The 49,798-nt window shown below is 34.2% G+C and carries 38 protein-coding genes; 9 read left to right on the top strand and 29 right to left on the bottom strand.

The window, feature by feature from the left end:
- Positions 1–668 precede the first annotated feature (668 nt).
- The 13 genes from PBV87_RS13680 to PBV87_RS13620 form a co-directional block, all read right to left on the bottom strand.
- Positions 669–947, bottom strand: a complete 279-nt coding sequence (locus PBV87_RS13680; protein WP_053985095.1) for a hypothetical protein — start codon at positions 945–947, stop codon at positions 669–671.
- A gap of 22 nt (positions 948–969) precedes the next feature.
- Positions 970–1,950: a Gfo/Idh/MocA family protein gene (locus PBV87_RS13675; RefSeq protein WP_271012641.1), complete on the bottom strand. Its 981-nt coding sequence runs from the start codon at positions 1,948–1,950 to the stop codon at positions 970–972.
- 189 nt (positions 1,951–2,139) lie between these two features.
- The gene (locus tag PBV87_RS13670) at positions 2,140–4,011 is read right to left on the bottom strand and encodes a LysM peptidoglycan-binding domain-containing protein (RefSeq protein WP_271012640.1); all 1,872 of its coding nucleotides are present in this window, start codon (positions 4,009–4,011) and stop codon (positions 2,140–2,142) included.
- Between the two features lie 222 nt (positions 4,012–4,233).
- Positions 4,234–5,046: a hypothetical protein gene (locus PBV87_RS13665; protein WP_271012639.1), complete on the bottom strand. Its 813-nt coding sequence runs from the start codon at positions 5,044–5,046 to the stop codon at positions 4,234–4,236.
- Entirely contained in the window at positions 5,030–5,875 is an 846-nt protein-coding gene (locus tag PBV87_RS13660; RefSeq protein WP_271012638.1) for a hypothetical protein, read from the bottom strand. Before PBV87_RS13660 ends, PBV87_RS13665 begins: the two co-directional genes overlap by 17 nt.
- A 71-nt stretch (positions 5,876–5,946) precedes the next feature.
- Entirely contained in the window at positions 5,947–10,449 is a 4,503-nt protein-coding gene (locus tag PBV87_RS13655; RefSeq protein WP_271012637.1) for an endo-beta-N-acetylglucosaminidase, read from the bottom strand.
- Positions 10,450–10,862: 413 nt separating this feature from the next.
- Positions 10,863–12,896: a sensor domain-containing protein gene (locus PBV87_RS13650; RefSeq protein ID WP_271012636.1), complete on the bottom strand. Its 2,034-nt coding sequence runs from the start codon at positions 12,894–12,896 to the stop codon at positions 10,863–10,865.
- A gap of 401 nt (positions 12,897–13,297) precedes the next feature.
- Positions 13,298–14,407: an aldo/keto reductase gene (locus tag PBV87_RS13645; RefSeq protein WP_271012635.1), complete on the bottom strand. Its 1,110-nt coding sequence runs from the start codon at positions 14,405–14,407 to the stop codon at positions 13,298–13,300.
- A 266-nt stretch (positions 14,408–14,673) separates the two neighbouring features.
- Positions 14,674–15,174, bottom strand: coding sequence for a dCTP deaminase domain-containing protein (locus PBV87_RS13640; RefSeq protein WP_053985107.1), 501 nt, complete (start codon positions 15,172–15,174; stop codon positions 14,674–14,676).
- 36 nt (positions 15,175–15,210) lie between these two features.
- Positions 15,211–15,714, bottom strand: coding sequence for an anaerobic ribonucleoside-triphosphate reductase activating protein (gene nrdG / locus PBV87_RS13635; protein WP_053985108.1), 504 nt, complete (start codon positions 15,712–15,714; stop codon positions 15,211–15,213).
- Positions 15,715–15,800: 86 nt separating this feature from the next.
- On the bottom strand, positions 15,801–17,921 hold the full coding sequence (gene nrdD / locus PBV87_RS13630; protein WP_271012634.1) for an anaerobic ribonucleoside-triphosphate reductase: 2,121 nt from the start codon (positions 17,919–17,921) through the stop codon (positions 15,801–15,803).
- A 258-nt stretch (positions 17,922–18,179) separates the two neighbouring features.
- Positions 18,180–18,680, bottom strand: coding sequence for a methylglyoxal synthase (locus PBV87_RS13625; protein ID WP_198524921.1), 501 nt, complete (start codon positions 18,678–18,680; stop codon positions 18,180–18,182).
- A gap of 58 nt (positions 18,681–18,738) precedes the next feature.
- Positions 18,739–21,210, bottom strand: coding sequence for a 3'-5' exonuclease (locus PBV87_RS13620; protein WP_271012633.1), 2,472 nt, complete (start codon positions 21,208–21,210; stop codon positions 18,739–18,741).
- A gap of 128 nt (positions 21,211–21,338) precedes the next feature.
- Here PBV87_RS13620 and PBV87_RS13615 point away from each other — a divergent pair, with 128 nt between their 5' ends.
- Positions 21,339–22,487, top strand: a complete 1,149-nt coding sequence (locus PBV87_RS13615) for a class I SAM-dependent methyltransferase (RefSeq protein WP_271012632.1) — start codon at positions 21,339–21,341, stop codon at positions 22,485–22,487.
- A 20-nt stretch (positions 22,488–22,507) separates the two neighbouring features.
- Positions 22,508–23,368: a S66 family peptidase gene (locus PBV87_RS13610; protein WP_271012631.1), complete on the top strand. Its 861-nt coding sequence runs from the start codon at positions 22,508–22,510 to the stop codon at positions 23,366–23,368.
- A 65-nt stretch (positions 23,369–23,433) separates the two neighbouring features.
- On the opposite strand, the gene PBV87_RS13605 is transcribed toward PBV87_RS13610, so the two are convergent.
- The gene (locus PBV87_RS13605; RefSeq protein WP_271012630.1) at positions 23,434–25,395 is read right to left on the bottom strand and encodes a tetratricopeptide repeat-containing diguanylate cyclase; all 1,962 of its coding nucleotides are present in this window, start codon (positions 25,393–25,395) and stop codon (positions 23,434–23,436) included.
- 204 nt (positions 25,396–25,599) lie between these two features.
- On the bottom strand, positions 25,600–26,421 hold the full coding sequence (locus PBV87_RS13600) for a MerR family transcriptional regulator (RefSeq protein ID WP_271012629.1): 822 nt from the start codon (positions 26,419–26,421) through the stop codon (positions 25,600–25,602).
- A gap of 94 nt (positions 26,422–26,515) precedes the next feature.
- On the opposite strand from PBV87_RS13600, the gene PBV87_RS13595 reads away from it, so the two are divergent.
- Complete coding sequence (locus PBV87_RS13595; protein ID WP_271012628.1) at positions 26,516–27,964, top strand: MATE family efflux transporter; 1,449 nt, start codon at positions 26,516–26,518, stop codon at positions 27,962–27,964.
- Positions 27,965–27,987: 23 nt separating this feature from the next.
- A complete protein-coding gene (locus PBV87_RS22910) occupies positions 27,988–28,965 on the top strand; it encodes an FUSC family protein (protein WP_271012627.1) in 978 nt (325 codons plus the stop codon).
- 99 nt (positions 28,966–29,064) lie between these two features.
- Here PBV87_RS22910 and PBV87_RS13585 read toward each other — a convergent pair whose 3' ends face one another.
- From PBV87_RS13585 to PBV87_RS13570, 4 genes are all read right to left on the bottom strand, one after another.
- Entirely contained in the window at positions 29,065–30,291 is a 1,227-nt protein-coding gene (locus tag PBV87_RS13585; protein ID WP_271012626.1) for an alpha-L-fucosidase, read from the bottom strand.
- 17 nt (positions 30,292–30,308) lie between these two features.
- On the bottom strand, positions 30,309–31,166 hold the full coding sequence (locus PBV87_RS13580) for a carbohydrate ABC transporter permease (protein WP_198524922.1): 858 nt from the start codon (positions 31,164–31,166) through the stop codon (positions 30,309–30,311).
- Between the two features lie 11 nt (positions 31,167–31,177).
- The gene (locus tag PBV87_RS13575) at positions 31,178–32,083 is read right to left on the bottom strand and encodes a carbohydrate ABC transporter permease (protein WP_271012625.1); all 906 of its coding nucleotides are present in this window, start codon (positions 32,081–32,083) and stop codon (positions 31,178–31,180) included.
- Positions 32,084–32,174: 91 nt separating this feature from the next.
- Positions 32,175–33,509 carry an ABC transporter substrate-binding protein gene (locus tag PBV87_RS13570; protein ID WP_271012624.1) on the bottom strand — a complete coding sequence of 445 codons (1,335 nt, stop codon included), beginning with the start codon at positions 33,507–33,509 and terminating at the stop codon, positions 32,175–32,177.
- A 198-nt stretch (positions 33,510–33,707) separates the two neighbouring features.
- Between PBV87_RS13570 and PBV87_RS13565 the strand changes: the two genes are divergently transcribed.
- The 4 genes from PBV87_RS13565 to PBV87_RS13550 all read left to right on the top strand — a co-directional run bounded on the left by PBV87_RS13565 (position 33,708) and on the right by PBV87_RS13550 (position 38,882).
- Positions 33,708–34,454 (top strand): DeoR/GlpR family DNA-binding transcription regulator, encoded by a 747-nt coding sequence (locus PBV87_RS13565; RefSeq protein WP_271012623.1) that lies wholly within the window; start codon positions 33,708–33,710, stop codon positions 34,452–34,454.
- A 96-nt stretch (positions 34,455–34,550) separates the two neighbouring features.
- Entirely contained in the window at positions 34,551–35,342 is a 792-nt protein-coding gene (gene ucpA, locus PBV87_RS13560) for an SDR family oxidoreductase UcpA (protein ID WP_053985122.1), read from the top strand.
- Between the two features lie 258 nt (positions 35,343–35,600).
- Complete coding sequence (locus PBV87_RS13555) at positions 35,601–36,446, top strand: alpha/beta fold hydrolase (protein WP_271012622.1); 846 nt, start codon at positions 35,601–35,603, stop codon at positions 36,444–36,446.
- A 420-nt stretch (positions 36,447–36,866) separates the two neighbouring features.
- Positions 36,867–38,882, top strand: coding sequence for a type 2 periplasmic-binding domain-containing protein (locus PBV87_RS13550; RefSeq protein ID WP_271012621.1), 2,016 nt, complete (start codon positions 36,867–36,869; stop codon positions 38,880–38,882).
- 68 nt (positions 38,883–38,950) lie between these two features.
- Here the strand turns inward: PBV87_RS13550 and PBV87_RS13545 are convergent, their stop codons facing one another.
- From PBV87_RS13545 to PBV87_RS13520, 6 genes are all read right to left on the bottom strand, one after another.
- Positions 38,951–39,985: a patatin-like phospholipase family protein gene (locus tag PBV87_RS13545; RefSeq protein ID WP_271012620.1), complete on the bottom strand. Its 1,035-nt coding sequence runs from the start codon at positions 39,983–39,985 to the stop codon at positions 38,951–38,953.
- A gap of 140 nt (positions 39,986–40,125) precedes the next feature.
- Entirely contained in the window at positions 40,126–40,830 is a 705-nt protein-coding gene (locus PBV87_RS13540; protein ID WP_271012619.1) for an ABC transporter ATP-binding protein, read from the bottom strand.
- Between the two features lie 12 nt (positions 40,831–40,842).
- Positions 40,843–41,604, bottom strand: a complete 762-nt coding sequence (locus PBV87_RS13535) for an ABC transporter ATP-binding protein (RefSeq protein ID WP_053985127.1) — start codon at positions 41,602–41,604, stop codon at positions 40,843–40,845.
- A gap of 1 nt (position 41,605) precedes the next feature.
- Positions 41,606–42,580: a branched-chain amino acid ABC transporter permease gene (locus tag PBV87_RS13530; RefSeq protein WP_053985128.1), complete on the bottom strand. Its 975-nt coding sequence runs from the start codon at positions 42,578–42,580 to the stop codon at positions 41,606–41,608.
- Positions 42,581–42,589: 9 nt separating this feature from the next.
- Positions 42,590–43,492, bottom strand: coding sequence for a branched-chain amino acid ABC transporter permease (locus tag PBV87_RS13525; RefSeq protein ID WP_271012618.1), 903 nt, complete (start codon positions 43,490–43,492; stop codon positions 42,590–42,592).
- A 98-nt stretch (positions 43,493–43,590) separates the two neighbouring features.
- Positions 43,591–44,742, bottom strand: a complete 1,152-nt coding sequence (locus PBV87_RS13520; RefSeq protein ID WP_271012617.1) for an ABC transporter substrate-binding protein — start codon at positions 44,740–44,742, stop codon at positions 43,591–43,593.
- A gap of 276 nt (positions 44,743–45,018) precedes the next feature.
- Here PBV87_RS13520 and PBV87_RS13515 point away from each other — a divergent pair, with 276 nt between their 5' ends.
- Positions 45,019–46,041: a ribonuclease H-like domain-containing protein gene (locus tag PBV87_RS13515; RefSeq protein WP_271012616.1), complete on the top strand. Its 1,023-nt coding sequence runs from the start codon at positions 45,019–45,021 to the stop codon at positions 46,039–46,041.
- Between the two features lie 67 nt (positions 46,042–46,108).
- On the opposite strand, the gene PBV87_RS13510 is transcribed toward PBV87_RS13515, so the two are convergent.
- Genes PBV87_RS13510 through PBV87_RS13490 form a run of 4 tightly spaced genes read right to left on the bottom strand, consistent with a single transcriptional unit; the run spans position 46,109 to position 49,692 of the window.
- Positions 46,109–46,876, bottom strand: coding sequence for a CheR family methyltransferase (locus PBV87_RS13510; protein WP_271012615.1), 768 nt, complete (start codon positions 46,874–46,876; stop codon positions 46,109–46,111).
- Positions 46,877–46,896: 20 nt separating this feature from the next.
- Positions 46,897–47,730 (bottom strand): 4-hydroxy-3-methylbut-2-enyl diphosphate reductase, encoded by an 834-nt coding sequence (gene ispH / locus PBV87_RS13505; RefSeq protein WP_053985133.1) that lies wholly within the window; start codon positions 47,728–47,730, stop codon positions 46,897–46,899.
- 11 nt (positions 47,731–47,741) lie between these two features.
- Entirely contained in the window at positions 47,742–48,764 is a 1,023-nt protein-coding gene (gene cmk / locus PBV87_RS22905; RefSeq protein ID WP_330680421.1) for a (d)CMP kinase, read from the bottom strand.
- Positions 48,765–48,777: 13 nt separating this feature from the next.
- Positions 48,778–49,692, bottom strand: coding sequence for a MurR/RpiR family transcriptional regulator (locus PBV87_RS13490; protein WP_330373802.1), 915 nt, complete (start codon positions 49,690–49,692; stop codon positions 48,778–48,780).
- Between the last annotated feature and the right edge of the window lie 106 nt (positions 49,693–49,798).

Genomic DNA, 49,798 nt, shown 5'->3' with positions numbered 1-49,798 from the left:
TATTTTATTTTCAATGTTCAAGTTCTTATTTATCAAGGACTTAACCTTGTTTATCAGCGATGCCGTGCGCTGCTGACTTGTTCTATTATGCATTAAAACCTGCTCTATGTCAACATCTATTTAAAATTTTATTCTATTATTTATTCAAAATCTCCTTTTTAATTTACTTATATCTTTACTTCTAACTATTTTATCAGTATAGTTTCTATACTTACTCCATCTTCTATTTATAAATTATGTCCTAAGAGTATGCCAATGAAAAAACATTTAAAAGTATGTACGCTTGCACCATCAGTTGTATTTTCTGATATCAATGTCCCATTCTACCTATATGATTTCATTTTAAGAATAAAAAAATCAATCCATATTACATCTGACAAAATTCATACTGCTCTAACTCTGCTTCTTTTAACAGCATTTTCTATAGAGATTTGTTATTTCTAGAAAATGGCGAAAACTATATCAAAGCTTCTCTCTATGAGCTTAATTTAATCGTTTCTCAAATTTCATCTTCCCAAAAGCTGACTACATTAGAGCACTTTTTCAACTGTAGATTTTATGCAATAATTCTATCTATTTTTTATTTTATTCAACCTAATTAATAAAATAAAAAATAGAAAAGAAGGGCTTTCATATATATGAAAGCCCTTCTTTTCTATTTCTATATCCTACCATCTATTAGGGCTAGTTAATTTCACCACGTCTTCACCAAGTTCACCTAGCTCATCTTTATACTTGGCATAACGTTGTCTTGTCATAGATGTTTGTGGCAAATGCTCTATACACAGTTGTAAACAGTCTATTGTTTGTTGGAGATACTGAAAAATCCTATCAGATTCTATAACTTCCTTATCTTCAGTCTTTTTTAATCTCTCTAAATGCTCTAACGTACGTGTTTTGGTATCTTCATAAATCAAATCTAACTTTGACTGTTGTGTATTCTCCATTCTAATACACCTCTTTCTAAATTCAAATTTCTCTTTCATCCATAGGGAACTTAACACCCCATTTACTTCTTAAGCTATCCATTAATTCCATAATACGTAAAATTTCCTTATGTGGCATTGCTTCACATTCAATTTTACCTTGTTTAATAGCTTCAATACAAGCTGCTACTTCAAATTCAAAACCTGTATGTTGATCTGGAATTTGTAAACATTGAATTTCTTTGCCACTTAAATCATATATTTTGATAGTTTGTGTATTAATAATACTATTTGCTACTATATAACCTTTGTCTCCAGCAATTACACCTTGACACTCGCTTTGTGCTAAAACTGTGCTATTAAGCGTTGCTATCTTTCCATCCTCATAGATTAAGATAATGCTATGTTGAAGATCTACACCTTTATCTGATACAACAGCTGCTGACTGAACATCTACTACTTTATCTCCAAAAGCCATACTCGCAAAGTTGATATTATAAACACCAATGTCTAGAAGCGCTCCACCAGCTAAGCTTGGCTCTGCAATTCTTGTAACATCACCTATTACGTACCCTAAATGTGCCGTTAAGTTGCTTACTTTACCTATTATACCACTTTCAATAGTTTCTTTCAGCATTTGACATGAAGGCATATATCTTGTCCATATAGCCTCTGCTAATAACTTATTCTTGTACTTAGCAAGATCTAAAAGCGCCTTAGCTTCTCTTGCATTTGATGTAAAAGCTTTTTCACATAGTACATGTTTATTGTGTTCTAACGCAAGTTTTGCATGCTCATAGTGATGTGAATGAGGTGTTGCCACATAAATCAAATCGATTTCTGAATCTTGCACAAGTTCTTCATAAGAGCCATAGGCTTTAGCAAGTCCAAATTCTTCTCTAAACGCTTCTGCACGTTCTAGATCTCTTGCTCCAATTGCATAGCATTCTACCTGTTCCATTCTATTTAATGTTGTTGCCATTGTTCTTGCAATATTCCCTGCACCTAGTATACCTATTTTCATTTCATTTTCCTCCCAATTTAATCTCATCTTTATTATAACAAAGAAATCAAATTATTCCATGGTCCTTTATATATGATTTTCTTTAAATAATATATTTTAAAATGAATAGCAAGAAGAAAAGATACAAGCTATAAAATAGAAAGCGGCATACCCCTGATTTAGGTATGCCGCTTTCTATTTTATAGTCTATTATTTAGCTTCTAAAAGTGAACCTATTACTTTTGCATCTTGCTCTAATTTGAAAGTTTCTTTGTAAGCTTCTTTAGCAAAGTAGATATTACCTTCTACTGTTACATTTGTAAGTGTAAAGCCCGGTGCTTCTACATAAATATCTCCTACAAATGTTCCTTCTTGAATCTTAAAGTTTTCACTTTTTACAATCATTTTTGGTGATGTAAGTACATAGGTTTCAATTACATTTTTACCACTATCTTGGTTGTAAAGTGCAAGCTTACGATAGATATCATTTTCTGGTTTATTTTTATTTCTAAATTCACCTTCAACTACAATCTCTTTATCTGTTGTAAAGTCATCTGTTGCACAAATAATCCATGTACCTTCTTGACTTAATGCCATATGTAATTTACTTTCTTCTGTAGCAAATGATGCACCTGTTACTGCATCTATTCCTTCTGTTTTGACAGCTACTTCACCTTTAACTGTACCTTGTGATAAGTCAGCTGTTCTCATATAAGCTTCTTTTGCGAAGTAAACATTACCTTCAACTGTTGTTCTTACAAGTGAAAATCCTGGTGCTTCTACATAGATATCCCCTACAAATGTTCCTTCTTGGATTTTAGCATTTGTACTTTTTACTGTTAATTTTGGTGCTTGAAGTGTATAAGATGCTGTTACTTTTTTATTCTCATCTTGATCGTATAAAGCAAGTTTACGTCCTGCTACTACTTTAGTAGCATCTTTTTTATCTTGTTTTTCAAATCTGCCTGACATTACAATTTCTTTATCTGTTGTAATATCTTCTTTTAAAGTAATAATCCATTTGTTACCTAAAGCTTTTTCAAGAGATGCTTCGTCTGTTGCAAGTGATGCGCCTGATACAGAGTCAACTTCTGTTCCAGTAATGATAGAGCCTGTTACTTTTGCTTCTTTTTGGAGTACAAATGATTTTCTATAAGCTTCTTTTGTAAAATAGATATTCCCTTCTACTTGTGTGTTAACAAGTGTGAAACCTGGTGCATCTACATAGATATCCCCTACAAATGTACCTTCTTGGATTTTGAAGTTTTCGCTTTTTACTATCATTTTTGGTGCTGTAAGTGTATGTGAAGCTGTTACATTTTTATTTTCATCTTGATCATATAAAGCAAGTTTACGAGCAATTTTATCTTCTGGGTTGTTTTTATTTCTGAACTCACCTTCTACAATAATTTCTTTATCTATTGTAAGATCGCCTTTTGCACAAATAATCCATGTACCTTCTGTACTTAAAGCCTTTTCTAACTGAATCATGTCATTTGCTACAGATGCACTTGTTACTACATCTACTTCTGGTGCTGGTGTAACAACCTCTGGTTTTACTTCTGGTTTTACTTCTACTGGTTTTTCAACTGTTGTAGTTGGTTTTGTTTCAGCTGGTTTTGGTGTTGTTTGTGTTGTTTTTACTGGAATAACAATTTTTTGACCTACATAAATTAAATGTGGGTTTTTAATATTATTGTAAGTAGCAATTTCTTGATAAGTCATACCATATTTAACAGCAATTCTTGAAAGCACATCTCCTGCTTTAACCACATAAACTTCACCAGGTTTGTTTACGCTTGAAGTTGTTGCTGATGGTTTTGAAGTGCTGGTACTTGGTTTTGCAGTACTTGTACTTGGCTTTGCAGTACTTGTACTTGGTTTTGTAGTACTTGTACTTGGTTTTGCAGTACTTGTACTTGGTTTTGCAGTACTTGTACTTGGTTTTGCAGTACTTGTACTTGGTTTTGTAGTACTTGTTGTTGTGCTAGATGCCCCCGAAACCGCATCTGCTGCAAAAGTTGTAAAACTTCCTGTTGCAATACTTAGCCCTAACATTACGCTTATAAATTTTTTATTCATTAAAGTCTCCTCCTTGATGCTGTTTACATAATTTTACCATATCGTTATTTGTTTATCAATTAGTATTGGAAAATTTTTCTTATTTGAATATTAATATGTTTATTCAATCTTTATTTTATAATACTTTTAAAAACCCTTAGTTTAAAAGTTTTTATTCCCAAATCACGTATCCTTTGCTTATTAACAAAAAAGGATGCTTTTTAACATCCTTTTTTTATATATCTATTTCATAGTTAAACGTATGGCGATTAAATCAGCCATGTCTATTATACCATCTTGTATCACGTCACATTTCTTAGCTTTATCCCACAAGTCCTGCGTAGAATCTATACTGTAATACTTCATAGCTATAGATAGATCTTCTAAAGTAACTACACCATCTTTATTGATGTCTGGAGTAGGCTCTTCTTCTATTACATAAATAGTAATGACTTCTGGTTGATTGAGTCCTTTTATAAGCTGAGTTTCATCCTTATCATTAATGCTCACTACATCACATTGATTTAACTTAATTTGTATCTCATCGCCATTTTTAAGATTATCTTTAGTCTCAAATTGAAGGCTCATGACTTTTTGAACTTCTTGTAAATCTTGCACTTGCATTGTTCCAAATAGAAGTTTTACTTTTCCGTCGCAAATGTCTTTACTAATCAAAACACCCCCCTCTAAACAAAGCGTTTCTTCTACATATGAAACCCGCTCCTTATCATATTCTAACTCCATCTCAAATAAATTGACCTGGCTTACATTACCTATCTCAATATCTAATTGAATCATGGCTTCAGTAGTTGCTTGGACTGTTTTTTGTAACGTATCAAATTTGACCTCTATACTTTGTGACGTAGTAGCTGGAACAAGCTCACATGCTCCCCCTGTCGTAACAGGCACTTGAACATCTTCTATTACAATAAAAGGCCTTTCATAATTAGTTTGACTATTTTGTGCTAAAACTGGAGGATATCCACCTGCTACCCCCAGTGTCAAGCATATTAAAAAAGCTATACGTTTTATAAAGGCTTTAGAGTTGCTGATCATGTTTATCCTCCTTTGGTAAATTCATTTTCTTTGTTATCCTTCCTATAACAAATGCTAAAGCCGCAATGAGTATCGCACCTAAGGTCATCTTTCCGTAAGGAAGAGGAGTCTTAACTTCTACTATTTCCTTTTCAGGCTCTGGAGCTGGATCTACTATACTTTCTACTTCTATAGGCCTACTCACTTCTTCTTTAGGTTGCTCTGGCTCTACTTTTTCTTCTATCTGTATTGTTTCTTCTGGTTCTACTAATGGTTGTTTATCTACTGTAGGCTTTGTTACTGGTTCTTTTTGTTGTGGTCTGTCATTAGGTATTTCTTCTAGTATAACCGTTTCTTCTTTTATAGGTGCTTGATCCTCCTTAAACGTTACATATACTTGTTGATCTAGACTTTTTTTATCTGTTTCAACATTTTGCTGGTCATCTAAACGCGTAATATTTAATGCTTTTAGACTAATCGAAGCTTCTTTTATAGTTTCATCTACTTTTTCAACATCTAAGGTAATTGTATAATTCCCTGAGAATTTATTTTCTCCATCAAAATAGCCAAAATAATACGTACCTGCACTATTTTGTACAGGACCTACATTCATATAATCTTGGTCTATTCCATAATTGATATTTTTAATTTCTAGTCCTTGTGTAAGATCAACACCCATTTCTACTCCTGCATAAAGTTCATCTTCTTTTACATTAAGTTGAACTGAAAAATGTTTTTCTCCTACTGGTATAGTAAGTTGGTTATTTTGTATGCCTATTTCACTAGCATCGATAGAAGTTGTACCCAACATCAGCATAGCTATTAAACATGTCCCTAACTGCCTCTTCATCTTTTTCCCCCCTATAGTCTTTAAATAGAAGCTACTTTAAGAAAATTTAAAGTAGCTTCTAGGATTATGATTTATTTATCTGTTCTCTTAGCTGAAATTGCAATAAGGTCTGATAAGTCAATGATGTTATCTCCATTTACATCACACTTCTTAGCTTTAGTCCAATTATCACTTGTGCTATCTGTCATATAGTACTTCATTGCAATAGAAAGATCTTCAAGTGTTACTTTTCCATCACCATTAATATCAGTACCTGCTGGTTTGCCTGTTGCTTCATTATCTGATGAAGTACCTATAACAGTATGAAGTTTTGTCTTATCATCCTCATGAATAGATACAACCTTTACAGTTTCAAGCTCAACCTTAACTTTTTCACCCTCTTGAATAGATTTACTTGTTTTAAAGTCAAATGAAATAACTGGTGTAGATTCGATTAAGTCGCGGATATCTATTGTACCAAATGTGATTTTGATTTGACCTGGTTTATTGGTCGTTTGGATTTTAACACCTGTTGGTAAGTCTAATGGTGCATTTGTAATTGTAAGTTGTTTTGGATCATATGTTAATCCTATTTCATACATATTAACATCTTCTAGGTTAGCAAGGTTAACTGTATAGCTTACACGATTTTCTACACCTGCTTGGATTTTACCTTCCATTGTTAAAGTTGCTACTGGTGCAGCAAGACCTTCTTCTTGAACCAAAACATGAATAGATGCTTTAAGCCCTTCTGGGTTAGTTACACTTCTACTTAAGTTAAGTTCACCACTTAATGTATAAGTACCTGCTTTGTTACCATCATAACCTGTAGTATCCCATGCGACTGGAACTTCTACCTCCGTATCATTTTCAAGAACTACAGTTACTTGTTCTGGTAAGTTAAGCGCACTAGCAACTGTACCGTATTCTACAGTTACATCTTGTGGGTTTATAATAGATTTAATATTCATTTCATTTTCTGTTTCTGACTCTACTGTAAGTGTTAATTTTACTTGTTTATCATAATTTTTCACTGTACCTAAGAATTCAAACACACCTACCTCAGTTGTATCTACTACTTTATCCCACATTACAGGCAATTCTTCTATAGATAGGTCAGCCATTGTAGCTGTCACTGTTTCTGGGAGTGTATAAGCTTCAAATTGTTTTACAGTTGCTACTACATCTTCAACTTGTTTTACTTTTACTTCAAGTACAATGTCTTGCTCAATCACTTGGAATGGTTCAGTAATTTCAATGGTGTATTCTTTTGTATCTGGTACATAAGTTTCACCAGGGATATGGTTAAATTTAAGAGTATAAATACCTGGTAGTAAATCTTTGCTTACTCCAACACCTGCATTATCTGTACCAATTGTACCTACTAGTTCACCCTCTTTATAGACATCATAAAGTGCGCTTTGCATTGCGTGACCATTTGTACTTGTTACATTAATTTGAATCTTACCTGTTGTAGCAATTTCTTTCTTATAGTTGTATGCAGCATTGAACCTTGTTGTTCTTAGACCTTCATGTTGTACTTCAAGGTTAATAGAACCTCCATCACGGTTAAATAAAATACGTTCTAATACTGCCGTTGTTGAACCTTCAGCTACAGGTATACTTGATTTTTTCGCTACCATATCATCTTCTGACTCATAGTAGTTAACAATCGTACCTGGTTCTAATCCATGAATTTCAACATTAGCATAGTAATTACCAGATGTTTCTCCTTTAATGATTTCATAGTCTGTAATCTTTAGCTCTGTTGGAATTGCTACTGCATCGCCTACTTCACTATCATAAGCTACACTCATTCTAGCACTTTCACCTTTATCAGTTTCCTGAGTTGTATAGTAAATACGACCTGCATCTACACCTAAATCTAAGTTTTCAAAACGTACAACACCTGTTCCATTCGCTACTGCTTCTGCAATAGCTTCTGCACTATCAATACTACTATAAAGTCGTACTGTATGCCCTTCTTTTACACGGCTAAATATAACAGAATCAATAGCACCTTCTTTATTAATTGCTTTTACAAAGTGCATTGGATGTGGTTGTGATTGTTCTTGACCTGCTTCTTCATAGAGTTCAAATTCATAAATGCGAATTGCTCCCCAAGGTGAACTTCCTGAGTTGCGTATATTTAATCTAAAACGTTGACCTACTACAGGTTCAGCTAAGCTTCTATCTGTTACTGCAGCAGTGTTATTGTTTACAACATCTACATTTTTCCAAGCTCCAGTTACTTCATCATACACTTGTAAATCAAAAGCAACTGTATTCATATTCGAAGCTTCTCCACCTGCTTCAGCATGTTTAACAACCCAACGTTGAATGCTCATTACTTCTCCAAGATCGATTTCTAACCATCCTGTACGTGCATTAGTATCACACCACTTACTGTTATTTTCTACAGTACCATCTACTGCCTTCATAGCTGGTTCACCCGTATTTGCATTACTTGCTTTAACAGGTTTATTAAGGGCTAAGTTAATAGGTTTTTCTGTAATTGGTTTTTCTGTATCACCTACAGCTAATTGCCAATCAATTGCAACTGTTGCTGCTTCTCCTCTATTGTAGTTCTTATCTACTGAAACAACCTCAAAGGTCGAAACTTTTTCTTCACCATCTCTTTCAAATGGTGAAATGTAATAAGCATTATTATGAGACATACCTATATATTCTCTGTCTCCATTTTCATGAACACGATAAACTTCATAAGCATATAAGTCTTCATCTTGTACAGTATTCCAGTAAATACGTGCTTCTGCATTATATGCATCATGGAACATCACTTCATCTAGAGTTACTTTATCTGTTGCAGCTACTGTATCCACTTTTGTATCTTGCATTGCAAAACGTCCAAGATTTAAAGTATAGTCCTTAACATCGGTTTCAGATGCTATACGAATAGAGATACCTTTAATGGTTTGCCCTTCATATTCTTTTAAAGAAACCGTATCCGTATTCCATGTACCTGCTTTACCTGCTTGAAGGTCAATAAACGTGAAATTTTTTTCATCATATGTATCACCAAAACAAAGGCCAAGTTGTACTTTTACATCTGTACTAGATGGTTTGTACGTTACAGCAAAATCAGGTGTACTACTTGTTACTGGTAGATCAGTACTAAAGAGTTTAACATGGTTTGGTGCTGCAGCATCTAAATTACCTGTAAACTTAACAGAGTTACCACCTTCATAAGCATCTTTAAAGTCAAAGTCTGCTGCAAGTTTAGAGCCTGTAGACTCAACCATCCATCTCCATGTTGGTAAGTAGTCTTGGTTAGAACGATTATTCCATTCACGCTCTCTAGATACTTCCCCTTCGATAGAGTAGGTATAGCCATGACCTGTGTTAAAGTTGGTTACAAATGGTGTTTGATTGATGGCAGACTTATCTGCTACATAGTTTGCAAGCCCTACCCAACTTTGTGATGTATCTGTATTTGCTGGATCACCTGTACGACCTACCCAAAAAATTTGGTCATGTTTGTAAAAATCTTCTACGTCTTTAGCCATAGATAATGTAGAGTTTGGACAGTACATTGCAAGTGATGTACGAAGTTTACCATTTTCATCTAATAAGGCACCTACATTAAAGTACTTATTATAAGATTCTTCTTGAACATTTAAACCGGAGAATACATCAAACGGACTTCTACCTAATTTATTTGCAGTGGCAACCGTTACATCCGTTTTAGACTTATTCCAATTATAGTTAAGGAAGAAATCATCCATAACTTTTTTACCATTGTAATCAAAATACATAGAATTGCTATCTGTTAATGAATCATAGTAAGTAACATTACCAGAACTATTCATACAGTCATACCAGCTTAAATAAATATCTGGTTTCTTCTCTCTCATATAAAGCATCATATCTACAAGATTTTGTGCATCTTGTGAATTACATCCATAAGACTCTTGATTGATAAACCAACCATCAAAGCCATAGAATTCCATCATCTCTAGCATTTTATCTGCAACTGGAAAATTTCCATTTTCATCTTTTTGGCAGAAGGCACGAACTTCATCAACATACCCTGCTCCACTTCCCCAAGGGAAACCAACAGTTGCTACAACAGGTACCCCATTTTTATGTGCTGAATCAATAACATCTGGTGAAGGAATTGCAAAAATCCCTTCTTTACGTCCAGCCCAGTAAATATAACTATCTATATATTGCCAATATGAGAAGATATAGTTCATCGCAATGTCACCACCTTGTGTAGGTGCATTGTTACTATCTGCATTTGTTAAAGCACAGTTGGTGATTTTTGCATCTGGATTAGCATTTGGATTAACTACGTCTCCCATAAAACGATCTTGAAGTGGTACAACAGAACGTGCATATCTTGCATCTGGGTCACTTGCAGGTGACCAAGCTAGCATATCTGCTACACTGTAACCATCTGCTAATGGTTGAAGAGATGTACGTTCTTCATACTGGTCATTCGTATAAGGCATGATAATCTGTACATCCTCATTTGGTGTTTGAGCTGATACTAAAATAGGTGAAAATGTCATTGATGTAACACATAATGCTGCTACTATGTAACCTAGTTTTCTTTTAATAAGACGACTCATTTATTTTCCCCTTTCTTAACCCTAAAAATTAATAGGTACATGTAAATAATGCAACAGAAACACTTTTACACTTTTATGGAATTTTTTTCCATTTATATTTTTACTATACCTCTTCTATAGTCATTATGCAATACTTTTTTAATGTTTTTTTATAATTTCATGTTAAATTAGTACATAACCTTATGACTCATATAGCTTTTAACTATTTTTCCTTTAGTTTCATTTTATTTTTATTTTGTATCTATTTGTTTTACATCCTAGTTATATTGTAAACAAAACATCTTTCTTTTTATAAGTATATCGATATAACGTTATATTGATATACTTTATAAAAAAGGCACTACTCCCCATATCCTTAATTGATAAGATACAAGAACTAGTGCTTTAAACTTTTCAAAAAAATCATTACATATTTACCTATTAGCTATTTTTTTTGCTTCTACTTCTGATAAAGGTTTAGAGAAAAGATAGCCTTGTATTCCCTCCACATTCATATTCTTTAGAATCTCTAACTGGGCTTCATATTCTACACCTTCAGCAATAACATCTAATTGAAGGTGATGGGCAATATCAATAATTAGCTTTACTAATTTTGCATGCTCATCCTTTGTATGAATATGCTCAACAAAATCCTTATCTATTTTTAGCTCTGATAAAGGAAGTCTAAATAAGTAATTTAAAGATGAATACTCCATCCCAAAATCATCAATAGCAATCTTTATACCCATTTCCTTTAAAATATGAAGTTTTTCCATATTTTTTTCTGTATTCTCTAATAATACTGTTTCTGTAATTTCTATACCTATCATTTCAGGCTTAATCTGCAAATCATACATTAATTCTCTTAATCTATCTACAAATCCTTCTGCCATAATTTGAACACACGAAATATTCATCCAAATTACAAGATTATTCTTCGAATCATGATTAATCACTTTTGCAAATTTCATAGCTTGCTGCATCACGTACTCACCAACTTGAGTAATGATTGTACTAGCTTCTAGTAATTTAATAATTTCTAGTATAGGTATATCTCTATATACGTCATTGTTCCATCTCATTAAGGCTTCAAATCCTATAAGCTTTTTGTCTGTTGTATATTGTGGTTGATAATAGAGTACAATCTCATTTTTTAATAGTGCCTGCTCTAAAGCGTGTTGAATTTGAATATTAAATTGCTGTTTTATCTCTAACTCTGTCGTATAAAACACATATTGTCCCTTTCCACCTTCTTTTGCTTGATAAAGGGCCATATCTCCTCTAGATAAAATATTCTCTAGGCTATCTTTTTTTATATTTCCTGTCACAATTCCAATACTTGCTGATACAACAAATTTTATATCATCTTTTGTAAAAATCGTTCTTATAGCTTCTAAAATTTCATCTGCTTTTAGTTCTAGCCATTTTTCTGAAATACCCCCTTCCCATACAACAACAAATTCATCTCCACCTACTCGTGATACATACGCATCCAAGCACACTTCTTGAAGTTTTTGAGCAATAAGTTGTAAACCTCTATCACCATAATAATGTCCATAAATATCATTGAGTTGCTTAAAGTTATCTAAATCAATAAACATCATGGCTATTTCTTCTTTGTTTCCTTGTATTATCTGCTCAATAAATTGATATAATCCCCTCCTATTCCCTATATCCGTCAAATAATCACAATAAGCCAATTTTTCTATCTGAGACTGTGCTACCCTTTGATCCGTTATGTCTCTTGCTACACCTACTGTCCCTATCACTTCACCATCTTCAGCTTGTACAGGTGCTTTATAAATATTGAAATAGCGTCTACCTTTTCTCCCTGGTATACACTCTTCAAAAACAATACTTTTAAGTTTCTCCATTACTTCTTGATCATAAATTCTACATTGCTTACCTATATTGCCATCCCAAACATAAAAGTCCCCTCTTCCCTCTATTTCATCTTCTGTCTTTCCACAATGCTCAATAAATGCTTGGTTCACCTTAATATAGTTACTATCCTTATCTTTAAACCAAGACATATATGGAATATTATTTAGTAAGGCATTAAAGAGAATATCCTTTTGTTTCCATCTTTTAATTGCACTAATATGTTCTATATAAGTACGTAATACCAAGGACATATGTTGTTTAGCAAAAGCTTTAGGTTGATATCCTGTTACACCCAATACTTCTAATACCTGCTTATACGTCTCCCATCCCTCTTCAACTAATACAACAATAGGTACTGTTAATGGTATACCTTTTTGCCGTATCTGCTCAACATATTCTAATGTTTGTGTGTTATTCTCACCATCTACAACAATCATATCTGCTGTCTCATAGACTTCTAAGCTCCTAATAGGTTTGCTTACTACTGTTATTTTCAATTTAATTTTTTCTATTACATATAGTTCTTCTACTTGCAATGTCTGATCCTTTGTAAAAATCAGAACATGAATACGCAATTGGTACATAAAATTTCACCTACTTTTGACTTCCGAATTAATTTTAGGATTTGTAGGTTTATAAATACTATTCCTTCACATATCAATTTTAATATGAAATAATACATCTTCCTTTTCATTTGATTCAATTAATATACTAGTGTGTTTCTATATATAAGTAATACCTAAATATGACAAAATAAAAACGCAATCTCCTATCTATTCAAGAGGTTGCGCCTTTATAGATTGATTATTTATTTAGTAAATTAGAGTCAAATTTTGGTGCAGTATCTTCTATAAAGTTTCACTCTTCCATTAAACAGCTAAAAATATGCCAGCACTTATCTTTCATCACTAGTAATGTTTGCATATGCAAAGTAATAAAATCTCCCTTCTTATATTCTAAATGTAATGTGCTTTCTATCTATCTCTTAAAGTACATCCAATTCTTTTACAATCCATTCTAGACGATTTATAATATCTAATTTCTGTGTACATAATTTTTCGCACTTACCACATTTAATACAGTCTTTAGCACCTGGCATATCTGATTTAATCACACCCCAGTTTTTGTTATCTTGGTATTTTGCACGTGCTTCATCTAATCCTTTTAAAATATAGCTATTATAGATCTCCATATAGACAGGAATATTAATACCTTTTGGGCAGTGTTTACAGTATTGACAAGTTGTACAAAAACCGTTCATTTCTTCTCTTAACTGTCCCTTTATAGCATCTATTTGATCCTTCCCAAAGACTTCCACCTTTTGCATGGCTTCAATATTATGCTTCACTTCTTCTTTACTACCCATACCAGAAAGAACAACTGAAATACTCTCATGAGCTGCATTAAATCTAAGCGCTGCTTGAATAGTTGATTCACTTACATCTTGTTTAAGGAAAGAGAAATAATCTTGGTTTTGTGGAATTAATCCTCCCCCTAAAGGATTCATTGTCACTACACCGAGACCATGTTTATAAGCTGCTTCTATCCCTTCTTGACGATAAGGGAAATTAACTGCATTATACCCAAGTGTCACACCTTCAAAAAGTCCATCTTCAACCATCATGCGTATTTCTTCCCCACTAGCATGAGTTGAGAAAACTAAGTGCTCAATAAGTCCTTCTTCTTTTGCCTTTAATGCTCCCCAATAAGGTCCATCTTTTGCTATGACACGTTTATATTGTTTATAAGTTAAAATACACCACATATTATAGAAGTTAATCTTTTCAAGTCCCATACGTTTTAGTGAGGTTTCTAATCGACGTCTTACATCATCAGCTGTAGGATCTGAGCCAATACTACTTTTTGTAGACACATAAAAATCTTTCGGCATCGCTTTAAAGGCTTCACCAAAAATAATTTCACTTCGATCCTGACAATAATTAGGTGCTGTATCAAAATAATTGATACCAAGCTCATTGGCATAACGTACAATTTCAGCACCTTCTTCTATAGAACAATCATCTCTAAAACGCATGCCTCCAAAGCCTATTGCTGATACCATTTTTCCCGTTTTCCCATAAGGTTTATAAATCATATTGAGTCCCCTTCTCTATTCTATAGTTTAAAATATTATATTCTATATTATAAAATACATTTTAATCCTTGTATATGTTTATATCATATTCCTCTCCTATACTCATACATTTAATCCAATCAATTATTATAGGCCTAAAAATAATCTAAAAACATAGTTAATTATTATTTAATCACTTATAAAAAGATATTCTGTAAAAAAATAAAAAAATCGCTACATAATCTAAATTGATAGTAGCGATTTCTATCTTATATTAAGTCTTTATATTATTTACCGGATGAACCTAACATGCCTGTTCCACGTTCAGATTCAAATTTAAGAAGTTCTTCATAGCTAATCTCTTCTGTTCTAAGCTTTGGTACTTCTACTAAAATACATTGGCTCATTCCTTTTTCATAAGGATAGATAATCGCATCTTTAAAGGTTTCTTGATCCCCCTCATACCCTTCTTTAAGGATTACAACGGGTACTGGATTATGGTTAGTGAGTGGTACAAACCATTCTCCTCTATAACCTGAGTCAATAACGCCTGCGCGTTGTCCTATTCCTTTGCTCCCATTAGAACCACGTTCTTTTAAGATAGCTACATAATCTGCTGAAAAAGCTGATGCCAAGCCTGTTGGGATCATTTTTGTTTCATGTGGTTCAATAATCATATAGTCTTCTTCAAAACATGCATAGATATCAAATGCACCATCTTCTTCTCGTTTTGTTGGGATAATAGCTTGTTCTTTTACTTTTGCAAAATAAATAATACGGTTATTCATCTATCTTCTCCACCTGCTTCTTTCTTTTGTGTCTTTCTATTCTATGTCTAAAAGTACCTTTTTTCCTTGTACTAATGAAGCCTTTACATCAATAATTGTCTGATTACTACTTCCTCTAAACTTAAGTTTAATATCCTTCAAGCTTTCAATAAAAGGTCCATCCACAAGTACATCGCACCATTCTAAGAGTCGACGTTTCTTTTCATCCTTTAAAATAGCTTCAAAAGTATAACCTGAATACACCCAAATAGTTTGATTGGTTTCTGTTTTGATACGCTTAAAAAGGTTATATAAATCTTCATCCTGTGTTTGTTCCATAGGCTCACCACCTAAGATTGTTACACCATGAACATTTGCATCTTTTACATAGCTCATAAAAGTGTCTTCTGCTGTTTGATCCCAAATCTTACCATAGTCAAAAGCTTGATAATCTTGGTTAAAGCAATTCGGACATCTATGGGTACAACCTGATACAAACAACGTTGTACGTATTCCTATGCCATTGGCAATATCAAATTTACGCATTTGAGCATAATGCATAACAGACACCTCACTTTATATTTTATGAATGAAAGGCCTAGAAACTCTAGGCCTTTCTCCTATCTTATAATGTGTGTACTTATCGATTATAAGTGAAGTACACGACTTTTTATTTCTTGCGTTTTACCTTTATTCCAATAATTATCTCCAAGATACCCACAGGTTCTACGAATAACATTCATCTTGTTTTGATCTTTATTGTGACAACTTGGACATTCCCATTCTAAATCATCATTTATTGTAATTTCACCTTCGAAACCACATACATGACAACAGTCTGACTTTGTATTAAATTCAGCATATTGAATGTTATGATAAATATAAGTTACGAGTTGTCTTAAGGCCTCTAAGTTATGATTCATATTAGGGATTTCAATATATGAAATACATCCACCAGTTGAAATAGGTTGGAATTGACTTTCAAACTTTAATTTGCTGAAAGCATCAATATTTTCTCTTACATCCACATGGTAACTATTTGTATAGTAACCTTTATCTGTAATATCTTCAATTTCACCAAATTTTGCTTTATCAATACGTGCAAAACGGTAACATAAAGATTCTGCTGGACTTCCGTATAAACCAAATCCAAGTCCTGTCTCATCTTTCCAACGTTTCGTTGTATCATTTAATTTATGCATTACTTCTAGTGCAAAGGCTTCACCTTCTGGCTCAATATGAGAGACACCTTTCATAAGTTTTGTTAGCTCATAAAGACCTATGTAGCCTAAAGAAATGGTTGAATAGCCATCCATTAAAAGTGGGTCAATGACTTCTCCTTGTTCAAGTCGTGCAATGGCACCATGTTGCCAGTGGATTGGAGATGCATCTGATAATGTACCTTTTAAAGCATTGTGTCTACACATAAGTGCTTCAAAACATAAATCTAAGCGATTTTCCAGTAGCTGCCAGAATTTGTCCATATCTCCATCTGCAACAATACCAATTTGGGGTAAATTTAAACTTACAACTCCTTGGTTGAATCTACCTTCAAATTTATATTCTCCTTCACTATTTTTCCATGGTGAAAGGAAGCTTCTACATCCCATACATGAGAAAACATTACCTTCGTAAATCTTACTCATTTCTTTGGCTGAGATATAATCTGGATATAAACGTTTTGCACTACATTTAACAGCTGTCTCTGTTACATAATCATATTTACCACCTTCAAGGTCATTATGCTCATGAAGCACGTAGATTAATTTTGGGAAAGCTGGTGTTGTATAAATACCTTTTTCGTTCTTGATACCTTGTAAACGTTGCTTTAAGATTTCTTCTACAATTAGGGCAACTTCATCTACATAAGGATCATCTTCTTCAATATTTAAGAATAATGTTACAAATGGACTCTGACCATTTGTGGTCATTAATGTATTGATTTGGTATTGGATAGTTTGAACACCTGATTCAAGCTCTTTTCTTGTTAAGCGCATCACTGCATCTTCAAGCTGTTGTGGATCTTCAATTGTTCCTTCAAGTAGTCTGTAGTACTTATCTTTACTACGTCTTAGGTATTTACCTAGATGTCTGACATCTACAGATTGTCCACCATATTGACTGCTTGCAACTTGTGCAATAATCTGTGTCATAACAGTACATGCAACTTGGAAGCTTTTTGGGCTTTCAATCATACGTTTATTAATCACTGTACCATTATCTAACATATCTTTGATGTTGATTAGACAACAGTTAAAGATTGATTGCATGAAATAGTCCATGTCATGGAAATGGAGAACCCCTTCATCATGAGCTTGTACAATACGTGCTGGTAATTTTTTTCTTCTTGAAATATCTTTTGATACTTCCCCTGCGATAAGGTCACGTTGTGTCGAAGCCATCATGGCATTCTTATTAGAATTTTCATTCATGACTTCTTCATTCGTTAAGTTAATGAGACCCATAATACTTTGGTCTGTTGTATTGGTTTCGCGCTTAAAGGATTGTATTGCACGGTAACTTTCATAAGCTTTTGCAGTTAATTCATGACCATTTTCAATAAGTTTCAAATAAACATACGTTTCTATTTGAAAAATTGTAGGTTTCACTTGTGACTTAGCAAAAAAGCTTTCAATTTCATCGGCAATCTTTTTGGCAATCTTTTCGTCTACAATACCACTTCCATACTTCATCGCTTTCATAATGGCATTGTAAATTTTTGTCTCGTCAAATTGGACTTCTTGTCCGTCTCGCTTAATAACTTGCATAAACCTCTCCCTCACAATCCCTTATAATATATAGGATTTAATATTAAACCCCAGTAAAATTCTAGCGTCTTATATAATGTCATTCTTAATTAATATTTATTCTTATATATGGATGACTGCTTAAAAAATATATCATTTTTGAGACGGTTTGTCTAATCCTTTTCTTTCCAAAATTTCCTAAAAAACTACATTGAAAAAGCCGAAACATTTGCCATTCTTAGGATGTTTCGGCTTAAAAATTTTTTTAATATTTTTGTCTTAAACCATTGGTTGATTATTGTCAAAAGCTTCTGTACGACTATGAATTCTCTTTGTATAATCAATGATTTTACGATTATATTCTTGTTCCATAAGTGGTGATGTTAATAAGAAATCTGCTGTAGATTGGTTTGTTGCTACAGGGATATCATAAAGGGCTGCAATACGAAGTAATGCTTTTACATCCGGATCATGTGGTTGTGATGAAAGTGGATCCCAGAAGAAGATCATAAAATCAATAGCACCTTCTACAATACGTGCTCCAATTTGTTGGTCCCCACCAAGTGGTCCACTATTAAAAGCTGTAATTGGAAGTTCTGTTTCATTTGCTAAAAGTTTAGCTGTTGTACCTGTTCCACATAAGAAATGTTTTGAAAGTTTATCTTTATTTACTTTTACCCACTCGATAATATCTCTTTTACGGCCATCATGTGCCACAAGTGCAATACGTTTTTGTTTGTTCATAGGCACAATGGTAAAGTCATTTGGTTGATTTGACATATATTCCTCCTAAGTCATTTTATTCTTTTTCTGTCTTCACTTGTATTATAAAGCATACCTAATGGTCTTGCCTATACTTTTTAAACTCTTCTTCAATTTCTTCAATTAGAAAACTCATAGGTTTACTATTATTATAACTTAAATAAAGCTTTTTACGTGCTCTTGTCATCCCTACATAAAACAGTCTTTTTTCTTCTTCTACATAACCTTCTTGTACACTTCTTGAAGATGGGAACACCCCTTCATTACACCCTGCCATAAAGACATAGTCAAACTCTAACCCTTTGGCTTGATGCATAGTCATAACAGGGACCTTGCCTTTAAATAGTGCACTCTGCTCCACTTCACTCGCATGTAAAGCCGAAAAAGCTAATAATTTCATGCGATTATCTTCTACACAGAAATCCTCTTGATAAAGTGCTTCAGACATTTTATAGAAATCGCGTAAGTTTGCTAATGCCTCATCATTATAATGTGTCTTATAGCCACAACTATTCATTAAATACGAAATTGCTTCAAAGGTTTTACGCTTTTTAACTTCACCAATTATATTTTGAACCTGCTTTTTATAATTGGCTACATAAGGATAATAGGCCTCTAATTGACTATAGCGTACCTTCTGTGTTTCGATTAATTTTTCTATAAAGTGTGTTAACACCTCACTGGTTGCTAAAATATCTTGCAATGCATTATGATTTGGCTTTGCCTTTGTCTCAATAAGTTTGGAAAGGGTTTCTAACTTATGATTTGGAAGTTTAGGATACATTTTGTGGGCTAAATCCAGGGTATCGTATACCTCTAAATGTTCAATCACTGGCTGTTTATACCTCGCACACATACTTTCAATAATGGATAAGTCATATTTTACATTATGGCCTACTACAACTTTTCCTTCTACGAATTCTCGAAGGAGTCCTAAAGCGCATTTAATCTCCATTCCCTCTGCATCTAACTGTTCATCACTAAAACCATGAACAAAGAAAGAGTCACCTACTGACTTCGTTGGCTTCACCAACACATCTAGCTGCTCCTTGACACCATCTTTCCCATAGCAAATAGCCGCAATTTGGATAATGTCATCGGTTGTTGTATCAAGTCCCGTACTCTCTACATCTAGTACAACCACTTTATTATTTTCAAAACCTTTAATGAGCGCATAATAAGGATCATTATTCTCCGCTAAAAACCAATCATGTAATGACATATAAGCTGATTTTGTTTTCTTAAGCTCCTTAATGAGCCAGTCCTCCATATGTATCACTTGATGCTTGATGACTTTCTCAAGGGCATAACTATTTCTTTGATTCACTGTATAATTAAATACAGCAAGTAGATCCTTGACCTCTGGTCTGCGCATCAGCCTGATATCTTCAACCTTAATACAAGGAATCCCCCTTTGCTCTAAATAACGGTATACATCTTTAGCAAGTCCATTGGTTCTTGTTAAAATAGCAACTTCTTTTTCTCCGCCTGTATAGTGTTGCTTAAGAGACTGCGTAATAAGTTCCATCTCACGCGTCTTGGTTCGTCCACAAAAGACTTCAATAGGTTCTCCTATCTCCTTCACACTTGGCATAGAAAGGGTTGGATAGAGGTTACTATTGCGAATAAAGCCATTAGCTGCTTTTAAAAGAAGCTGTGTACTGCGATAATTCGTTTCAAGAGATATTTCTATAGGTTTAAAATTATTTTTATAATCTTCAATCATTTTATACGGGGCTGAACCACGCCATTCGTAAATAGTTTGATTAAAATCCCCATACAACGCCACATGATTCTCTTGTGCTAAAATTTTAATAATATTATACTCGCGAATACTCGTATCTTGCATTTCATCCACTTGAATATAAGGATAACGCTTTTGCCACTTCGTCCGGATATCTGAGTCTTCTAAGAGATACGTCGCTTCTAAAATTAAGTCTGTAAAATCCACACAGTTATTATCTCTTAAATATCGCTCATAATTGCCTAATAGTTTCAAGCCATATTGACGTATAAAAGGATCTCTTGCCTTATGAATAGCAATGTAGTCTTTCACTACATAAGCATCATCATGACGATGTGCTGGTTCTACTTGTAACCTGTGCTTTTTCACATTTTCAAGAAAAGTGGTCAATGTATTAACTTTTTTCCATTCTTCAGTTGTGAGGGCAAATACGATACGCCTAATGATGTCTTCCGTATCACTTTCATCAATAATGGTACATGGAAAAGCAAATCTAGCATTTTGTTTTTCTTGGTTGATCAAATAGTAGCAGAAGGAATGAAAGGTCTTAATCGTAAGTTGCCTACTACTTGCCTTATCATAAAGTGAAATACGCTGCTCCATTTCTTTTGCTGCTTTATTGGTAAAGGTAAGACACAAAATAGATGAAGGTGCTACACCCTGTTGCAATAAATAGGCTGTACGCATGGCAATGACTTTTGTTTTACCTGTACCAGCAGGTGCCAGTACTAATAAGGCATCTTTTATATTTTGCACAACCTTCTGTTGGGTATCATTAAGTGTTTTCCAATCTGCTTCAAACATGTTTGGCCTCCTTTCTTGTACCCTTATTATAGAGCCATTTTCCTTTAAAGTATAGTCTAGGTAGCGTTGCATCCATGCCTTTTTCATAGTATCATAGGAGTACTTAAACGAAGGAGCGATTTATACAAATGGAAAAAGTGATTCAGTTAATTGAAACGTCCTTACAAGAAGGACACTTTATAGATGCCATCTGGAGTAATCCACGTGTGAAACAAGACCAATATGAAAAAGTTACAGCTAAGTTGATTGAACTTAAAGGTACTATCCTTGTTCAGTGTACCCTTTATAAACAAAATAAAGCCTACCACGAAAATGTAAGCTTTGATCAAATGGGTGATTTTGTTCGTACGAACTGTAACCATTTCAAACAAATTCAACTTTATACAGCGACTGCAGATTATCAAGCCTTAGTGAATAAAAAAGGCGAAGCCAACATGAAGCGTAAAGCACCAACAAAACAGCAAATCGCTACCCTTTCTCATAACCGTCAAAAGCAGTATATCTTAAATACAGATTCCTCTAAAGGATTCTTAATGAAACTGGGTCTAATGAGTGAAGATGGGCAAATTAAACCTTCTAAATACGATAAATATAAACAAATCAATAAGTACTTAGAAACGATTGAAGCCGTAATGCCAAGCCTGGCACAAGACTTCATCCGTATTATTGACTTTGGATGTGGAAAATCTTATTTAACTTTTGCAATGTATCACTATCTTACAGAAATTCAAAATAAACAAGTTGAAATTGTTGGTTTAGACTTAAAAGAAGATGTCATTGCTTTTTGTAACAAACTTGCAGAAGATTTAGGTTATGAATATCTCAAATTCCAAGTAGGTGACATTGGAAAATATACTACAAACCAAGCGATTGATATGGTTGTTTCTCTTCACGCTTGCAATACTGCAACAGATGCTGCCCTTGCAAAAGCTGTTGGTTGGGATGCCAAAGTCATTTTAGCTGTACCTTGTTGTCATCATGAGTGTTATACTCAAATCCATACACCATTACTTGACCCTATCTTAAAGCATGGCATCTTAAAAGAAAAAATTGCCTCTTTCATTACAGATGGCATGCGTTCACTTTATTTAGAAGGTATGGGCTACAAAGTTAATGTAATGGAATTTATCGATATGCAACATACGCCTAAAAATATTCTCATCAAAGCGATTAAATCTAATACTGCTAACCCTAAAGCACTTGAAACTTATCATGCATTAAGCGAAGGTATGCATCTTGATTTAACCCTTCCACACTTAATTGACAAGAATCATTAATTTTGAAAGGTATGATAAAGATGATAAACATAAATAAAGGCAGTAAAGTCGGTATTGTTTGTTGTTCTAACGGCCAATCTAAGTCCAATAAAGGTAAAATTGCAGTGCTGGAGAAGATTTTGACTGGAGTAGGTCTCATTCCTGTTTTTAGTGCATTCATCTACGAAAGAGATGGTGCCTTCAGTGGCTCTGGTATGGAAAGAGCAAAGGCATTGATGGATTTCTATCATGATGATGAAATCAAAGCTATTTTTGATATCTCTGGTGGTGATTTAGCCAATGAAGTACTTCCTTACTTAGACTTTGATTGTATTACTAAAAGTTCTAAGTACTTTTGGGGCTATAGTGACCTTACTACCATTCTCAATGCTATCTATGCCCAAACAGGTACGCCATCTGTACTCTATCAAATCAGAAATCTGATCTATGACCATGCCGATACTCAAATTGCTCATTTCTACAGTACACTCTTTGATGGAACCCATGCTTTATATGACTTTGACTATACTTTCATTCAAGGTCACACTTTAGAAGGCATCGTAGTAGGTGGCAATATCAGATGCTTGCTCAAATTAGCCGGTACACCTTTTTGGCCTGATATGGCAAACAAAGTTTTATTACTTGAAAGCTTTGGTGGGACAGTACCTCAAATGACTACGTACCTTAATCAACTTAAACAAATCGGTGTATTTGATAAAATAAGTGGTATCATACTGGGGACCTTTACTCAAATGGAAGAACAACAATGTGTACCTTCTATTGTAGAACTCGTAAAACACTATACAGGTGAACAATTGCCTATTATTAAAACAAACCAAATAGGACATGGCTCTGACTCAAAAGCTGTGATTATTGGTTCTCAGGTTTATTTTAAAAGCTAAAAAGAAGAGGTTACGACATCTGCAAACCATCTAGGTTCTTGATATCATAACCTCTTCTTTTTTCTCTAAATAACGAACTGATTACGTCCTAAGGCTTTAGCCTGATACAGCTTCTCATCTGCCTGTTTTAAAATAGTCTCTATTGCATCTACTTTATATAATTCCTCATAATATACACCAGCACTCACTGTTAGATACCCTGCTATTTTAGATGATTTATGCTCAATCTTTAGCTGTGCTAATTTTTCATATAATATTTTTATATTTTCCTCAAATTCATGAATGGGAGCTGCTGAAATAATACAGAACTCTTCACCACCATACCTAAATACGGCATCTTCTATAAAGGTCTCTTTTAATACTTGAGCTACTTGCTCTAGTACCTTATCCCCTGCAACATGTCCATAGGTATCATTATATAACTTAAAATAATCAATATCTATTAACATACAGATTAAATCCTGTTCATGATAGTTTTTCACATATTCATACAAATACTTTTTATTGTAAGTCTTTGTTAAGTAATCTGTAATACTTTGTTGGTATAGTATGTCATTTAATTTTTTAATTTTTCTATGTGCTAAATGAATGTGTATAGTATTTACTAATATAAACAAAGCAATGCAACCTACTATACATGCTAAAGCTTTCCATGATAAAATAATCTTTAAACTTTTTTCATTATGTAACTTTTTAATAATCGCTCCTAATTCTGTACCATAATTAAGCACTTCATTTTTTTCCAGTTCATCTATTTTTTCTTTTCTATAAAGTGTTGTTAATTCACTTTTCCCTAGTAAGTCACCAACATAGATAATTCTATCTCTAATTGTATAGTATAAATCTTCTCTTACACCTCTTGCTTTTATTTTTTCTAATAAATCTATATATCCTTCTAATATTAGCCTATCGCCTTCACCTTTAAAAAGTTTCAAATCCAGAACTAATTGTTGTTCCCATAAATCCACATTGGTATACATCTCATCTGGATGAAGATTATAATATCTTCTTGCTACTTCTAACGCTTGTTTTGCAGATTCAAGATCTGATTGTAAAATATTAATTTTAGCTTGCAATAAATAAATCCAATTAAGCTCTTTTTGTACCTCTCGCTCATTTAACCTGCTAGTTAATCCAATAAATTTATCTATCATCTCTTGTGCTAAATCAAATTGATTAATCATAGCATAACAATCGGCCAAATAAGAGAGATAAGTGAGTTCATTTGAAAGACTTACTTCATAATTTCCTTTTAAAAGTTCCTCATAAATAGAAATAGCCTGATTATACTTTCTTTCAATATAATAAATATCCCCCAGACTTTTAACACTAGCACCTTTTAATAACTCTAATTCATTTTTCTCACAAATATTTAATGCAATAATGGATTCTTGAATTGCACTTGTATAGTTATTTGTTGCTAAATATAGAAGTGACAAATAGAGGTGATTATAAGCACTTGTATTGGCAGAGCAATCAATTTTAAGCGCTTCTTTCATAAGTTGAATTGCTACATCCATTTCATTATTATAAACTACCCTATTCCTCGCATAAGCTTGATATACTTTTGCAACCATATCGTCATTAAGCTTTTGGGAAACTTCTATGGTCTCTTCAAATACTTCCTGTGCCCTTTTACTCTCACCAGCCTGTAAGCAACTTTTTATTTCTGAACTTAACATTAAGACTTGAATAATAGGATCACTATTTTTCCCCAACTGGCCTGCTAGCTTTAGATACGTTTTACCCTCTTCTAGATTTCCTAAAAGACTTTCTATGTATCCTAAGAAAAAATACTGACTTTGTAATAGATCCCTATTATTCTCATCAAACTCCAAAGACCGTATATCAAGCTTAAATTGTAATAATTCCTCTTGTGTAAGATCATATTCTTGGTTATTTAAAACTAGTTGAGTAAATTCATCTATTGTATTTGTAATGGGGATGTTTCCCTTTTGTGTACATACTAATCCACCTAAAAAAATAATAATACCTAAGATGATCATCCTTTTCCAGCTAAATGTCATCGTTACCTCCATTTCTTTATTTATAAATTTTCTATAACATAATCCGATATGCTAGTTAAGAATAATAACGATTTTGATCTCAATAATATATTTACATATTATTACTACTATAGTCTAAAAAAACTCTTTTTGCTTTTTATTGTAATGAAATGATCTTTATATGTTCTGAAATATCTTTCAATATAATAAATCATTAGTTTAAATTTATTTTTTAATTGATTGAATAGGTAAATAAATATTTCTCATTAATTTTCCTTGATTAAAAATATTAAAAAAACTATGTTCTATAATATATACCTTTTTTTCAAAAACATATTGTTTTTCATAGTTTTGTTGTGCACTACAAATAATTCCTGGAATCTTATCCAGTGGCTCTAATGTGGTCATGAGCAAAGCCTGTGAAAGGATGACTTCACATCCTTCCTCTTTTTCTTTCTCATCACATAGATGTCCTACAATTATATCTGAAGTATCCTCTCTATTACTATAGATCCACTTTTGACCTACAATTTTCAGCTGAGTGATTCTTCCTACACCTCTATTCGTTTTCTTACTTGGCATCATTTCTTCTATATCATCCATTTTATAATCAAAGGTTGCTTTATTAAATCTAAAAACAATTTGTTCTACATATTTTATGGTATTAGGATTTTCCTTATATTCTTCTAACATCTCCTGAAAATAACAGAGTAATTTTTTAGCATATGTCCAATAATTAATCTTCTGTGTGATTTCCTTAATCTGTTTACCAATAAGATCACTATAATCATCTATATCATTGCATTCAATGAATTTAGGAATGTCTTGAATAGGTACATCTATGGAACGTAAAAATAAAATCACATTAAGTATCTCTATATCTGCAATGGCATAATACTTATATTTATTTTTCTTGTTTTCTTTTGGGCTAAGTATTCCACAACTTTCATAGTGTCTTAAAGTGTCCTTCCCTATACCCATCACTTTACAAACTTGTCCTCTTGTATATCTTGGTTCAAAAAAATATTCTTCTCTATTTAATTGCATGCTTCTATCACCTTCTTATTTTAAAACATTAACTTGACTTTGGGGTAACCCCATGGTTTACATTATACTATAAAGTCACAAGGGAGGTATATGTATGACTAATAAATGTTCAAAAGAAACTTTAATGCGTGACTATCCTGTAAAAAGTACCTTATTAAAACTTGCTGTTCCTTCTATGATTGGTATGCTTGCTTCAGCACTCTATAACTTGGTAGATACAATATTCGTTGGGATGCTTAATAGTACCAATTCTATGGCCGCAGTTTCGGTTTCATTTCCGTTTTTTGTTATTTTAATGGCTATCGGAACAATGATTGGTGTAGGTGCTGCTTCTTATGTTGGACGCCTATTAGGTGCTAATAAAAAAGCTTTGGCAGACCGTGCAAGTGGATTGGCACTTTTGCTATCTATTGCTTTCTCCGTAGGGATTATGATTATTGGATTTTTATTTATGAATCAAATTATGACCCTAATGGGTGCTTCACAAGAAGTACTACCTTATGCAAAATCCTATTCTAATTGGTTACTTATTGGAGCCATTTTTACCATCTCCAATTTAGTTTTCAATAGTTTGTTACGTACTGAGGGCGCTTCTAAGATGTCCATGTTTACAATTATCATAGGTGCTGTTGCAAATATTATTTTAGATCCTATTTTTATGTGGAACTTTGGCCTTGGTCTTGCTGGTGCAGCCATTGCTACTGTCATTAGTCAAGCTATCTCTACAGTATTGATGCTTAGCTTTTATCTTAGAAAAAAATCGCTTATTGTGATTAACCTCAATACATTACTCACGCGTACTCCTGAGGATTTTTCTATTGTAAAGCAAATCTTCTCCATAGGTTTTCCTGTTTTTATGACACAGTTCTTGGCGGCTATTGCCTTTACTGTACTCAATGCAACTGCTGCTGTATTTGGTGCGCCTGCACTAGCTGCAATGGGCATTGTCAATAAAATCTATACCATTATTACACAAATGGTAGGGGGTTATACCAATGCCTTCTTACCTTTTGCTTCCTATAACATAGGTGCTAAGCTTTATCTTCGTGTGAAAGAGTCCATTTTCTTCTCACTTGGCATTACCTTTTTATATAGTATAGGTATTATTGGCATCATTAATCTCGTTCCTGAATTCTTTATTCAACTTTTCACAAAGGATCCAGAAGTGATTCAGCTAGGTGTAAACTGCCTTAAAATGCAAACTTATTTATTAGTAGGCTATTCTTTTATTTTTGTCATGACCGCTGTTTTCCAAGCTATGGGCGAATCTAAAAAACCTACTTTTATCTCTATTGCACGTCAGGGCTTGCTCCTTATTCCTTTTACTCTTATTTTACCTCGTATTTTCCAACAGGGTGTGCCAACCTTCATTGAAAAGTTAGGTAGTTACCCTATGGAATCTGGACTTTATGGCTTAATGCTTGCTCAGCCTCTAGCTGACCTGATTACTTTGTGTGTCTGTATCATCTTTTGCGTTGCAACACTTAAGAAGCTCAATGGACTTTCTCATTCAAAAAGCGATGCTGAATCATTAAACTTATAAACATTTTATATTTATATTAAGGAGTGATTATTATTACTAAGCAAAAACTTATTTTCAATCTCATTATTCTCGTTCCCATTATGCTCATTGTAGGACTTTATTCCTCTTTCTTTGGCAATGATAATAAATTAGTCAGTATTATATGTATTGCTCAGTCTATGATGTTTCTTAAAAAGAATCTTTGCTATGATAAGAAAACTTCTGCTAAGATTGTTTTGTTTCTCTACTTCATCATTAGTATTTCAACCATTGTGAGCCAATACAGCTTAGTATTAGGTATCTTATTTAACTTTATAACTATTGCTACTGTTATGTACTTTACAACTGAAGATATTCCTAGTGGACTTTATTCACTCTTCCTTCTGTTTTATGTCTTTATGGAAGGTACACCTATTGTAGATGGTACAGTTTTCTTAAGAGTTGCAAGTATTCTTGTATGCGGTATTCTTGCTAGCTTGATTATTTATAAATGTACGCCAGCTGACTATACCAACCCAACTCGTCCAACACAATTAAAAGCACTTATTCACCACTTAAAAGAGAAAGAACCAACAAGGTATTTCTTTATTATTAGAATGACACTTGCACTCACTATTGGAATGGCTCTTGGCAATATTATAGGCCTTGAAAAAGGGATGTGGATTAATGTAACCATTCTCTCTCTTACACAACTCTCTTACAAAGAAACAAAAGAACGTATGCCAAAACGTATTACTGGAACACTTATAGGCATCCTACTCTTTATCATCGTTTTTAATCTCATTCTCCCCCCTTCACTCACTTTAATGGGTGTTATTATAGGAGGTTATTGCTCAAGTGTCGTATCAAGCTATATCCCTAAAGTGAGTTTCAACACTATGCTCGCTTTAGCTTCTGCCATGGGTGCTATAGGTTCTCTTTCTGCTATATCTATCCGTTTTGGGTATATGATTCTAGGGTTATTCATTACCATTTTACTTACCTTATGTTTCTATAAAAGAGAACAACATTTTCAAATATAATCAATAAAATGAAAACCTGCTAATGACAATTTATCTCACTAGCAGGTTTTTTCATTTTATTGATTATATAAGTGGCTAAGATCTCCTCCCTAACAATACTTACTCATTCTCTTTATTAAATACAGCTACACGAATAACCCAACTTTCTCCATATTGGAAAGGTGTAGGTTCTATAACTAACAACCCTTTTTCTCTATCTTGTGCAAATGCTACAGATGCTTCATTATCTAACCATTTACCTTCTTTAAGTTCATGCTGTACATTGGTAAAAGTACTATATTGACGTTCGGTGAGCTTAATCACATTTTGATCTCCCCATGTAGGAATATCATGTAAGAACAAATAGACCTTATCTTTTGTTTCTAAAGCAAAATCTTTGCCATAACCTTTAATCGCACATACCTGTCCTTCAAAAAATGCATCTTCGTTCTTTTGCACCCATTTGCCTATTGCTTCTAAATAACCTTCATGCAATAAAGGCTGACTGCCATCTAACTTTGTAAAAATCCCAAGAAGGAAGTTTCCACCTACTCTTCTACAAGCAACCATGGCTTCTAAAATCTGCTTCATAGACTTGACATTGATATCTGTTGCAATGCCCCAATGTTCACATATCGGGTAACACATCTCACCCATATACTCTTTTTCCATCTCACTACAGTCTAGTTCTTGTGGATGACCTTGCTCAAAGGTTACACAATCTATTTCTTCATGTCCAAATACCCCTTGGGCTTCTAATCCCGTATTATTAATAATGATTGCATGAGGTTGATATTTACGTATAATTCCATAAAGTGCATCAAGCTCCCATGCACCTGCAGGCTTACTCCAGTTACCATCTAACCAAAATCCACCAATTTCTCCATAGTGACAACAAAGAATTTCTATAGAATCTCTTAAATACTGTAAGTATGCTGGAAAATCTCTATCAAAATCAGGATGATGCCAATCTACCGTTGTATGATATAAAAATGGCATAATATCCGCTTCATGGCATGCATCTACAAATTCTTTTACAATATCTTTTCCATTTGGTGTATGCATCACATCATAATCTGTCAATCCACGGGTATCATATAATGAAAAACCGTCATGATGCCTGGTTGTAAATGTGATATACTTTGCACCTGAAATTTTAGCAGTATGGATTACTTTCTTTGCATCAAAACTACTATAATCTAGTTCCAATGCCTTTTTTTCATAGTTTTCTGGGTCATGTTGTCTTAAATTCATTACCCATTCACCATTCTCATATTGTACATAAGCACCATAATGTACAAATAGGCCAAATCCACGCTTTTGAAATTGTTTAATTCTTTCTTCCATTTTTCCTCCTATTTTATCTAGCCTTTTACTCCGCCACCTGTTACACCTGCTATAATCTTATCTGATAAGAATAAATAGAGAATAAAAGTTGGCAAAAATACAATAACTACTGCTGCAAACATAGCTGCCCAATCTCCTGAGTACTTCATAGATTGCACCATAGAGTACAACCCTACTGCTACTGGCTTTAGCTTAACATCGTCAATCAATATGTATGAAATAAAATACTCATTCCAAATAGTAATAAAGTTAAATACAAGCAAAGTGATTACACCTGGCTGTGCTAATGGAAACATAATACTCCAAAATGTTTTAATAGGTCCACATCCATCTATAGCTGCCGCTTCTTCAAAATCTCCTGGCAATGATTGAAAAAAGCTATAAAGGAAAAATACTGTAAAAGGAACCGTCATACAGATGTATAAGAAAATAATTGTTATTCTATTATTCGTTACACCCAGTTTAGAAAGTGTTGAGTAAAGAGGTAAGATGATCATAATAACCGGAATACTCATACCTACTACAAACATATTAAGACATAAGCTTCTTCCTTTAAAACGTGCTCTCGCTAATGCATAAGAGGCTGGTGCACCTACCAAAATGACCCCAATACTTGCTACACATGTATAAATGACTGAGTTCATAAAGTACTTTGCAACATTATGTGAAAAGAGTGCATTCTTATAGTTTACAAAGTTTATCCCACTTTCAAATTTCAACATAGTTCCATTGAATATTTCTTTTGTTGTGGAGAAGGAAGCTAAAACAACCCAACCTATCATGATAAAAATAAAAACGGTCCATACTATGAGCAGGAGATAAGCTGGAGCCAATGCAAGTTGTTTTTTTTCTTTCATTTTTATTAAGTTTTTCATGTGCTTCCCCCCTAGAATTCAATTTCTGAATCTTTTAATACAAAGTTTACAATACTAAACACAATCACAATAATAATTGATAAAACAACGCCAATGGCTGCACCTGCTCCAACATTGATCTCCGTTGTTCCCCGACTTCCACCAAATACTAATTGATACATATAGACCATTGGTGTAATCGTTCCTTCTGATAAGTCAAATGGCGTAAATACTTGTGTCCAAATAAAGAAACCAACTACAATAACTGTCCATAGCGTAATAACTGATTTAATAACATCTTTTAACAAGGGTAAGCTAATAGAGAAAAATCTACGCCATACACCAGCACCTTCTATCATGGCTGCTTCATAGTAGGTATCCGGTATACGTTCAATACCTGCTATGAAAATTAACATAAAGTACCCTACAATCCCAAAGGAAAAAGCAACTACCATACACATAAAGATATTTTGAGGTGATGTCCATTGTGCATTAACCATCTTTTCAATTCCAAATAACTTACCTATTGATTTGAGTAACCCAAACTTTGCACTATATACGTATTGCACCCACATGGTACCTAATGCAACTGCTGATACAACATTAGGTAAATAAATAATCGCACGCCAAAACCCCTTAAGTTTCACACCAGATGTCAAAATAATGGCAAATAGCATAGCAAATAGCAAAGATAAAACACCACCAATACTCCAGATCCCTGCAATATTTCGAAGAGAAATTCTAAACATACGTGATGCAAAAAGGGTTTTATAATTATCAATCCCTATCCATTTCCAACTAGAAATGGGGTCTGCAATATTATTTACCTGACTAAAGCTCATACCTGTTGTTACAATGATGGGATATAAAAACATAATGATAAAGCATATTAAAGCTGGAGCTAGAAATATACAGAGTGTCTTTTTATCCATTTTCATTTTAATCACTCTCCATTTTACCCTTTTCAAAGAGAAACGTATCAAATGATACGTCTCTTTGAAAAAGTCATTTATTCTATTTAGTCTTGGTTTACATACCAACCATACGATCTACAAATTGTTGTGGTGTGATTTTCCCACTAATTAACTCTGTAAATGCTGCACTAATTGTTGCTGCTAAATCCCCATTATCTTCCATACCACCGCTCCATGGTAGCCATTCTTCTGTTCCTATAAATACTTCTTTTGCATCTACTAACTGTGCTGGCCACACACTATTGATACCTGATGGAATACCATAAGTTGCTTCTGCAATTTTCCCATCCCATTCTCCTGTTGTTAAGTAAGCAATGAAGTCAAACGCTGTATCTTGATTTCCACTATTTTTATTAATATAGAATGCTTGAGAAGCATAGTTAGCTGCTTTAGAATTTCCTTCTCCATTTGGTACACTTGGGAATTGGAATTGTCCCCATGGGAAGTCTGGACCTGTAACAGGCATTAATTCATTAACTAACCAAGTTGCATTAAGATACATAGATGCTGCATTATTTGCTAAGTCTTGTTGACCTGCTGGGAAGATATTAGAACTTACATTTGGATGGAAGTAACCTTTTTCGGCTAGTTCAGCATAAGCTTCTGCCATTTGTAAAACAGCTGGATCTTTCCACATTTCATCATTATTTTCTGTTACTAATTGAGATACCCAATCTCCACCTTTAGCTCTTGCTAAGTAGTATCCTGGTAATGCTAACATATAAGCATCATCTACAGTAAGTGGTGCATAACCTGCTGCCTTTAATTTCTCACAAGCTCCTAAGAACTCCTCCCAAGTAGCTGGTAAGGCAGTGATTCCTGCTTTTTCAAAATGATCTTTGTTGTAGAACATACATTGTACATAAGGTTGATAAGGAATTCCATTTAACTCACCTTCTTTTGAATATACTTTTGCAGTGTCTACAGTTGCTTTTAAAACAACCTCTTCATAAGCTTTTCCATCTGTAGATGGATAACTTTGCTTAAAGTAGTCTGTTACATCTAATACATGGTCGATAGTTGCTGGCAATACCACATTAAGAGGACCATCATAAATGTCTATTTTTTCACCAGCATTTAATTTTGCTGGAATGATTTTGTTAATCTCTCTCCCTTGCCAGTTGATGTTAATTGTTACATTTTCATTTTCTTCCATATATTGCTTAGCTGCTTGACCAATCACTTGTCCCTGAGGCTCTGCTTCATTCCACATAGACCAATAAGTTAGTTCAATTTTATCTGTTGGTGTTATTGTATCTACTTTCTCTGTAGTAGTGGTCGTTGTTTTTTCTGTTTCCGTCGTAGTAGCTGATTTTGGTTCTGTTGTACTACATCCCACTGCTCCTGCTGATATACAAACTGCCATTCCTAATGCAAAAAACTTTCTCATTACTATTCCCCCTCTGAATTTATGTTTTTACCTAGTTAATTTGTACTTATACAGCTCTTTTTTGGTAATCATATATGTGTTGAAATTATACCAACATTGTTCTATTTTTGATATGCTTTGCATACAATTTGACTATTTGTTACTTATAATTGTATAATTAGTTCAGAATCATCCATTTTTGTTCAGGAGGTATATTACATGCAACGTAGTGAAAAAATTTTAGACTTACTAGCAATACATAGAACCATGTCCATTCATCAACTTAAGGAAGAACTTTTTTGCAGTACTTCTTCTTTACGTCGTGATTTAATTGACTTAGAGGCAACAGGTTCTATTCGACGTATTAGGGGAGGCGCTACCTTAGTAAGTGGGACAAATTTCGACTACTCATCTCAATTTAGAAATAATCTTCAAGTGAAAGAAAAAGAACATATTTCAGATATTGCACGTGATTTTGTAACTAATGGCATGTCTTTATTCTTAGACTCTAGCAGCACCGTTATAAAGCTTTGTCCTTATTTAGACCAATTGCGCAATATAACAGTTGCCACTAACGGCCTACATACCTCTTTACTTTTAGGTAACTCTACTCATATTAATACCTTTATTACTGGTGGGCAGCTACTTAATCGCTCTGCTACCCTATTAGGAGAAGAAGCAACTGATTGGATTGCTCATATGAAAGCAGATCTTGCCTTTATTTCTTGTAGAGGCGTAGATGCTGATGGTATTTATGATGCAGATATTCGACAAGCCAAAATTAAACAAGCTATGTTAATGAATGCTAAAAAAACAATTCTCCTTGTTGATAATACTAAGATAGGCACCCACTTTTTCCATCGCATCTGTACCTTCTCTCAGCTACATGCCATTGTTACAGATCAAGAACCTTCTGAAACACTCAAGCAGGCTATAGAAAATCAAGGTTGCCTACTGCTTTATTAATGCAATTTATGACATCTATACAAGTAAAGGTAGCTTGCTAATCCACTCAATTATTGTTAGACTATTCTATATAATATATCAAAAGAGGTGTATGTGATGGGTAAATTAAGCGGAAAAGTAGCTTTTATTACAGGTGCATCAAATGGTATCGGAAAAGGTATTGCTGAAGTCTATGCTAAGCATGGTGCTAAGCTTATTTTAGTGGATATTTCTGATAAAATTCTTGATGTAGCTAACACTTTAACTCAATCAGGCTTTGAAGCAACAGGAATTATAGCCGATGTTACTAAACTTCAAGATCTTATAATCGCAGTTGATAAAGCGAAACAAATCTATGGTACTATTCATGTGTTGGTTGCCAATGCTGGTGTCTGTAGACTTGGTAACTTCTTAGAAATGAGTGATAAGGATAGAGATTTTCATATTGATATCAACATCAAAGGGACTTGGAATACAGTTAAGGCAGTGTTACCTGAACTTTGTACCCATCCAAGTGCAAGTATTGTCATCACTTCTTCTGTAACAGGTGATATGGTAGCGGATCCTGGTGAAACCGCTTATGCACTAAGTAAAGCTGCTCTTATTGGCTTTACTAAATCCCTTGCTGTAGAGTTTGCTCCACAAGGTATTCGTGTTAATGCTATTTGTCCAGGCTATGTGCGAACACCTATGGCAGAATCCATCGCCCAACAATCAAATCCTTCTGATCCCGAATCTGTTCTTACTGAAATGGCAAAGGCTATCCCACTAAGGCGTCTCGCCACTCCACAAGAAGTTGGTGAATTAGCTGCTTTCTTAGGTAGTGACGAGTCAAGTTATTTAACAGGTACTCAAAATGTTATTGATGGTGGAAGCACCTTACCCGAATCTGTAAGCGTTGGTATCTAAGTATATATTAAGATTTTTATTTTATATGTAATTGCACTCCTTTTGTTTGTAGAATGATTACAATGTAGCAGTTTGTTAAGTAAACTTTATTTGAGCTTATATAGAATCTATGTATTTTAGATTCTATATAAGCTTTCTTTTTATAATCTCCCCTACCTATTCAATCTAGTTTTTTTTTACTATGCTATACTAGAAACACAATGTTTTAATTACCTACTCTATACTTACGATTCTCAATTCTCAAAGGAGGAAATTACTTTGAAAGAACAATATATCACTACTTCCTATGGTAGGATTCATCTCTATAGTAGAGGTAATGGTCCAAAGGCACTTGTACTCCTTCATGGAGCTGGCTGTGACAGTGCCATGCTTTCTTGGCGTGAAATCATGGAAGTCTTTCCTAATGACTATACCATTTATGCACCTGATCATCTTGGCTATGGACTTAGTGACAAACCAACAAATCTCATTGGTACAGCTTTTTATTCTACTCATATTGGTTGTCTAAAGGAAATTATAGACGCTCTAGGATTAGATCAATTTGCTCTAGTGGGACTCTCTATGGGTGGTGCCATTGCTATTGGCTTTGCCTTACAATATCCAAGAAGGGTCAAATATCTAATTCCTGTCGCTTCATGGGGACTTTCACCTAGATTTCCCTTCCAAAAAGTCGCTAACTGGTATATTTACAAAACTAATGGTACACTTTATCAATATAACTGGCTTGTTAAGCGTAAACACCTAGCTAAATATTTTATTGGTTACTCCCTTATAGGAAACAGAAAAAATATTACAGCACCACTTATTGACGAAGTCTTACAAGCTTGTGCTCGTGATGGTGCCGGTAAATCCATGCAAGATTTTCAACGTAGCTCTTGTAGTAAAACAGGTACTCTCCCCTTTTATAGTGATGAACTCAAAAGATTAAGGATGCCTGTTATTTTCTTTGCCGGCGAAAAAGATCCTCTTGTTCCTTTAAAAGATATTAAGGCTGCACTCAAAAAGGTTCCCAATGGCAAACTCTATATTTTCCCCAAATGCAAACATTGGGCTATCAAAGAAAACCCTCATGCTTTCGTAGAAATCATTCAAAAGTATTACTAATCTCAAATAGCCCACACCATTCAACATCTTTGTCGAAATGTGTGGGCTATTCTCTATCCAATGCTTTTTAATAAATACAACTTTTAAATCATTGCCTTCTCCGTTAAAAACACGAAAAGCTCTTGTTGCATCATCTTGGTAAAGTTATTTTCTAAGTGCTAGCGCTTTTTAAAATTTTTCTTTATAAGAAATCACCCAATTATAACCTTTATTTGTTACTTAACTTTTTTATACCTCTTTCACTCCAAAAACATATTGCACAAATTTTTAAATAATATATTTACTTTTTTATTAACTTTGTGTTAATATATTTTTATTAAATTATAAATTTAATATTATTTAATAAATTAATATAAATTAATATTAAATTTTAGTTTAATTTAACTGCATTTCAATTTTTAAATTTAGGGGGGAAGCAACGTGTTTAAAAAAATGAGACGTATTATGGGGTTAACTTTAGCATCAGCTGTATTGGTAACAGGCTGTAGTACCAAACAAGCCGTTGAGACAACTACACCAAAAGCTGAATCAAACAAACAGACAGAATCCGCAAATAAATCTGAATCACCTATAGTCATTACCTACGCTTGTACCAACAGGGATCAAAAAGATCCTTATTACAAAGACCCTGTTACTGGTGAATACTACATGAAAGAAAATGAACGCCAAGTCTACATCCAAATCTTAGAAGAAATTAAAGAAGAACTTAATGTAGACCTTCAGTTTGTAGCCATCCCTGGTTTAATCTGGGAAGTACTTCTTCAAAGTGTATTAGCCGGTGATCCTCTCGCTGATCTTGTAGATTTAGAAATCAACTCACAAGGTAGAATCTTAGCTCAAAACGTTATCCAACCTTTAGATGACTATCTTGACTTATTAGGTGATAATCCATCTCCTAAAATCTATGGCAAACACTTCTTCTTAGAGTCAGCAGCAAGTGGCATGGCATGGACACTTTCACCTCTTGTTTACAATATTGATTATATTGAAGCTGTTGAAGCACTCAAAGTGAACGGTGAGACCGTGTATCCAACAGACCTTTTCAATGATGGCAACTGGACATGGAGTGTATTTACCGATTACCTTGCTACAATCGATGCACACTATGCCAATAGTCAAGCACCTGAAAGGCCTGAATATCGCATTGATGCTTTTAGGACAGATTACACAGAGACCCTTATTGAAGCAATCCACGCAAATGGTGGTGCACTTTATGGAGATGAAGGTCTTCAAATTGATACCCCTGAAGTGAAACAAGCTGTTGCTTACGTAGAAGAGTTAATTAACAAAGGCTTACTTAAAGCTAATATTATAGAAGGAACAAGTAATACACCTTGGGCCTCTCAAGCAACCAACTTCAACCTGGGCGAAACAGTTTTTACTGAAATTGAAGACTGGCGTTTAGGTGAAGCTGCTAGTAAAGCTGCTGATCGTGGTCAATCTATAGGATTTATCCCATTCCCAAGACCAGATCATATGGCAGCAGATGATCCTAACTACCAACCTTCTGTAACAAAAGGTAGTAGTACAATCATTCCAAAAGGTATATCTGAAGAAAAAATTCCAATTGCCATCGCTACCTATAACCTTTTTACTGAAAAAGTTACCAAGGCAAAAGCAGAACTTAAAGCTGCTTTAGGGGAAGACGATACAAAAACCTTAAAAGGTACTGATATTTTCCATGAAAAAATTGGTGCCGATACTGCAGAAATCTACAATAACTGGTGTGCTCCTGTAAACGAGTATAGTATCATGGTTGGTGTGTACTGGAACTTCATGGAGATTGCAGGTGATTCTCTATGGGGAGCTAATGGTTCTCCAAGATTCGATGTGGCTTGGGAATCTAATAAAAACAAGATTACAGATAAACTGTCTACCATTGAAGCCCTTTTAAATACAGAAGAAATCAAAGATAACATCTCTCCACAAGTTGACAAAACAGCAGAAGAGGTATTCTCTATTCCTGTAAGTACAAATCCGAGTACACTCACTTGGACTGATAAGTTCAGTGCAACAGATAATTTAGATGGTCCACTTGATATTACCACTGCTACCTTTGACACAAGCCTTACCAATTTCAATACCGTAGGTATGTACAAAGACGGCATTGTTGTAACAATCAATGACTCCTCAGAAAATACAGGCAAAGCTAAAGCTAATATCTTTGTTTACGACCCAGCCAACAAAGAAGCACCTGTCCTTACGCTCAAAGAAGAATACAGAAGTATCAGCCTTGATGAAGACACTTCTAAAATCAACTGGAATGACTTTGTAGAATCTGCTGTTGATGCAGATGGTCTCAATGTTCTATCAACAATCACTGCAGATCTCAGCACTTTAGATCCAACTACTAAAGGTGACTATACCATTGGGCTTACTGTAACAGACTTCGCTAATAATAGTACAAGTACAGAATTAGTACTCTCTGTAAAATAAATATTCAAATAAAAGAAAAGGCTGTTGTTACAATTCACCTATTGGTTTGATTGTAACAACAGCTTTTTCTATCTTTGAATACTCAATCTTGACCTATTACTTTCTTTAACCCATCTAGCTGCTATCTTTCTTAATTCCTTTTCATTTTCTTTCACCAACTGTTCTCCAATGGCTTTTAGATTTTGCATATTCTTCTCATCTACATTATCCATCTGTGCTAATTCTTTTTCTGATTTGCTTAGATAAGTTTGGATACGCAAATAATCTTTAACATTTCCTCCTGCTTCATACATAACTTTTATTTGATAATCAACTGTCTCTGCTACCCCTCCTAAGAGAATAGAAAATAAAGGTCTAGCCCATCCTGCTCCTCCCCAGTTTTTAGCTTCAGAATAAGGGTAAGGTTGTAAAATGGCTCCTGTTCCAAGTGAAAAAATAGAATAGTTATCTCCTCTATCCCTAGAAAGTTTGCTAGCTTCTGCATAGGCACAAAGTGTGGGATTATTGGCAAATACACCACCATCTATTAAAGAATAGTTCTCTCCTTTAGAATCTCGGATAAGAGCTGGCTGAAAATACGTAGGTGCTGCACTCGTTGCTTGTATAACATCTTTTACAAAGAAATCGCCTTCATCACTGCGATAAGGGTCTAATTGATTAAATAGAACAGCCTGCCTCCTCTCAATATCATAAGAACAAATAAGGCAAGGACGAATAAGCTCACTCAGTTTGATCTCTCCTAAAATACTATTTAACAGCTCTAAGTAACCTTTATTGTTATATCTTGCATTGGCAAGACCAAATACTGCATAGAGACTATGCAAAAAGTTCTTCTTAAAAATAGTTTGACCATGTTGAAGATAAAAATCCAAAACCTCTTGTGCACTAAACCTAGATTTGGTTGGATTTTTTAAATCTGGGCAAGTATATAGTGCAGTCAAAATCCCACCTGTACTTGTTCCTGCTATTAAGTCTACATAGTCTGCAACACGTGTTTCACTATTTCCACTATACTCTTTTAGATAACTTTCAAAAGCTACTAATATTGTTGCAGGAATAATACCTCTTATACCGCCTCCATCTATTGATAGAATTCGAATCATCGTTATCCCTCCCCTGTATTCAGTATATGAAATTAATTAAAAAAAGCTGCCACAAAATTTGTGACAGCCTCTATTTATCTCTATTACATTCCTTCTAAATGTGTTTATAATAGTTATAGACAAAGTTTCTACTTTGAGCATTATGCCCCTAAATAAGCTTTTTTAACTTGAGCATTGTTGAGCAATTCTTTACCTACTCCTGAAAGAACGACTTCCCCAGTTTCTAGCACATAAGCACGATGCGCTATTTGAAGGGCCATATTCGCATTTTGTTCAACAAGTAATACGGTTGTGCCTGTAGTATTAATTTCCTTAATAATATCAAAAATTTCTTGAACAAGAATAGGTGCAAGTCCCATAGAAGGTTCATCCATTAAAACAATTTCTGGACGAGACATAAGTGCACGTGCCATAGCAAGCATTTGCTGTTCCCCACCACTCATGGTCCCTGCTAACTGTTTACGTCTTTCTTTAAGACGTGGGAAACGTGCATACATCTTTTCAATATCTTCACTTATTTGTTTTTTATTGTTGAGAATATAAGCACCTAACTCTAAGTTTTCTTCTACTGTCATTTGAGCAAATACGCGTCTGCCTTCAGGTACATGTGCCATTCCAAGAGGAACCAACTTATGTGCTTCAATATGTGAAATGTCCTGTTCTTTTAAAGTGATCTTGCCCCCACTTGGTTTAAGCATCCCACTTACAGCTTGCAAGGTAGAGGTTTTCCCTGCACCGTTAGCACCGATCAACGTTACAATCTCACCTTTTGCCACTTCAAAAGAGATATTTTTCAAGGCATGGATATTGCCATAATGTACATTTAGATTTTCTACTTTTAACATAGTTACCTCCTTTTAAGCCTGGCCTAAATAAGCTCCAATAACTTTTTCATTATTTTGTACTTCTTCTGGTGTTCCACGTGCAATCACATTCCCATAATCAATAACAACTAAACGTTCACAAATAGACATGACAAGGTGCATATCATGCTCAATAAGCAAAATAGCAATCCCAAATTCATCTCGAATCATTTTAATTGTATGCATTAGCTCGTTGGTTTCATTTGGATTCATCCCCGCTGCTGGTTCATCAAGCAAAAGAAGCTTTGGCTTCCCTGCTAATGCCCTTGCAATTTCTAACTTACGTTGTTTACCATAAGGTAAATTCATACTCAGCTCATTGGCATAACCGTCTAGTTCAAAAATCCTAAGCAGTTTCATAGCCTCTTCCTGTAACCATTCTTCTTGCTTTTTGTAACGTGGTAATCTTAAAATCCCTTCTACCGTGTTATAACTTAAGCGGTTATTAAAAGCTACTTTAACATTATCAATAACGGTCATCTGTTTGAAAAGACGGATATTTTGGAATGTACGTGTAATACCTTTTTTTACGATTTGATGGGTTTTAAGTCGATCAATACGTTCACCATCAAATGTAATAGAGCCTTCTGTAGGTGTATAAACACCAGTAAGGAGGTTGAATACTGTAGTCTTGCCTGCGCCATTTGGACCAATAAGTCCTATGAGTTCCCCTTGCTCTATATGTAGGTCTAATTCAGAAACAGGTTTAATCCCTCCAAAGTTGACACTCATTTTATTGACTTCTAATAGTGACATACTATTCCTCCTTTCCTAAGCTTACTGTTTTTTTGAATTTACCTTCTAATCCCACTTTCCCTAAGATACTTTTAAAAGTAATTCCTTTTGCTTTACAAATCATCATTACAACAAGTACTACTGAATAAATAAGCATACGGTATTCTGAAAAAGCACGTAGCATTTCATTTAATATGCCTAAAACAATGGCTGCAATAATGGTACCACTTAAACTGCCCATTCCTCCAAGTACAACGATAATTAAGTACTCAATCGAATTTAAGAATCCAAAGCTACTTGGCGTAAGCCCCTGTAAGTAATGGGCATACAATCCACCACCAATACCTGCAAAAAAGGCGGCAATAGCAAAGGCAAAAGTTTTGTAATAGAACGTTGAAATCCCAATACAATCTGTTGCAATCTCATTTTCACGAATAGCAATAATAGCACGGCCATGTCTGGATTTAATAAGTAAGAATAAAGTTGCTACAATTGCAGCTGTAATAACAAATGTGATTGAAAAATTACTATAACTAGAAATACCTGAAAGACCTTTTGCTCCATTAGTAATTTTAAGGTTATTAAGGACAATACGAATGATTTCACCAAAACCAAGTGTAATAATACCTAAATAATCTCCACGTAGTCTAAGTGCTGGAATCCCTATTAAAACCCCTATAAAAGCAGCAAATACTCCCCCCACAATAAGTCCTATTGGAAACTCAATAAACATAGGCAAATCTAAGTTCATTGTAATAAGTGCAGAAGTATACGCACCAATTGCCATAAACCCTGCATGCCCGAGTACAAGTTCCCCTAAGTAACCTGTTACAAGTGCTAATGAAGTTGCCATAATCACATTAATTAAAATAGAAATAAGTACACCTGTATAGTAGTAATTAATAATGCCTACGCTCATACCAAGCATCAAAAGTGCATAAATCAAGATAGTTCCTATTAAAAAGGTAAGTGTTTTGTTCGTTTTAAGTTTTTCCATTTTTTTCACCTACACTTTCTCTCGTATATTCTTACCTAAAATACCTGATGGTTTAAGTAAGAGTACTAAAATTAAGATTAAGAATAAAATGGCATCTGCCCAAGATGAAGCTTCTGCCCAAAATACAGAGAAAAATCCTTTTGCCAAACTTTCAATAATCCCAAGTAAGAAACCGCCAAGCATGGCACCTGGTATGACACCAATACCACCAAGTACAGCTGCAATAAAGGCTTTAAGTCCAGGCATAACCCCCATTAGAGGTTTAATTTGTGGGTAGGCCATGGCAAAGAGAATCCCTCCCATTGCTCCAAGAGCTGAACCAATTGCAAAAGCAATAGAAATGGTTTTATTAACTGAGATTCCCATAAGTGATGCTGCTTGTGCATCTTCTGATGCTGCACGCATGGCTTTCCCAAGTTTTGTCTTTTTGATGAAAAGTTCTAAGGCAACCATTAATAAAAGAGATAAACCTAAAGAAATCAACATAATCTTACTAATTTGTAGCTGGCCAATTTGAATAGGTTCTAAAGAAATGGTTGGGAAGGGTTTAGAGCTTGCTCCAAATAAAATATTGAATAACGTTTCTAAGAAAAAGCTTACACCAATGGCTGTAATAAGCGCCCACATTCTTGGTGCATTACGAAGAGGCTTATAAGCAATCCTCTCAATCCCCATCCCAATCACTGCACAAGACACCATAGAAATAATAATAGCAACTGGAAGCGGCAAGCCAAATACGGCAATCATGACAAAAGCAATATATGCCCCCACCATCATAATGTCTCCGTGTGCAAAGTTTATAAGTTTTACAATCCCATATACCATCGTATATCCTAATGCAATCAACGCATAAATACTACCGATATGTAGACCATTTAATATTTGCTGAATAAAAAGTGTACCATAGTCCATACAAAGTCCCCTCTCCTCTTGATTTTACATAACTCGTGCTAAACTTTTAAAATGTGGGGCTGTTGCACTTATACAACAACCCCTCATCAATCTACTTTCTATTTAACTGCATCTAACTTTTTGTAAAGTTTGTTTTCGCCATTTTCAATGCGAATAACAGATACAGATTTTACTGGGTTTCTGTTTTCATCGAATGTAACATCTCCTGTTACACAAGCTAAAGATGTATTTTGCATAGCTGCTACCACCGCATCCGCTTCTGTTGAACCTGCTGTTTTAATCGCTTCAAGCATAATGCGTGCTGCATCATAACCAAGTGCTGCGAAAGCATTAGGTTCTTCATTGTATTTCCCTTTGTAACTTGTAATGAAGTTTTGTACGATATCAGATGTATCTTCTACCGTATAGTGGTTAACAAAATAGCTGCCTTCTACAACTTCTGGGTTGTTTACAGTTTTTTCTGTTACACCATCCCATCCATCACCACCAATAAGTGTTGCTGTAATACCAATTTCTCTTGCTTGTGTTGCAATATTCGCAATGGTTTCATAGTAATCTGGAATAACAATAACTTCTGGGTTGGCATTTTTGATATTTGTTAAGATAGGTTTAAAGTCTACATCATTACTTCCATATTTTTCAGTTCTAACAATCTCACCACCATTTGCTACAAAAAGCTCTTCGAATGCTTCTGCAATACCTGATGAATAATCAGACTCTGAGTTTACAAGCATTGCAACCTTTGTTGCACTTAGATCTTCTGTTGCAAACTTAGCAAGAAGTTCACCTTGTGCTGGATCTATGTAACATGCTCTAAAAATATTGTTACCAATTGCGGTAATCCCTTCCTTGGTACCTGTTGGTGTAATCATTGGAATGTTTTTTTCTGCTGCTAAGTGAGCAATGGTTTCTGTTGTACTACTAATATCAGAACCAATGAATGCCACGACTTTATCATTTTCTACTAATTTTTTGAAAGCATTGGTTGCATCTTGTTGATTTGCCTTATTATCTTCTAAGATAAAATCAATTTGTTTGCCTAGTATACCACCTGCTGCATTGTACTCTTCAATAGCAAGTTTTGCCCCATTACTTGCTGCAATACCGTATTGTGCACAAGAACCTGTTAAGTCGAAGCTTGCACCAATTCTAATGGTATCTCCATTTCCTCCTGATTGTTGACATCCTACAAAACTCATCGAACTCATCATCATTGCTAATCCCATAGCAAATAATCTTTTTGTTTTCATAATATCCCTCCGTCAATCTTTATATTTATATTTGAAATTATACTTAATATATATTTCAATTTCAAGACAAATTTATAATAAATTTTATATATTTATTCGATTTATGTTAGATATAATTATTTTTCATGAATCCAAAAATATAAAACTCTTCATTTTACAGATAATTCATTTCACCTATATCATTTTTACGTAAACCTTATATTTTTTCTTAATACCTCTTGAAAGCCTTATAAAGTCTTTGTAAAATAAAAATATACAAGAAAGGATGATTCTTTGATGATTTACATAAAAAAGTCTTTACCTGTGACGGATTCTTTCATTTCTAAAGACACTTGCTTTTTAGATTTTGAAACAACAGGTTTATCAAAACAGAATGATCACATTATGTGCATCGGTCTTGCTTCATTAAATGAAGGAGATTTTCTCCTTGAACAGTGGCTCATTGAAAACACTGAAGAAGAAATCAAACTTCTTTATACACTTATGGAAACATTACACAAATTCAATCGTATTTACACTTATGGCGGTAAACATTTTGAATGGCCTTTTCTAACTTTTAAATTAGAAGCTTATGATTTGGATGCTTCTTTTTTAACTGCTTGTCATCTCGTAGATCTTAAGCCATCTAAGGCTAAACGTACCACCTTAGAGTCTCAAGCAGGATTTAAGCGTTTACAAACAAGTACAGGTAAAGAACTAGCAAAACTTGCAAAACTCTCCTTACAAACACCAAGCGAGGCCTATCAAACACTTATCTTAGAACACAACCGAGAAGAACTTTTAAGTTTACAAGCTCTTTTTAACTACTTACAGTTTCTTAAACACTTAAGTAGCAATGACTTAAAAGAAACAGTTCTAAAAGAACAGTCTTTAGTTTTTCGCCTCTCCCCTACACTTACTTACTCAAAATCTTTTGATTTAACGTGTAAGCATGTAGTATGCCACTATGATACAGAACAAAACATTTTTCAGATTCAACTAGAAGCACATCTTCTCACTCTTAAAACTTATTTACCAGCTAAAGACTATTATCTTATTGAAGGTGAACTGATGCACAAATCCCTAGCTAAACTTCTTCCAGCTTCCATGCGCCAAAAGGTTGCAAAAGATCAATGCTATTTAGAACAAGAAGGTTATTATCTCCCTTATACCTTAGAAGAATCTGAACGCTCCTGGCAAGATTGCAACAAGGTATGTTATACGCTCTATGATCCAAATACATTTGCACCTCATATTCCTTCCCTTCTTAGACAAATCCTAAAGGGACTATCTAAACTTACTAGTGCTTCACCCCAATAACCAAAAGCCCTACCTTACTCGCGATCGTATGCCAGTAAGATAGGGCTTTTATATTAAAATACTATTTTTATTGTTTTTCATAAAAGAAAATACGATAAGGATTTAGATTAAATTTTTGTGAACCAATGATTTGTTCTGTACTTCCAACAAATAAAATACCTTCTTTATTTAGAGAACGACTAAATTTTGTATAAATATCATTTTTAGCCTCTTCTGTAAAATAAATCAGTACATTACGACATACAATAAGATCTATACGTTCTGGATAAGGATCTTTTAAAAGATCGTGCTGTTGAAATTGAATACATTTTTTGATTTCAGGAGAAATCACGTATTTATCCCCTTCTTGGATGATAAAACGGTCTCGTAAATCTTTAGGTACATTGGTTAAATGTTTATCTATGTACTCGCCAGCTTTAGCTTTGGCAAGTATTTCTTGATCTATGTCTGTAGCAATAATCTTAATTTGATGAAGGGGCATAAACTTGGATAACAACATAGCTAATGAATAAGGCTCATCACCTGTTGAGCATGCTGCACTCCATATCTTAATGCTCCCCTTCTTTTTAAGCAACATGGGAATAATCTCTGTTTCTAATGTGACCCACTGATTGGGATTACGGAAGAACTCTGATACGTTAATCGTAATATAGCTTAAAAATTCATCATAAAGGGTTCTATTCATTTTAAGTAATGCTAGGTAGTCCTCATATTCTTTACATCCATGCTTACGTATATTAGCATCAATACGTCTTTTCATTTGATTTTCTTTGTAAGCATTTAAATCCACACCGGTAAGCCTTAATATACCTGTCTTAAATTCTGTATAGTTCATGCTCTTCTCCCATGCATCTATTAGATTTGTTCTAGTTTTGTGAGGACTTCATTAATCACATCACTAGGTGTAGAAGCACCTGCTGTTACACCAACTTCTTCTACTCCATCAAACCATTCTTTTTCTAACATAGAAGCATCATCAATACAATGTGTATTCGGACATATGGATTGACAAATTTCATAAAGTTTTTGCGTATTAGAACTCAAACGACTTCCTATTACAACCATAGCATCTACTTGACCAGCTATTTCACGTGCTTCGTCTTGTCTTTCTGATGTTGCGCTACAAATTGTATTGGTAAATTTGATGTCGTAACCTGCTTGTTCTAAGGTGTTCACAATTTCGTCTACTACTGCTTTCTTATAAGTCGTTTGTGAAACAACAAAATACCGTTCTTCTTTACTTAACTTACTTAAGTCTAGTTCATCAATATTTTTTAATATGATACAACCTTCTTTTGTCCATCCATTAATCCCAATAATCTCTGGATGTTTTGCATCACCAATCAAGATAATTTTGTATCCATCCCTTTCATGTCTATTGACAAGCTTATGAATTTTAGTTACATAAGGACATGTGGCATCAACAACATGAATGGCTTTATCGTTCGCTTCTTTATACACATCTTCTGGTACACCATGGGCACGAATAATCACCTGATCCATTGGAATATTGTCTAATTCTTCTACTGAATGAATTCCTTTGTTATGAAGCTTATTAATTACCGCTTCATTATGAATAATATGTCCTAGTGTATAAGTTGTTTTAGTAGCATCTGTATCAAATGCCATATCTACTGCACGTTTTACACCAAAACAAAATCCTGCACTTTTTGCAAGTAAAACTTTCATCTTATCAGCTCCTATTGCTTTTGTTTAAGTAATCCTATGATGTGTTCAACAATTTGCTCTACTGTAAGACTTGTTGTATCTACTTCTACTGCATCTTCTGCCTTTTTAAGTGGTGAAACACTACGATTCATATCTTGATAGTCACGTGCTTCAATTTCTTCTAATAATGTTTCAAAACTTACTTCCATACCTTTTGCTTGGTACTCCATTAACCTTCTTTTTGCACGCTCACTACTAGATGCTGTTAAGAAGATTTTTAATGTAGCATTAGGTAGTACAACTGTACCAATATCGCGTCCATCCATAACAACAGACTTCGTTTGTGCTAATTTTCTTTGCATCTCAACTAAGGCGATACGTACTTTTTCGTAAGTTGCTACTTTAGATGCAGAAGCTGCTACTTCTTGTGTTCTTATGGCTTCACTTACGTCTTCACCGTTTAAGTAAATACGTTGATTTGCATTTTCATAGGTTAAATCAATGTGTATATCTTCTAAAGCTTCATTAACTAAAGCTTCTATCGTATAATCAATACCTCTTTGTATACAGTATAGTCCTACACTACGATACATTGCACCTGTGTCAATGTATGTACAACTTAATTCTCCCGCAATACGTTTAGCAATGGTACTTTTACCTGCACCTGCTGGCCCGTCTAATGCAAGAGAAAAAGTTGCAAGGTCTGGACGTAATTTGCAGGCTTCACCTAAATATTGGTGCCTTGCAGTTTTTTGTGTTACTATGCTGCTTGTACAAATGAGTGCAATACGGATGCAGTGTTCAAGTGAATCCACTACCTCCATCTCTTGCATACACATAAGTGCAGCTTCTGTAATACCTAACTCACGTGCTGCAATAGCTGGATAAGCTGCATCCAAATCTTTTGTGCAAGTAAATGTAATTTGTATAATTTCTTCTATTTTTACCTGATTGGCCATTAATACAGCTTCTAAGAGTGCTTTTGTCTGGCATAGAATAGACTCTCTTGTGTTTTCAGCTGTAATAGCACCTCTAATGGCAATAGTATTATTCATCTTATCCCTCTCTTTAATCGCATTTTTCCTTAACTGTTGTTGGGGTCGTATAATGTGGTGTATTCACTTCCCTTGTATCATCATAAACTTCATATTCCATCCAAACTGTTTCAAGATTATCTAAGTTGGTTGAAATTTCATCTTTCATACGTAAGCTGACTGCAACAATAATTGCATTAATGATACTAAGTGGTGCTACAAGTGAGTCTACAAAAGATACCATCTCACTACGTCCAATTAAAGTATGCTCTGCGTATTGTGCAATCGGTGAAATATAACTATCTGTAATCGCAATGATACCAGCCTGTCTTGAGCGTGCATATTCTAATGCTTTGAGAATACGTTTTGAATATCTAGGGAAACTAATACCAATAATGACATCGTTTTCACTAATATGATGTAAAAGCTCAAAGATCTCACTAATACTATTTGTATTAATCACTTTAACCCTTGGGAAAATAATATTGAAGTAAAATCCTAGGAAACTTGCAAGACCTGCACAGCTTCTTACCCCTAAGATATAAATCGTGTCTGCTGCTAGTATCTTATCAATTGCCATATCAAAAGTTTCTTCATCTATTTGTTCAATGGTATATGCAATTTTTTCTTGATCTGTTTGAAGTACACTTTTCAGAACGTGATTCACATCAATACGATCTGTAGTAACTTCTAATCTTTGCATCGCAGTTAATTTGCTCTTTACAAGCTCTTCTAATGCGTCTTGGAACTTAGGGTACCCGTCATATCCTAATTCGTTTGCAAAACGTACAACTGTTGACTCACTTACCCCCACTATTGTTCCTAGTTTTGCCGCTGTCAAAAACACTGCTTTTTCGTAGTGTTCTAAAATATAATTAGCGATGAGTTTCTGCCCTTTGCTGAGTTTAGGCATACTTTTCTTAATGCGATGAATTAAATCATTATTCATATTCATTTCCTTTCAAATACCTTCTTTATCTTTTATCTAGTATCATTATATATTATATTTTACTTTTTACAACGATATTTTATGAATTAACGCATAAAAAGACTAC

It is taken from the genome of Holtiella tumoricola, from assembly GCF_027857615.1.
GTDB lineage: Bacteria > Bacillota > Clostridia > Lachnospirales > Cellulosilyticaceae > Holtiella > Holtiella tumoricola.
Note: the sequence above shows the minus strand (reverse complement) of the source record. Positions and strands in the feature narration are given on the sequence as shown.

What these genes read in the sequence shown, in the direction of transcription:
- PBV87_RS13490 (WP_330373802.1), bottom strand. Translation starts at nt 49,692, where the DNA reads ATGAATAATGATTTAATTCATCGCATTAAGAAAAGTATGCCTAAACTC.
- PBV87_RS13535 (WP_053985127.1), bottom strand. Translation starts at nt 41,604, where the DNA reads ATGTCACTATTAGAAGTCAATAAAATGAGTGTCAACTTTGGAGGGATT.
- PBV87_RS13650 (WP_271012636.1), bottom strand. Translation starts at nt 12,896, where the DNA reads ATGTACCAATTGCGTATTCATGTTCTGATTTTTACAAAGGATCAGACA.
- nrdG (WP_053985108.1), bottom strand. Translation starts at nt 15,714, where the DNA reads ATGCATTATGCTCAAATGCGTAAATTTGATATTGCCAATGGCATAGGA.
- PBV87_RS13570 (WP_271012624.1), bottom strand. Translation starts at nt 33,509, where the DNA reads ATGAGAAAGTTTTTTGCATTAGGAATGGCAGTTTGTATATCAGCAGGA.
- PBV87_RS13545 (WP_271012620.1), bottom strand. Translation starts at nt 39,985, where the DNA reads ATGATTCGAATTCTATCAATAGATGGAGGCGGTATAAGAGGTATTATT.
- PBV87_RS13525 (WP_271012618.1), bottom strand. Translation starts at nt 43,492, where the DNA reads ATGGACTATGGTACACTTTTTATTCAGCAAATATTAAATGGTCTACAT.
- PBV87_RS13640 (WP_053985107.1), bottom strand. Translation starts at nt 15,174, where the DNA reads ATGAATAACCGTATTATTTATTTTGCAAAAGTAAAAGAACAAGCTATT.
- ucpA (WP_053985122.1), top strand. Translation starts at nt 34,551, where the DNA reads ATGGGTAAATTAAGCGGAAAAGTAGCTTTTATTACAGGTGCATCAAAT.
- PBV87_RS13515 (WP_271012616.1), top strand. Translation starts at nt 45,019, where the DNA reads ATGATTTACATAAAAAAGTCTTTACCTGTGACGGATTCTTTCATTTCT.
- PBV87_RS13675 (WP_271012641.1), bottom strand. Translation starts at nt 1,950, where the DNA reads ATGAAAATAGGTATACTAGGTGCAGGGAATATTGCAAGAACAATGGCA.
- PBV87_RS13620 (WP_271012633.1), bottom strand. Translation starts at nt 21,210, where the DNA reads ATGTTTGAAGCAGATTGGAAAACACTTAATGATACCCAACAGAAGGTT.
- PBV87_RS13510 (WP_271012615.1), bottom strand. Translation starts at nt 46,876, where the DNA reads ATGAACTATACAGAATTTAAGACAGGTATATTAAGGCTTACCGGTGTG.
- PBV87_RS13585 (WP_271012626.1), bottom strand. Translation starts at nt 30,291, where the DNA reads ATGGAAGAAAGAATTAAACAATTTCAAAAGCGTGGATTTGGCCTATTT.
- cmk (WP_330680421.1), bottom strand. Translation starts at nt 48,764, where the DNA reads ATGAATAATACTATTGCCATTAGAGGTGCTATTACAGCTGAAAACACA.
- PBV87_RS13605 (WP_271012630.1), bottom strand. Translation starts at nt 25,395, where the DNA reads ATGACATTTAGCTGGAAAAGGATGATCATCTTAGGTATTATTATTTTT.
- PBV87_RS13680 (WP_053985095.1), bottom strand. Translation starts at nt 947, where the DNA reads ATGGAGAATACACAACAGTCAAAGTTAGATTTGATTTATGAAGATACC.
- PBV87_RS13520 (WP_271012617.1), bottom strand. Translation starts at nt 44,742, where the DNA reads ATGAAAACAAAAAGATTATTTGCTATGGGATTAGCAATGATGATGAGT.
- PBV87_RS13530 (WP_053985128.1), bottom strand. Translation starts at nt 42,580, where the DNA reads ATGGAAAAACTTAAAACGAACAAAACACTTACCTTTTTAATAGGAACT.
- PBV87_RS13645 (WP_271012635.1), bottom strand. Translation starts at nt 14,407, where the DNA reads ATGATTTATAAACCTTATGGGAAAACGGGAAAAATGGTATCAGCAATA.
- PBV87_RS13580 (WP_198524922.1), bottom strand. Translation starts at nt 31,166, where the DNA reads ATGAAAAACTTAATAAAAATGAAAGAAAAAAAACAACTTGCATTGGCT.
- PBV87_RS13540 (WP_271012619.1), bottom strand. Translation starts at nt 40,830, where the DNA reads ATGTTAAAAGTAGAAAATCTAAATGTACATTATGGCAATATCCATGCC.
- PBV87_RS13565 (WP_271012623.1), top strand. Translation starts at nt 33,708, where the DNA reads ATGCAACGTAGTGAAAAAATTTTAGACTTACTAGCAATACATAGAACC.
- ispH (WP_053985133.1), bottom strand. Translation starts at nt 47,730, where the DNA reads ATGAAAGTTTTACTTGCAAAAAGTGCAGGATTTTGTTTTGGTGTAAAA.
- PBV87_RS13595 (WP_271012628.1), top strand. Translation starts at nt 26,516, where the DNA reads ATGACTAATAAATGTTCAAAAGAAACTTTAATGCGTGACTATCCTGTA.
- PBV87_RS13660 (WP_271012638.1), bottom strand. Translation starts at nt 5,875, where the DNA reads ATGAAGAGGCAGTTAGGGACATGTTTAATAGCTATGCTGATGTTGGGT.
- PBV87_RS13665 (WP_271012639.1), bottom strand. Translation starts at nt 5,046, where the DNA reads ATGATCAGCAACTCTAAAGCCTTTATAAAACGTATAGCTTTTTTAATA.
- PBV87_RS13610 (WP_271012631.1), top strand. Translation starts at nt 22,508, where the DNA reads ATGATAAACATAAATAAAGGCAGTAAAGTCGGTATTGTTTGTTGTTCT.
- PBV87_RS13600 (WP_271012629.1), bottom strand. Translation starts at nt 26,421, where the DNA reads ATGCAATTAAATAGAGAAGAATATTTTTTTGAACCAAGATATACAAGA.
- PBV87_RS13625 (WP_198524921.1), bottom strand. Translation starts at nt 18,680, where the DNA reads ATGTCAAATCAACCAAATGACTTTACCATTGTGCCTATGAACAAACAA.
- PBV87_RS13655 (WP_271012637.1), bottom strand. Translation starts at nt 10,449, where the DNA reads ATGAGTCGTCTTATTAAAAGAAAACTAGGTTACATAGTAGCAGCATTA.
- PBV87_RS13575 (WP_271012625.1), bottom strand. Translation starts at nt 32,083, where the DNA reads ATGAAAATGGATAAAAAGACACTCTGTATATTTCTAGCTCCAGCTTTA.
- PBV87_RS13615 (WP_271012632.1), top strand. Translation starts at nt 21,339, where the DNA reads ATGGAAAAAGTGATTCAGTTAATTGAAACGTCCTTACAAGAAGGACAC.
- PBV87_RS13670 (WP_271012640.1), bottom strand. Translation starts at nt 4,011, where the DNA reads ATGAATAAAAAATTTATAAGCGTAATGTTAGGGCTAAGTATTGCAACA.
- nrdD (WP_271012634.1), bottom strand. Translation starts at nt 17,921, where the DNA reads ATGCAAGTTATTAAGCGAGACGGACAAGAAGTCCAATTTGACGAGACA.